50 protein-coding genes and 1 pseudogene (2 of these 51 only partly in view) are annotated in these 57,671 nt (G+C 42.2%); 33 read left to right on the top strand and 18 right to left on the bottom strand.

What is annotated here, in order from left to right:
- A protein-coding gene (rpoH, locus tag ACE2AL_RS17230; RefSeq protein ID WP_206083500.1) for an RNA polymerase sigma factor RpoH crosses the window boundary here: on the top strand, positions 1–408 show its 3' portion. 468 nt of this gene lie to the left of the window's left edge; 408 of the gene's 876 nt are visible here — the last part of the coding sequence; the start codon falls outside the window, past its left edge; the stop codon is at positions 406–408.
- 102 nt (positions 409–510) lie between these two features.
- Here rpoH and ACE2AL_RS17225 read toward each other — a convergent pair whose 3' ends face one another.
- Together ACE2AL_RS17225 and panM are read right to left on the bottom strand one after the other, a co-directional pair.
- A complete protein-coding gene (locus ACE2AL_RS17225; protein WP_206083501.1) occupies positions 511–900 on the bottom strand; it encodes a VOC family protein in 390 nt (129 codons plus the stop codon).
- Entirely contained in the window at positions 887–1,312 is a 426-nt protein-coding gene (gene panM / locus ACE2AL_RS17220) for an aspartate 1-decarboxylase autocleavage activator PanM (protein WP_206083502.1), read from the bottom strand. The genes ACE2AL_RS17225 and panM overlap by 14 nt, the downstream gene beginning before the upstream one ends.
- Before the next feature lie 379 nt (positions 1,313–1,691).
- On the opposite strand from panM, the gene ACE2AL_RS17215 reads away from it, so the two are divergent.
- The 12 genes from ACE2AL_RS17215 (at position 1,692) to ACE2AL_RS17160 (ending at position 16,688) form a co-directional block, all read left to right on the top strand.
- A complete protein-coding gene (locus ACE2AL_RS17215) occupies positions 1,692–2,801 on the top strand; it encodes a branched-chain amino acid ABC transporter substrate-binding protein (protein WP_206083503.1) in 1,110 nt (369 codons plus the stop codon).
- A 103-nt stretch (positions 2,802–2,904) separates the two neighbouring features.
- Positions 2,905–3,831, top strand: a complete 927-nt coding sequence (livH, locus tag ACE2AL_RS17210) for a high-affinity branched-chain amino acid ABC transporter permease LivH (RefSeq protein ID WP_206083504.1) — start codon at positions 2,905–2,907, stop codon at positions 3,829–3,831.
- Positions 3,828–5,099, top strand: coding sequence for a high-affinity branched-chain amino acid ABC transporter permease LivM (locus ACE2AL_RS17205; protein WP_206083505.1), 1,272 nt, complete (start codon positions 3,828–3,830; stop codon positions 5,097–5,099). Before livH ends, ACE2AL_RS17205 begins: the two co-directional genes overlap by 4 nt.
- Complete coding sequence (gene livG, locus ACE2AL_RS17200) at positions 5,096–5,875, top strand: high-affinity branched-chain amino acid ABC transporter ATP-binding protein LivG (protein ID WP_206083506.1); 780 nt, start codon at positions 5,096–5,098, stop codon at positions 5,873–5,875. The genes ACE2AL_RS17205 and livG overlap by 4 nt, the downstream gene beginning before the upstream one ends.
- A complete protein-coding gene (gene livF / locus ACE2AL_RS17195) occupies positions 5,875–6,576 on the top strand; it encodes a high-affinity branched-chain amino acid ABC transporter ATP-binding protein LivF (protein ID WP_206083507.1) in 702 nt (233 codons plus the stop codon). Before livG ends, livF begins: the two co-directional genes overlap by 1 nt.
- A gap of 783 nt (positions 6,577–7,359) precedes the next feature.
- Positions 7,360–9,027, top strand: a complete 1,668-nt coding sequence (hutU, locus tag ACE2AL_RS17190) for a urocanate hydratase (protein WP_206083508.1) — start codon at positions 7,360–7,362, stop codon at positions 9,025–9,027.
- Between the two features lie 51 nt (positions 9,028–9,078).
- Positions 9,079–10,263, top strand: a complete 1,185-nt coding sequence (locus ACE2AL_RS17185; RefSeq protein ID WP_272574012.1) for a CaiB/BaiF CoA-transferase family protein — start codon at positions 9,079–9,081, stop codon at positions 10,261–10,263.
- Positions 10,260–11,399: an acyl-CoA dehydrogenase family protein gene (locus ACE2AL_RS17180; protein WP_353166356.1), complete on the top strand. Its 1,140-nt coding sequence runs from the start codon at positions 10,260–10,262 to the stop codon at positions 11,397–11,399. The genes ACE2AL_RS17185 and ACE2AL_RS17180 overlap by 4 nt, the downstream gene beginning before the upstream one ends.
- Before the next feature lie 283 nt (positions 11,400–11,682).
- Positions 11,683–13,122, top strand: a complete 1,440-nt coding sequence (locus ACE2AL_RS17175) for a purine-cytosine permease family protein (protein ID WP_375083718.1) — start codon at positions 11,683–11,685, stop codon at positions 13,120–13,122.
- Between the two features lie 152 nt (positions 13,123–13,274).
- Complete coding sequence (locus ACE2AL_RS17170; RefSeq protein WP_375083717.1) at positions 13,275–14,030, top strand: electron transfer flavoprotein subunit beta/FixA family protein; 756 nt, start codon at positions 13,275–13,277, stop codon at positions 14,028–14,030.
- A 15-nt stretch (positions 14,031–14,045) separates the two neighbouring features.
- Positions 14,046–14,996, top strand: coding sequence for an electron transfer flavoprotein subunit alpha/FixB family protein (locus ACE2AL_RS17165; RefSeq protein ID WP_206083513.1), 951 nt, complete (start codon positions 14,046–14,048; stop codon positions 14,994–14,996).
- A gap of 9 nt (positions 14,997–15,005) precedes the next feature.
- Entirely contained in the window at positions 15,006–16,688 is a 1,683-nt protein-coding gene (locus ACE2AL_RS17160) for an electron transfer flavoprotein-ubiquinone oxidoreductase (protein ID WP_272539215.1), read from the top strand.
- A 93-nt stretch (positions 16,689–16,781) separates the two neighbouring features.
- Here the strand turns inward: ACE2AL_RS17160 and ACE2AL_RS17155 are convergent, their stop codons facing one another.
- Positions 16,782–17,495 carry a UTRA domain-containing protein gene (locus ACE2AL_RS17155; protein ID WP_206083515.1) on the bottom strand — a complete coding sequence of 238 codons (714 nt, stop codon included), beginning with the start codon at positions 17,493–17,495 and terminating at the stop codon, positions 16,782–16,784.
- Between the two features lie 276 nt (positions 17,496–17,771).
- On the opposite strand from ACE2AL_RS17155, the gene ACE2AL_RS17150 reads away from it, so the two are divergent.
- The 3 genes from ACE2AL_RS17150 to ACE2AL_RS17140 all read left to right on the top strand — a co-directional run bounded on the left by ACE2AL_RS17150 (position 17,772) and on the right by ACE2AL_RS17140 (position 22,785).
- Positions 17,772–19,025 (top strand): hypothetical protein, encoded by a 1,254-nt coding sequence (locus tag ACE2AL_RS17150; protein ID WP_272539216.1) that lies wholly within the window; start codon positions 17,772–17,774, stop codon positions 19,023–19,025.
- Positions 19,022–20,152 carry a hypothetical protein gene (locus ACE2AL_RS17145; RefSeq protein WP_375083716.1) on the top strand — a complete coding sequence of 377 codons (1,131 nt, stop codon included), beginning with the start codon at positions 19,022–19,024 and terminating at the stop codon, positions 20,150–20,152. Before ACE2AL_RS17150 ends, ACE2AL_RS17145 begins: the two co-directional genes overlap by 4 nt.
- A 323-nt stretch (positions 20,153–20,475) precedes the next feature.
- Positions 20,476–22,785, top strand: a complete 2,310-nt coding sequence (locus tag ACE2AL_RS17140) for a M66 family metalloprotease (protein WP_375083715.1) — start codon at positions 20,476–20,478, stop codon at positions 22,783–22,785.
- A gap of 90 nt (positions 22,786–22,875) precedes the next feature.
- Here the strand turns inward: ACE2AL_RS17140 and ACE2AL_RS17135 are convergent, their stop codons facing one another.
- Positions 22,876–24,171 carry an aromatic acid/H+ symport family MFS transporter gene (locus ACE2AL_RS17135; protein ID WP_272539219.1) on the bottom strand — a complete coding sequence of 432 codons (1,296 nt, stop codon included), beginning with the start codon at positions 24,169–24,171 and terminating at the stop codon, positions 22,876–22,878.
- A 259-nt stretch (positions 24,172–24,430) separates the two neighbouring features.
- Between ACE2AL_RS17135 and ACE2AL_RS17130 the strand changes: the two are divergent.
- From ACE2AL_RS17130 to ACE2AL_RS17120, 3 genes and pseudogenes are all read left to right on the top strand, one after another.
- Positions 24,431–24,616, top strand: a pseudogene (locus ACE2AL_RS17130) (GNA1162 family protein); the annotation flags it as partial.
- Positions 24,617–25,151: 535 nt separating this feature from the next.
- A complete protein-coding gene (locus ACE2AL_RS17125) occupies positions 25,152–26,555 on the top strand; it encodes a tryptophanase (RefSeq protein WP_206083519.1) in 1,404 nt (467 codons plus the stop codon).
- 66 nt (positions 26,556–26,621) lie between these two features.
- Positions 26,622–27,869 carry an aromatic amino acid transporter gene (locus ACE2AL_RS17120; protein ID WP_375083714.1) on the top strand — a complete coding sequence of 416 codons (1,248 nt, stop codon included), beginning with the start codon at positions 26,622–26,624 and terminating at the stop codon, positions 27,867–27,869.
- A gap of 76 nt (positions 27,870–27,945) precedes the next feature.
- Here the strand turns inward: ACE2AL_RS17120 and ACE2AL_RS17115 are convergent, their stop codons facing one another.
- Both ACE2AL_RS17115 and ACE2AL_RS17110 read right to left on the bottom strand, forming a co-directional pair.
- A complete protein-coding gene (locus tag ACE2AL_RS17115) occupies positions 27,946–28,896 on the bottom strand; it encodes an energy transducer TonB (RefSeq protein WP_272539221.1) in 951 nt (316 codons plus the stop codon).
- A gap of 20 nt (positions 28,897–28,916) precedes the next feature.
- Positions 28,917–31,082, bottom strand: a complete 2,166-nt coding sequence (locus tag ACE2AL_RS17110) for a TonB-dependent receptor (protein ID WP_272574021.1) — start codon at positions 31,080–31,082, stop codon at positions 28,917–28,919.
- Between the two features lie 464 nt (positions 31,083–31,546).
- On the opposite strand from ACE2AL_RS17110, the gene ACE2AL_RS17105 reads away from it, so the two are divergent.
- The gene (locus ACE2AL_RS17105) at positions 31,547–33,097 is read left to right on the top strand and encodes a methyl-accepting chemotaxis protein (RefSeq protein WP_375083713.1); all 1,551 of its coding nucleotides are present in this window, start codon (positions 31,547–31,549) and stop codon (positions 33,095–33,097) included.
- A gap of 358 nt (positions 33,098–33,455) precedes the next feature.
- Here ACE2AL_RS17105 and fis read toward each other — a convergent pair whose 3' ends face one another.
- From fis to ACE2AL_RS17060, 9 genes are all read right to left on the bottom strand, one after another.
- Positions 33,456–33,752 (bottom strand): DNA-binding transcriptional regulator Fis, encoded by a 297-nt coding sequence (gene fis / locus ACE2AL_RS17100; protein ID WP_004258438.1) that lies wholly within the window; start codon positions 33,750–33,752, stop codon positions 33,456–33,458.
- Between the two features lie 7 nt (positions 33,753–33,759).
- Entirely contained in the window at positions 33,760–34,743 is a 984-nt protein-coding gene (gene dusB, locus ACE2AL_RS17095; RefSeq protein WP_206083522.1) for a tRNA dihydrouridine synthase DusB, read from the bottom strand.
- A 316-nt stretch (positions 34,744–35,059) separates the two neighbouring features.
- Positions 35,060–35,944 carry a 50S ribosomal protein L11 methyltransferase gene (gene prmA / locus ACE2AL_RS17090; protein WP_206083523.1) on the bottom strand — a complete coding sequence of 295 codons (885 nt, stop codon included), beginning with the start codon at positions 35,942–35,944 and terminating at the stop codon, positions 35,060–35,062.
- Positions 35,945–36,060: 116 nt separating this feature from the next.
- The gene (panF, locus tag ACE2AL_RS17085) at positions 36,061–37,500 is read right to left on the bottom strand and encodes a sodium/pantothenate symporter (RefSeq protein WP_206083524.1); all 1,440 of its coding nucleotides are present in this window, start codon (positions 37,498–37,500) and stop codon (positions 36,061–36,063) included.
- Entirely contained in the window at positions 37,490–37,732 is a 243-nt protein-coding gene (locus ACE2AL_RS17080; protein ID WP_206083525.1) for a YhdT family protein, read from the bottom strand. The genes panF and ACE2AL_RS17080 overlap by 11 nt, the downstream gene beginning before the upstream one ends.
- Before the next feature lie 174 nt (positions 37,733–37,906).
- Entirely contained in the window at positions 37,907–39,253 is a 1,347-nt protein-coding gene (accC, locus tag ACE2AL_RS17075; protein ID WP_206083526.1) for an acetyl-CoA carboxylase biotin carboxylase subunit, read from the bottom strand.
- 12 nt (positions 39,254–39,265) lie between these two features.
- A complete protein-coding gene (gene accB, locus ACE2AL_RS17070; protein WP_206083527.1) occupies positions 39,266–39,736 on the bottom strand; it encodes an acetyl-CoA carboxylase biotin carboxyl carrier protein in 471 nt (156 codons plus the stop codon).
- Positions 39,737–39,754: 18 nt separating this feature from the next.
- Positions 39,755–40,219: a type II 3-dehydroquinate dehydratase gene (gene aroQ / locus ACE2AL_RS17065; RefSeq protein WP_272539225.1), complete on the bottom strand. Its 465-nt coding sequence runs from the start codon at positions 40,217–40,219 to the stop codon at positions 39,755–39,757.
- 231 nt (positions 40,220–40,450) lie between these two features.
- Positions 40,451–41,434 (bottom strand): oxidoreductase, encoded by a 984-nt coding sequence (locus ACE2AL_RS17060; RefSeq protein WP_272539226.1) that lies wholly within the window; start codon positions 41,432–41,434, stop codon positions 40,451–40,453.
- 607 nt (positions 41,435–42,041) lie between these two features.
- Here ACE2AL_RS17060 and ACE2AL_RS17055 point away from each other — a divergent pair.
- The 11 genes from ACE2AL_RS17055 to ACE2AL_RS17005 all read left to right on the top strand — a co-directional run bounded on the left by ACE2AL_RS17055 (position 42,042) and on the right by ACE2AL_RS17005 (position 54,388).
- Complete coding sequence (locus tag ACE2AL_RS17055) at positions 42,042–43,085, top strand: rod shape-determining protein (protein WP_047756254.1); 1,044 nt, start codon at positions 42,042–42,044, stop codon at positions 43,083–43,085.
- Positions 43,086–43,168: 83 nt separating this feature from the next.
- Complete coding sequence (mreC, locus tag ACE2AL_RS17050) at positions 43,169–44,131, top strand: rod shape-determining protein MreC (protein WP_206083530.1); 963 nt, start codon at positions 43,169–43,171, stop codon at positions 44,129–44,131.
- 45 nt (positions 44,132–44,176) lie between these two features.
- Complete coding sequence (gene mreD, locus ACE2AL_RS17045) at positions 44,177–44,665, top strand: rod shape-determining protein MreD (RefSeq protein ID WP_206083531.1); 489 nt, start codon at positions 44,177–44,179, stop codon at positions 44,663–44,665.
- Between the two features lie 37 nt (positions 44,666–44,702).
- Entirely contained in the window at positions 44,703–45,290 is a 588-nt protein-coding gene (locus tag ACE2AL_RS17040; RefSeq protein ID WP_206083532.1) for a nucleoside triphosphate pyrophosphatase, read from the top strand.
- A complete protein-coding gene (gene rng, locus ACE2AL_RS17035; protein WP_206083533.1) occupies positions 45,287–46,756 on the top strand; it encodes a ribonuclease G in 1,470 nt (489 codons plus the stop codon). Before ACE2AL_RS17040 ends, rng begins: the two co-directional genes overlap by 4 nt.
- A 24-nt stretch (positions 46,757–46,780) precedes the next feature.
- A complete protein-coding gene (gene yhdP, locus ACE2AL_RS17030; protein ID WP_375083712.1) occupies positions 46,781–50,563 on the top strand; it encodes an AsmA2 domain-containing protein YhdP in 3,783 nt (1,260 codons plus the stop codon).
- Positions 50,563–51,417, top strand: coding sequence for a deaminated glutathione amidase (gene nit1 / locus ACE2AL_RS17025; protein ID WP_375083711.1), 855 nt, complete (start codon positions 50,563–50,565; stop codon positions 51,415–51,417). Before yhdP ends, nit1 begins: the two co-directional genes overlap by 1 nt.
- Positions 51,418–51,422: 5 nt before the next feature.
- Entirely contained in the window at positions 51,423–52,868 is a 1,446-nt protein-coding gene (gene tldD, locus ACE2AL_RS17020) for a metalloprotease TldD (protein ID WP_206083536.1), read from the top strand.
- Between the two features lie 86 nt (positions 52,869–52,954).
- Positions 52,955–53,440, top strand: a complete 486-nt coding sequence (locus ACE2AL_RS17015; RefSeq protein ID WP_206083537.1) for a ribonuclease domain-containing protein — start codon at positions 52,955–52,957, stop codon at positions 53,438–53,440.
- 13 nt (positions 53,441–53,453) lie between these two features.
- On the top strand, positions 53,454–53,741 hold the full coding sequence (locus ACE2AL_RS17010; protein ID WP_047757384.1) for a barstar family protein: 288 nt from the start codon (positions 53,454–53,456) through the stop codon (positions 53,739–53,741).
- Between the two features lie 59 nt (positions 53,742–53,800).
- The gene (locus tag ACE2AL_RS17005; RefSeq protein ID WP_272539228.1) at positions 53,801–54,388 is read left to right on the top strand and encodes an alpha/beta hydrolase; all 588 of its coding nucleotides are present in this window, start codon (positions 53,801–53,803) and stop codon (positions 54,386–54,388) included.
- On the opposite strand, the gene ACE2AL_RS17000 is transcribed toward ACE2AL_RS17005, so the two are convergent.
- From ACE2AL_RS17000 to yjgA, 3 genes are all read right to left on the bottom strand, one after another.
- A complete protein-coding gene (locus ACE2AL_RS17000; protein WP_206083539.1) occupies positions 54,369–54,701 on the bottom strand; it encodes a low molecular weight protein tyrosine phosphatase family protein in 333 nt (110 codons plus the stop codon). The two genes, ACE2AL_RS17005 and ACE2AL_RS17000, sit on opposite strands and share 20 nt — an antisense overlap.
- Positions 54,701–54,931 (bottom strand): hypothetical protein, encoded by a 231-nt coding sequence (locus tag ACE2AL_RS16995; RefSeq protein WP_206083540.1) that lies wholly within the window; start codon positions 54,929–54,931, stop codon positions 54,701–54,703. Before ACE2AL_RS16995 ends, ACE2AL_RS17000 begins: the two co-directional genes overlap by 1 nt.
- 427 nt (positions 54,932–55,358) lie before the next feature.
- Entirely contained in the window at positions 55,359–55,904 is a 546-nt protein-coding gene (yjgA, locus tag ACE2AL_RS16990; protein WP_206083541.1) for a ribosome biogenesis factor YjgA, read from the bottom strand.
- 179 nt (positions 55,905–56,083) lie between these two features.
- On the opposite strand from yjgA, the gene pmbA reads away from it, so the two are divergent.
- Together pmbA and ACE2AL_RS16980 are read left to right on the top strand one after the other, a co-directional pair.
- Positions 56,084–57,424, top strand: coding sequence for a metalloprotease PmbA (gene pmbA / locus ACE2AL_RS16985; RefSeq protein ID WP_206083542.1), 1,341 nt, complete (start codon positions 56,084–56,086; stop codon positions 57,422–57,424).
- Positions 57,425–57,624: 200 nt separating this feature from the next.
- Positions 57,625–57,671: the start of a helix-turn-helix domain-containing protein gene (locus ACE2AL_RS16980; RefSeq protein ID WP_272539229.1), read on the top strand. Its footprint extends 421 nt past the window's final position; 47 of the gene's 468 nt are visible here — the first part of the coding sequence; the start codon lies at positions 57,625–57,627; its stop codon lies beyond the right edge, outside the window.

The following is a 57,671-nucleotide window of genomic DNA, read 5'->3' as shown; positions in this document are numbered from 1 at the left end:
GTCGCCCAAGAGCTTGGTGTGAGTACCAAAGATGTCCGCGAAATGGAATCACGCATGGCGGCGCAAGACATGGCATTTGATATGTCAGATGACGACGACAGTGCCGATTTCGGAGGCCCTGTTGCGCCTGTATTATTTTTACAGGATAAATCATCTGACTTTGCTGGCTCAATTGAAGATGATAACTGGGAAAGCCATGCAACTGATCGTTTAGCGGATGCGCTAGACTCATTAGATGAGCGCAGCCAAGATATCATTCGTGCTCGTTGGTTAGATGACGACAACAAAACCACATTACAGGAATTAGCCGATAAATACGGTGTTTCTGCGGAACGTGTTCGTCAGTTGGAAAAAAACGCAATGAAAAAATTGCGTCTAGCGATGGAAGAAAACGACGACGAAATGTAGTTCATTTCACCTAAAGTTATCTGCATTTATTGCCTCTAAGAGGGAATAAATGCAGATGCTCATATCAATAAGTTATACAGCTAACTGCAGCAGACTTCATATTTATTCATCACTATACAACTCTAATGGCAGGCCATCAGGGTCAGCAAAAAACGTAAATCGTTTTTGTGTATAGGGATCGGTCCTCACCGCTTCACATGTAATGCCTTGTTTTGTTAAATAGGCAATCCACTCATCTAACTTATCAACGCTAAAAGCCAAATGGCGAAGCCCTGCGGCTTCAGGGTAACTAGGCCTTGCTGGTGGGTTTGAAAAGCCAAATAATTCAATTTGATAGAGCTCACCAAATGCTAAATCGGCCTTCCATGAGTCATTGTGAGGGCGATAATGTTCACTAAGTAAATTCAGCCCTAAAATGCGGCAGTAAAAATCTTTACTGACTTCATAGTGGGAAGCGATAATCGCAATATGGTGAATTTTATTTAATTTCATTTAAATGGCCTACGATGAGTTTCCATACACCAGTCTGTGAAGTGGCGTGAAATCCACAAGTGGTTAAAAATGCATGCATGACTTGAACTTGTTTTTCATCTAACTGATTAAACTTAAATTGCCATACCATGACTTCTGGGTGTGCTCGGTGTATTTCTTGTAATAAATAAAGGCCAACACCGCGCCTACGAGTGACTTCTCGCACGCAAAAATCATCAATAATGCCTTGTCTTTGGTCGATGGTGACTTTTGCTGCGGCAAGTAATCTATCATTAAAGCGGGCTGCATAAATTAAGTGCATTTCACCGAGCGGTTGTACACGTTTATCAATCTTCTGGTCTGGCCAGATTTTATCCAAGTCTTGGTACTGCTGCTCAGTAGGATTGACCAAAGGGATAATAGTGAGTCTCATGATGTTTTATCTGTTTCCCTGCAAGGGTTGCAGCTACTCGTCCTGCCAGAGTGATCTGTAACCGATTTTTTGATTTTAGAGAGAAAAATTTTGTCAGACTGCATTTTCCGAGTTTCACTCGGATTAATTTAAATTTAACTAGAATATAACACTAGTATTTACAAAAAACCTACTTAAACACATCAGTTTTTTATTCTGCATCTAATGTAATAACCTACCATATCCATTTGCTATTTAGCATAATTATCTTGTTTAATACTATGAAATATATAGCCTTATTCGCTGTATTTTGAAATATCAGGCATTGTACCTGTCAACCATAATAAACGATTATAAATCAAACACAAACACTCAGAACCATGAAGACGGGGACGATAAAATGAAGAATATAAATAAAGCAGTATTAGCGGGCTGCATCGCTATGGCGTTCAGCTCAGCAGGATGGGCGAAGGAAATTAAAATAGCAGTTGTGGGCGCGATGTCTGGCCCTGTCGCACAATATGGTGATATGGAGTTTACAGGTGCTCGCCAAGCGATTGCAGATATTAATGCAAAGGGTGGGATCAATGGCAACACATTAGTTGCCGTTGAATACGATGATGCATGTGATCCGAAACAAGCGGTTGCGGTTGCAAACAAAGTTATCAATGACGGAATTCGCCATGTTATTGGTCATTTGTGCTCCTCTTCCACACAACCTGCATCGGATATCTATGAAGATGAAGGCATTATCATGATCACGCCTGCGGCAACCAATGCGGATTTAACGACACGTGGTTACCAAATGGTGCTGCGTACAACGGGTTTGGACTCTGACCAAGGCCCTACGGCAGCGAAATATATTCTTGAAGAAATTAAGCCGTCACGTATCGCTGTTGTTCATGATAAACAACAATATGGTGAAGGTTTAGCGCGTTCTGTTCGTGAAAGCCTCAATAAAGCAGGGACGAAAGAAGTGATGTTTGAAGGTGTCACGGCTGGAGACAAAGATTTTTCTGCCTTAGTCGCGAAGCTGAAAAAAGAGAACGTGGACTTTGTTTACTTTGGTGGTTACTACCCAGAAATGGGGCAAATTTTACGCCAAGCAAAACAGGCAGGCCTGAATATTCGCTTTATGGGGCCTGAAGGTGTGGGTAACTCTTCGCTGTCTAACATTGCAGGTGATGCATCTGAAGGGATGTTAGTGACATTGCCAAAACGTTATGACCAAGTCGCAACTAACCAACCAATTGTTGATGCCATCAAAGCGAAAAAAGAAGACCCAACGGGGCCATTTGTGTGGACAACTTATGCGGCAATCCAAGGTTTAACCACTGCAATGGAACGTACAGGGAGCATTGAACCTGAAGACTTAGTCAAAGATCTGAAAGCAAATCCAGTAGATACCGTGATGGGTACACTGAGCTGGCAACCAAATGGTGACCTGAAAGGGTTCGAATTTGGTGTGTTTGAATGGCACAAAGATGGGACTTCCACTCCTATAAAATAGTACCCAGTAGTGTTCCAACGTAGTGAACAATAACCGGAAGTGAGTTGACTCGCTTCCGGCTTCTGTTCTCTATTCAGGACAAGCAGTTCGAAAGGAAAGTCTTATGTCAGATCAAATTCTTTATTTTATTCAGCAATTTCTTAATGGATTAACCCTTGGCAGCACCTATGCGTTGATCGCTATTGGTTATACGATGGTGTATGGCATCATTGGGATGATTAACTTCGCCCACGGTGAAGTGTATATGATTGGGAGCTACGTCTCTTTTATCGTGATTGCAGGCTTGATGATGCTAGGGATTGATGTTGGTTGGATCCTCGTAGCAGCCGCCTTTATTGCGGCGATCATCGTTTCCAGTGCGTATGGTTGGAGCATCGAGCGAGTTGCTTATCGGCCAGTGCGCCATTCTAAACGTCTGATCGCATTAATCTCAGCGATCGGAATGTCAATCTTCTTGCAAAACTATGTCAGCTTGTCTCAAGGCTCCCGCGATCTTGCATTACCTAGCTTAATTACAGGCCAGTGGGTATTAGGGGAAAGCGATGGTTTTGAAGCAACCGTGACAAAAATGCAGCTCACTATTTGGGTGGTTACGCTCCTTGCCATGTTGGCATTAACCCTTTTTATTCGCTATTCGAAAATGGGGCGTGCTTGCCGTGCTTGTGCTGAAGATCTCAAAATGGCCAGTTTATTGGGGATCAATACTGACCGTGTTATCTCACTAACCTTTGTGATCGGTGCTGCAATGGCTGCTGTAGCAGGGGTTTTATTGGGGCAATTTTATGGTGTGATCAATCCTTACATTGGCTTTATGGCAGGAATGAAAGCTTTTACTGCTGCAGTATTAGGTGGGATCGGCAGTATTCCAGGTGCTATGTTAGGTGGCTTGATCCTCGGAGTTGCAGAGGCGATGACTTCTGCTTATTTAAGTACTGAATACAAGGATGTTGTGTCATTTGGTTTATTAATTGGTGTTCTGTTAATCATGCCGACCGGCATTCTGGGACGTCCGGAGGTCGAAAAGGTATGAGAAAAGAAAATTGGATTAATGCCATTGTGGCATCGGCAACCTTCTTTGTTTTAGCCTTATTTATGATGGGCTTACAGCTTGCGCTGGATGGTACGAAATTGGTGGTAACCGTGGGGGATTCTGTTCGTTGGAACTGGATCATCGCTGGGATTGCGATCATTTTTGTTTATCAATTGGTTCGCCCAACCTTAAGCAAGGTTTGGCAAGGTGTACCTAAAAAAGCGTGGTCGATCCCTGATTTTGACGGCTCGACGACTAAGCAAAAAATTCTTGCTGTTGTTATCATTATCGCAGCTATCATTTGGCCATTTATTGTTTCACGTGGAAGCGTTGATATCGCCACCTTAACCCTTATTTATGTGATGTTAGGGTTGGGGTTAAACGTGGTTGTGGGCTTATCGGGCTTATTGGTTTTAGGTTATGCTGGCTTTTATGCGATTGGCGCTTATACCTTTGGTTTGTTAAACCATTATTATGGCTTTGGTTTCTGGGAAAGCTTACCAATAGCAGGGCTAACAGCCGCATTGGCTGGTTTTTTACTGGGCTTTCCAGTTCTAAGGTTAAGGGGAGATTACCTCGCCATCGTAACGTTGGGTTTTGGGGAAATTGTCCGTATTTTATTACTGAATAATACGGAGATTACGGGAGGTCCGAATGGGATCAGCCAATTGCCAAAACCGACGTTTTTTGGCCTCGAATTTAGCCGAACAGCAAAAGATGGCTGGGATACTTTCCATAACTTTTTTGGGTTAGATTACAATCCAGGCGATCGGATCATTTTCCTTTATTTTGTCGCTTTATTGCTGGTGGTTTTAACCCTATTTGTGATCAATCGATTACTGCGGATGCCATTAGGCCGCGCTTGGGAAGCTCTGCGTGAAGATGAAATTGCATGTCGTTCACTTGGCTTAAGCCCGACGCGTATCAAACTCACTGCATTCACTATCAGTGCCGCATTTGCGGGGTTTGCGGGAACGTTATTTGCCGCAAGGCAAGGGTTTATTAGCCCTGAATCATTTACATTTGTTGAGTCCGCGTTTGTTTTAGCCATCGTGGTACTGGGGGGAATGGGCTCACAAACCTCTGTTATTTTAGCGGCGATTATCTTAGTTGTATCAAGGGAAATGATGCGTGACCTCAACCAATACAGCATGTTACTGCTGGGTGCATTGATGGTGTTAATGATGATTTGGCGACCGCAAGGCTTATTGCCGATGAAACGCCGTCAAGTTCAGGTGAAAAAAATACCTGAAGGGGAGGGGGTATGAGCCAATTAACCACGCCTTTATTACAAGTCAGCGGGTTAACCATGCGCTTCGGTGGTCTACTTGCTGTGAATAATGTTGAGCTTACCCTTAATCAAGGGGAAATTGTTTCTCTAATTGGGCCAAATGGTGCAGGGAAAACAACCATTTTCAATTGTTTAACGGGGTTTTATAAGCCAACTAGTGGAACGATTTTGTATCGAGAAAAGCATCTCGAAGGTCTAACAGGGCAAGCTATTGCGCGTCTTGGTGTGATCCGCACATTCCAACATGTGCGGTTATTTAAGGAAATGACTGTCATCGAAAACCTGTTGGTCGCGCAGCATCAGCATTTAAAAAGTGGTATTTTTTCAGGGCTTTTGAAAACGCCAGCGTTTCGCCGCGCAGAGTCTGAGGCTTTAGACAATGCAGTTAAGTGGTTAGAACGTGTGGATTTACTACCATTTGCCAATCGACAAGCGGGTAACTTGGCGTATGGGCAGCAACGTCGGTTAGAAATTGCGCGCTGTATGGTGACACGCCCTGAAATTTTAATGTTAGATGAACCCGCAGCAGGGCTTAACCCAAAAGAAACCAATGATTTAGATGATTTAATTGCCGAATTACGGACTCATCATAATGTTTCAATTTTATTAATTGAACATGATATGAAGCTGGTCATGGGAATTTCAGATCGCATTTACGTCGTCAATCAGGGCACACCATTGGCGAATGGCACACCGAGTGAAATACGCCAGCATCCTGATGTTATTAAAGCCTATTTGGGGGAAGCTTACTGATGTTAGAATTTAAAAAAGTTTCTGCTCATTATGGAAAAATTCAAGCATTACATGAGATTAGCTTAAATATCCAAAAGGGTGAGATTGTCACCCTGATTGGGGCAAATGGGGCGGGTAAAACCACGCTTTTAAGCACGCTTTGCGGTGATCCAAGGGCCTCTGAAGGGCAAGTATTGTATCGTGATGTGGATATTACTCAGTTACCGACCTCAAAAATAATGCGTGAAGATATTGCACTTGTGCCAGAAGGGCGACGAGTTTTTTCCCGTATGACAGTGGAAGAAAACCTTGCGATGGGCGGCTTTTTTGCCACGCGCCAACAATATCTAGAACGCATTGAGCGAGTGTATAAGCTGTTTCCTAGGTTATATGAGCGTCGTACTCAGCGTTCAGGGACGATGTCTGGTGGGGAGCAGCAGATGTTGGCAATCGGACGAGCATTGATGAGCCAACCTGAATTATTGCTACTGGATGAGCCTTCATTGGGACTAGCGCCAATCATCATTATGCAGATATTTGACACTATCCAGCAGCTGCGGGAAGAGGGAATGACAATTTTCCTCGTGGAGCAAAATGCGAATCAAGCCCTAAAACTCGCTGATCGTGGGTATGTATTGGAAAATGGGCACATAGTGCTAGAAGATAGCGGGAAAGCTTTATTGGCTAATGAGGCAGTGCGCAGCGCTTATCTCGGTGGCTAAAATTTTCGTCATCCTTCGCGCTGTGGCGGTGTTGGCTTCGTTCACTAACCCTAGTCACATACTTGTGTATGTTCCTAGGGCTTAGCTTCACTTGCCGCCTAGCCACAACGCGAATGATTTAGAAAATTAAATTTTCGTCTCCCTTCGTGCTGTGGCAGTGTTGGCTTCATTCGCTAACCCTAGTCACATACTTGTGTGTGTTCATAGGGCTTAGCTTCACTTGCCGCCTAGCCACAACGCGAATGATTTAGAAAATGGCAGTAAGTTAGAAAATTAAGTCATCATTCACTTTTTTTGATTACACGGGTTGCTTGTTGATGCAGGTAGCCCGTTTTTGTTTTTTATGTACTGCATTTTGGGCGGCGGTGTAAATTTGGTCTCTATACATTGTTACAAGGTTCTGTGAAGCGACTCGCAAATCCATTATTTGCTTGTTTCTATACATAAAATTAAATGTATATACAACTTTTCCTATAGAAACAGAGAGCTACTTATTGTTGTATAACTCCCCTTTCCTTCAGACCTCCACTCTTCGTATAAAATTTCAAAATTAAATGTATATACTTTGTGAAGTAAATGTATATATATTTAAACGCAAGAGAAATAGCTTCAGTGAATAAATAGCTTTGAGCAAGTTGGTGAATCATTAATCAATTGATTTTCAATTGATTAATTGACTTAAAATAAAAGTGTACAGTCACTAACAAAGTACCTCACAGATTATTATCACCAAAAGTTGTTAATTTAGCGTTAATTAAAAAATGGATGATAGGGGATACAACCATGTTAAACCGTACTGACTCAACACGTGTGATCCGCGCACCCCGTGGCAGCGAAAAAACCTGCAAAAGTTGGTTGACTGAAGCCGTTTACCGCATGCTTCAAAACAACCTCGACCCTGAAGTGGCTGAACACCCGCAAAGTCTTGTGGTGTATGGCGGCATTGGTCGTGCAGCCCGTGATTGGGAGTGTTACGACAAAATTTTAGAGGTGCTAAAAACACTGGATGACGACCAAACGCTGTTAGTCCAGTCAGGTAAACCTGTTGGTGTATTCCCAACCCACGCTGATGCGCCTCGCGTTCTGATTGCTAACTCCAATATCGTGCCACACTGGGCAAATTGGGATCACTTCAATGAGTTAGACCGCAAAGGCTTGATGATGTACGGCCAAATGACGGCAGGATCGTGGATTTACATAGGTTCCCAAGGGATCGTCCAAGGTACTTATGAAACCTTTGTTTCACTAGCAAAACAACATTTTAACGGTAAGACAGCAGGGCGTTGGATCCTAACTGGTGGATTAGGTGGGATGGGCGGTGCACAGCCATTAGCGGCCACGATGGCTGGGTTTAGCATGATAGCTGTCGAGTGTGATGAAAGCCGTATCGATTTCCGTTTAAGAACACGCTATGTCGATAAAAAAGCGACTTCCCTTGATGAAGCGCTGCAATACATTGAAGAAGCCAAAGTTTCTGGCAAGCCTGTTTCTGTTGGCCTATTAGGCAATGCTGCGGATGTGTATAGCGAATTAGTGAAACGCAATATTACACCTGACTCAGTCACCGACCAAACCAGTGCTCACGACCCTGTACACGGCTATTTACCGCAAGGTTGGACATTAAGCCAATGGCGTGAAAAACAAGAGACTGCACCAGCCGAAGTGACCAGCGCTGCGAAAAAAAGCATGGCCGTGCAAGTGGATGCGATGTTAACCATGCAAAAACGTGGATCAGCAGCGTTTGATTACGGTAATAACATTCGCCAAATGGCTAAAGATGAAGGAGTGGCAAATGCCTTTGATTTCCCAGGCTTTGTTCCTGCTTATATCCGCCCTCTATTTTGTGAAGGCATCGGCCCATTCCGTTGGGTAGCCTTATCTGGCGATCCTGAAGATATCTACAAAACAGACCAAAAGGTCAAAGAATTACTGCCTGATGATAAGCACTTGCATAACTGGCTCGACATGGCGCGTGAGCGAATTGCATTCCAAGGCCTACCTGCGCGTATTTGTTGGGTTGGCTTAAAAGACCGTGAAAGATTAGGGCGTGCTTTCAATGAGATGGTGAAAAGTGGCGAATTAAAAGGCCCTATCGTGATTGGCCGTGATCACTTAGATTCAGGCTCGGTTGCTAGCCCTCATCGCGAAACGGAATCGATGAAAGACGGCTCTGATGCAGTTTCCGACTGGCCATTACTGAATGCGCTACTAAATACCGCGGGTGGAGCGACATGGGTGAGCTTGCACCACGGTGGCGGCGTTGGCATGGGCTTCTCTCAACACTCGGGTGTTGTGATTGTCTGTGATGGCACTGATGCTGCGGATAAACGCTTAGCGCGCGTTCTGCACAATGACCCTGCGACAGGCGTGATGCGCCATGCGGATGCAGGGTATGACATCGCCATTAATTGTGCGAAAGAGCAAGGTTTGAATTTGCCAATGGTGAAGTGATGTCGTTTGCCGGCTTAGGTCGGCAACTTTCTGGAAAATAAGGAATTCAGTATGAATGCTGCGTCAACTCAGAAAAGACAAGGGCCACTGGCTGGGATCAAAGTGATTGATTTAAGCCGTGTTTTAGCAGGGCCTTATTGCACGGGAATGATGGCTGATCTCGGTGCAGAAGTGATCAAAATTGAAGTGCCAGATCATGGGGATGACAGCCGCCACTTAGGGCCTTTTATTGAAGGTGAAAGTGTTTATTACGGCTTGATCAATAGAGGGAAGCGCAGCATCGAGCTGGATCTCAAAGCAGAGGAAGATCGCGCCATTTTATTTCAGCTGGTTAAAGAAAGTGATGTAGTGGTCGAAAACTTTCGCCCAGGTGTGACCAAACGCCTTGGTATTGATTTTGACAGTTTAAAGCAGCACAACCCAGCACTGATTTACGCAAGCATTTCCGGTTTTGGGCAAAATAGCCCATTAGCGAGCTACCCTGCTTACGACATTGTGGCACAAGCTATGTCAGGGCTGATGAGCGTGACGGGTTTCCCTGAAACGGGGCCAACGCGCAGTGGTGAATCTATTGGTGATGTGTGTGCGGGGATGTTTGCCTCTTGGGCGATTAGCAGTGCGTTATTTGCCAGAGAGCGCCATAACGAAGCGGCGCAATATATCGATGTTGCGATGGTGGATGTTTTGCTCAGCATGCAACTAACGGGACTTTCTAACCTATTTGCACATGATAAAGCACCGAGTTTAGTGGGTAATCGTCACCCTGTATCCACACCATTTGATACTTACCATGCCAAAGATGGTTTAGTGGTGATTGCCATTGCGAGTGAAAAACTGTTCCAACGTTTTTGTGAATGTATGGGAAAAATGCATTTATGCCAAGACTCACGCTTTCAAGATGACCCAAGCCGTACACGCCATCATGGGGAGTTAAGGGGGGAAATTGAGGGGTGGACTGCGCAAAAAACGGTAGATGAAGTGTGTGATTTACTGCTAAATGCAGGGGTTCCCGCCTCGCCTATTCATAATCTACAGCAAGCGACACAAAGCGAGCATGCTCAAGTTCGGCAGGTTCTCACACACCTGAATGATGGTGGGACTCCATTGATCTCTCAGCCAGTGTTCTTTAATGGCAAAAAACCCCATTCAACACGAAGAGCCCCTGTTTTGGGCGAAGCAAATGCACTGTATAAATCGGCAAGAACAATAAGCAAAAATAGGGAGGCCGTACAATGAGTTTTGAAATTAATGAAACAGAACAAGCTATTGTGGATGCAATTGAAAAAGTGTGTCGCGATATTTTGCAACCCAATGCACAGCGTTACGATGAAACGGAAACATTTTGTGCAGAAAGCTTAACCGCATTAGGCGAAATGGGCGCTTGGGGAATTAACCTACCTGAACAATATGGCGGTTTCGGCCTTGGTAGTATTGCGATGAGTATGATTGTTGAAGCGGTCGCGGCAGCTTGTGCCTCTACATCATCCTCTTTAACCGCTCATTTTTTAGCCACTGACTCTATTTTGATCGGTGGAACCGAAGAACAAAAAGCCTATTGGTTACCGAAAGCCGCTTCAGGTGAGTTACTGGGCGCTTTTGGTTTAACTGAACCCGCTGCGGGTTCGAACCCTGCAGATATGCGTACTATTGCAACGCGTGAAAATGGTGGCTGGCGTATTCGCGGGAATAAGCACTATATTACTAACGCCAAAGAAGCGGATTTTATTGTGTTATATGCCAAAACAGATGTTGAGGCAGGGGCTCGCGGCATTAGTGCATTTATGATCCCAAAAGGCACTGAAGGGGTGGCATTTTCTCAGCCAGAAAAAACCATGGGGTTACGCGGCAGTACAATTTACGAGCTAGCACTGAATTGCTGGCTACCTGAATCTGCCTTACTCGGTGAAGAAAATAAAGGCTTCCATACTGCAATGGAAGTCTTAGACAAAGGCCGTGTTGAAGTCGCTGCAACATCACTGGGTATTGCTCGTGCGGCGATGGAAAGCACGTTGGGCTGGGTGAAAGAGCGTCAAATTGGCAAAAAGCCATTAGCGGCATACCAAGGCACACAATGGCGTCTAGCAGATATGCATACACAGCTTGAAGCTGCTCGTATGTTGACTTGGCGTGCTGCAGAGCTGCGTGATTCAGGTGAGCGTTTTAGTTTGCAATCGGCGACAGCAAAACTGTTTGCGGCGGAGTGTGCGGGGTTTGTCACTGATGCTGCGCTGCAACTTCATGGGGGATATGGGTATATTCGTGATTTACCCCTTGAGCGGTATGTTCGTGATGCACGTATTTTGCGTATCTTTGAAGGCACATCCGAAGTTCAAAAAATTATTATTTCGCGTGCTGTATTGGATGCAGTGTAATTTATTGAAATCATTATTTTTACCAGAAGCGGGTAGACGGGACAGGCGGCTACTCGCGAGTCAAGCAACATAGGAAGCACTACCTGACAACAGGATCATGGAATTAAAAACACAACAACAATCAGGTTTAAGAATGTATTTCAATTATTGATTATGGGTGGATAACAGATAAAACATCACCCAATGTAATGTGTAATCACTGTACTCACCATCACAGTTTTTACGAATTCATTACAGTTAATTGGTTCATTCTTTAAGCCAGCCTGCTTAAAGAGGATTTACCATGACAGTTTCAAACGACATCGCAACAGGGCAAAAAGGTCGGCAGGACAATGTCCCGCTTATTGAAGCGCGTTCCATCGATTACATTCCTGAATCTGAACGCCATGGCACCTTATCTAGCCAGTTTACACTTTGGTTTGGTGCTAACTTACAAATTACCGCTATCGTTACAGGGGCGCTCGCTGTTGTGCTTGGGGGCGATGTATTTTGGTCATTAATTGGATTATTTATTGGTCAATTATTAGGTGGAGCTGTGATGGCATTGCATGCGGTGCAAGGGCCTAAACTGGGACTACCTCAAATGATTTCAAGCCGTGTACAATTTGGTGTTTATGGTGCGGTTATTCCTATCTTATTGGTTTGTATGATGTATGTTGGGTTCTCTGCCAGTGGAACGGTATTAGCAGGCCAAGCGGTTGGGCAATTACTCCATGTGACTGATTGGGTTGGGATCTTAATTTTTGGTGCGGTGATTATCGGGATCACTATCTGTGGTTATCGGATCATTCATATTTTAGGTAAGGTCGCGAGTGTTGTTGGCGTTATTGCATTCTTTTATCTATTCTTCCGCTTGTTTTACATGAATGATGTCTCCGTATTAATGGAAAATCGCCATTTTGATTGGACACATTTCTTATTAGCCATGTCACTCTCAGCATCTTGGCAAATTGCTTTTGGCCCTTATGTTGCTGACTACTCGCGTTATTTACCAACTAAAACACCAACCGTTAAAGCCTTTATGGCGGTAGGCTCAGGGACTGTTATCGGAACGCAAGCATCAATGATTTTAGGGGTATTTGCTGCAGCCTTAGCGGGGAATAAGTTTGCGGGTAATGAGGTTTCCTACATTGTGGGTCTAGGAAGTACAGGGTTAATTGCAGCACTTTTGTATATCACTATTTTCTTTGGGAAAGTGACCATCACGGCATTAAATGCTTATGGCAGTTTTATGTCAATGGCAGCGATTGTTTGCGGCTTTAGAGGGAAAAACACCATTACGAAAGGGCAAAGATTGTTTTTTATCGTTTTAATGGTGAGTTTTTCAACCTTATTAGGGTTAGCTGGCCAGCACTCGTTCTTAAAATTATTCTCTGCTTTCTTACTGTTTTTACTGGCATTCTTCACTCCATGGAGTGCGATCAATTTGGTTGACTACTACTGGGTGACAAAGGGCCGCTACGATGTGCCTGAACTCGCAAACCCGAACGGTCGTTATGGTCGCTGGAACAAAGTGGGGATTTTCACTTACATCATTGGCGTACTGATTCAAATGCCATTTATCTCAACGGGTTTCTACACTGGCCCACTAGTCGAACAACTTGGTGGCGTCGATGTTTCATGGATAGTGGGCTTAGTTGCGACCAGCATTATTTATTATATCGCGATTAAAAAATGGCCAATGTCAGTGGCAGATAGGCTGATATTACCAACCACGAAATAACCAAATGAACCATTTGATTTAATTAATAAAAGAATACATTGAGCGAGCCAATAGCAGTGAAGCTTTCACTGCTAAGGCTTCCCTCAACCTAAAAACGATTCAAACCACCTTAATAAAAGCCAATCGTTAATAGAATTGGGATAGGAGTTGCTATGAAAATTTTAGTCGCAGTGAAGCGAGTGATTGACCATAACGTTAAAGTACGCGTAAAAGCCGATGGCTCGGGGGTTGAGCTAGCTAACGTCAAAATGGCGATGAATCCTTTTGATGAAATTGCGGTTGAGGAAGCGGTGCGCTTAAAAGAAGCGGGTAAAGCGGCTGAAGTTATTGCTGTTTCTATTGGGGATATCAGTTATCAAGAAACCTTACGCAGTGCGATGGCGATAGGGGCAGACCGCGCCATTTTAATTCAACGCCCAACGGAGTTAGTTTTAGAATCACTTGATATCGCCCGTTTATTACAGCAAGTGGTGGCAAATGAACAACCTGATTTAATTTTATTAGGCAAACAAGCGATTGATGATGACTGCAACCAAACAGGGCAAATGTTATCCGCATTATTAGATTATGGTCAGGCGACATTTGCATCACAAATTGTTGTTGAGGGTAACTCACTGCAAGTGACCCGTGAGATTGATGGCGGTTTGGAAACACTGGCAATGGAACTCCCTGCGGTTGTGACAACCGATTTACGTCTCAACGAACCCCGTTATGCAACTTTGCCGAACATCATGAAAGCAAAGAAAAAGCCGTTAGATATCATCGATATTTCGAATATGAACTTCTCTCCTTTGGGGCAAACCAAAACTATCAAGGTGTCTGAGCCGAAAAAACGGGCAGGGCAATGTACTTTACTCAATGATGCAGCGGCATTAGTGAGCGCCTTACAAGCAAAAGAAGTGATTTAACCAAGGGGAATGACAATGAGCCAATCATCAGTTTTAGTTATTGTTGAGCATGATAACCAGACAATAAAATCATCAACTTTTCATAGTATTACGGCTGCACTGGATATTCTATCTGTGGGTGGACAATTGCATTTACTTGTTGTGGGCGACAACACTGAAAACGTGGTGGAACAAGCAGCGGGCTTAAAGGGGGTGAATAAAGTATTAACGATTCAATCAGATGCTTTGAAAGACCAACTGGCGGAACCCATGACCAGTGCGATTGTTTCTGTTGCACAAAATTATAGCCATTTACTGTTTCCTGCGACAACCTTTGGTAAAAATATCGCCCCACGTGTTGCCGCAAAATTAGGTATCGCACAAATTTCTGACATCACACAAGTTATTGATGACCAAAATTTTATTCGACCTATTTATGCAGGGAATGCGTTGGCAACAGTACAGAATAATGGGCAGCAGGTGGTGATCACTGTACGCAGTTCGGCATTTAGCGGCGTATGTGAAGCACAACATAGCGCAGAAATTGAACACATCACCCCAAATAAACTTATTCAACGAGCTCAATTGAAAAGCCAGTCACTCACACAAGTTAGTCGCGCAGAATTGAGCTCAGCGAAAGTCGTGATTTCGGGAGGGAGGGGGTTAAGTTCGGGTGAAAACTTTGCGTTATTAGAAACCATCGCAGATAAATTGGGTGCTGCTGTCGGCGCATCCCGTGCAGCGGTAGATGCGGGGTATGTACCTAATGATTATCAGGTGGGGCAGACAGGAAAAATTGTCGCGCCAGAGTTATACATTGCCGTTGGGATTTCTGGTGCAATTCAACATATTGCAGGGATGAAAGAGAGCAAAGTGATCGTTGCCATAAATAGCGATCCAGAAGCGCCAATCTTCCAAGTAGCAGATTACGGTATTGTTGGTGATCTGTTTGAAATCTTACCTGAACTTGATAAAGCGCTTGCGTAAGAGGTGCATATGGCTATCGACAATAGAGAAAATGTAAGCGAGGCTCCTGAGCGGGAATCGATGGAATTTGATGTCCTGATTGTCGGTGGGGGGCCTGCGGGATTATCAGCGGCGATCCGTTTAAAGCAGGTTGCTGCTGAGCAAGGCACTGAACTGTCAGTATGTTTGATTGATAAAGGTGCAGAAATAGGTGCCCATATTCTGTCAGGTGCAGTGATAGATCCTCGTGCATTAAATGAATTATTACCTGATTGGCAAGATAAAATTTCGACGCCGCTAACCTCCGTCAGTCAGGACAGCTTTTTATGGCTAAAAGAAAATAGCTCAAGCCAATTACCGTTACCACTATTGCCTAATTGTTTGAAAAATAAAGGAAACTTAATTGGTAGTCTAGGGCAAGTGAGTGCGGCTTTAGCTGTTGAAGCCGAGGCTTTGGGTGTTGACGTTTTTTCTGGTTTTGCTGCAACACAGGTACTTTTTGATGATGCAGGTCAAGTCATTGGTGTGACAACGGGTGATATGGGGTTAGATAAATCGGGTAACCCAACGGCGATGTACCAACCTGGAATGAACTTGCTGGCTAAAATGACATTTTTTGCCGAAGGGTGTCGTGGTCAATTAGGTAAGCAGTTGATAAATCATTTTAATTTGGATTCAAATAGCAGCAAACAAAGCTATGGTTTAGGGATTAAAGAAATCTGGCAGATCCCGAAAGATCAGCATCAAGCAGGGTTAGTTATTCACTCTGTTGGTTGGCCGTTAGATAACCACACTTACGGCGGTGGGTTTGCTTACCACTACGGTGAGAATTTAGTTGCGATAGGGTTAGTTGTTGGTCTGAATTATGAAAACCCGTATTTATCTCCATATGAAGAGTTTCAACGCTTAAAAACACACCCCGCCTTTAGCACTTTTTTATCTGGTGGGGAAAGGCTCAGTTACGGTGCGCGAACGATGGTTGCTGGGGGATTATCCGCACTCCCTGAATTGAGTTTTCCTGGGGGCGCATTAATCGGTGATGATGCTGGATTTCTCAATGGGGCCAGAATTAAAGGAACACATTGTGCAGTAAAAAGTGGATCATTGGCTGCAGACGCTTTTTTAGCGTGCTTTAAAAATCAGTCGATTGATTTTACTCAATTTACTCTTGAATATCGCCAAAGATTTGAGCAGAGCTGGTTATATCAAGAGCTTTACCAGACTCGTAACTTCAAACCTTATATGAAAAATGGATTAGTGATGGGCTCAATGTTATTTGGTGTAGAGCAATTATTGTTAAAAGGCCGTAGCCCATGGACATTAAAGATTAAACAGGCGGATCACGAAAGATTGAAAGAAGCTAAAAACTTCAAGCCAATCACTTACCCTAAGCCTGATGGAAAACTGACCTTTGACCGACCCTCTTCTGTATTTTTATCGAATACTAACCATGAAGAAGATCAGCCTTGCCATCTTAAACTGGTAGATACAAATGTACCGATTCGAGTCAATTTAGAGAAATATGCCGCGCCAGAAACGCGTTATTGTCCTGCTGGGGTCTATGAAATTATTGGCGAGCAACACCAAGAGAAGTTACAGATTAATGCGCAAAATTGCCTGCATTGTAAGGCTTGCGATATTAAAGACCCGCAGCAAAATATTACTTGGACTGCACCGCAAGGTGGGGAAGGGCCAATATATCAGGGGATGTGAAAACAAATTTGTTGTGATGCAGATGTGCTTGATGTCTTTTTTATATTTATCAGTCGCTTTGGGGCAATTTTGCCCCATTTTTTTATCTTTGCATTAATTCTCAATACGCGAATGCAATTTTAATTTGTAACGAGAACCTGCTGTGACCATATTGACGTAGCTAATCAGTGTATTTCCAGTCCAAGTTCGACGCCTAAGTTGCAGGCAAGGTGAATTTTCTTTAATCGATAATGATTGAGCGATGGATTTTGTGGCTAATGCCGCTTCTATGGTGTGTTCCATTTCACTTACAGGAAAATGGCGTTGTAAATAGCCACTTGGTGTTTCTGTATCCCCATATTTTTGCTTAACAAATTCAGGAACGATTGCGTGGTTAACGTAGCGTTCTTCCAACATGAGAGGGATATCATTTTCAAAATGTAGTACTTTACAATAACCGACCTCACTTCCTTCACTAATTCCGAGTTGTAGCGCAATTTCTGCAGATGCAGGGATGACTTTTAATTGCAGTTGATGCCCACTATACTTCTTGCCGCTTAGGGATATTTCATCAAAGATATCAAATGCTTTTGTCACTGGAAGCTCATGCTTTTGTGTCGCAACAAAAGTACCTTTACCTGCAATTCGGTTTAAAATCCCTTTTTGGCTTAATTCAGAAATGGCTTTGTTTACTGTCATACGGCTGACATTAAACTGCGCACATAGCTCAAGCTCTGTGGGAATCTGTGTTTCGGGTTTAAAAATACCCAAATCAATGCTGCGTAAAATGTAAGACTGAATTTGCTTATAAGCAGGTTGTGATGTCATCGCTTTTATTCAAAATTGTCGTTAGAGGAAGGCCGAGTAAATCGATTTTATTGCCATATTATATGTATAGACTTTTTTGTGATTGCAAGTTTATCAGTAATTATTGGCTTTACTAGTAGATAGCGCGTATTTCGAAATATAAAACCTCGAAAAATAGGTGCTTAAGGGCACTCGTCATTATCTGAATTATTTTATTATAAGATAAGTTTCACTAGGGCAATATGCCTTTATTTATTATCATAATGTTAAATTTACTTAGCGAAATAGGCATTATTCATGCGAGTTCAATATTTCCATGTCAATCTTACTCAGTGTGATTATCAAAATGTCAGTCCAATTGGTATGGCAAGGCTGATAGCGTCAGGGAAAGTTTTTTTCTTTAATCAAGATGACTTTAAAAATAGTAAGATTTTTTTGGAACGCCTACAAGAAGGCGATTCTTTGGTTATTTGTGCAGAAGAACTGAACGATGGCAGCTATTGGTTAGAATGGGTCTATCATGAAAAACATGGTCGATTAGAGCCCGATAGAAATGTGAGTTTTACGCGCTCTCTGGGCAAACAATATATCATTTCGCTGGTATTAATGGCCTTGATCCCTGTGGTGTATTATTGCTTTATGGCTGCGGAAGATAGCTTTTTAATGATAGCGCTGGTGGCAATTTTGGGTTGTGCCGCTTTTTGTGGCATCGTTTTATTTGGCCTAGCCCTTGCACAAACGAAGCGCATTATTAGTCCTAAACGAAAACAAATTTTAAAAGTATTAGACCTTATTATCGAGGGGCGATTCAAAATTAACGAACAAAGCCCATTGATTGAAATTGACGGTATTAAAAACCCTAAATCTAAGGCCAGTAATTTACGTAAGGCTAAAGATATTAGCATTGATAAAACCTCATTATCGGTTACTCGCGGTAAGGTGAATATTACAGATAATCGAAGTTTGACCATTAAGGCAGGGGATACAGAGCAAGCGCTAAACCTTATCAGCTTACAAATTAATAAAAGCCATATGGAGGTTTTAGTTTCAGCCAATGAGCCTTTGTTTAATAACCACAACTTATTTATTGCGCAAGGTGATGAGCTCGAAGTTTTCCATAAAAATATCCAAGATCACTCAAATGAACAGGCAATATTTGGTATCTATAACCATCAAGATGGACTTGCCTATAGCTTAATTGGCAGAGGGGCACCTCAAGAACGTGGTTTTTATTTCGGCTTATGGGGATTTACCTGCTTTCTTTTAATTTTCTTTGTTCTTATTGCTGTCGGGCTAACAACTTCTGAAACAATAGAGAAAGGCAATTATTGGGACTATTGGGATTGGGTTAATATCTTAGATACAGGAGGAATGTATATTAGCGTTACGACAACCATTTTATTGGGGATAAGCTTTTCAATTGGTTTGGGTGTTGCAATATATTACCAATTCTCTCGACGAGGTAAGGCCTATTATCAATCACAATATATTTTGAAACATTTACGTCGCCAACATGGTCAAACAGATTATGTGACGGAGGTGCGTTCATGAACCCCTTTCTCAGTAAGCGTTTTATCTTATTAACTGCAGTTTTTGCATTAAGTTTGTTATCGACCGTTTTAATTTTTGTGCGAGACGGTAGTATTGCTTGGCAAATAGAACATCATCAAGAAAACCGTTCTGCAATTACCAATTATGATTGGGCGACGACTTTCCCCGCTGAAAATGGCACATTAATTGTGACGCAAAAAAGCCAGAGTTCAAATTATTACTACTCATCATATAATCCATACGCATATGAAAGAGAATATGACTACCAAGTATTGTTTGCAGATAATCAAGGTGTCCGTTTTATCACTCGTGGTGACAAGAGTTTCTATAATGCGGTCTGTGATAAAAAACAGTGTTTACTATTTCTCAGAGATGGCTACCAAACTATCGATTTAACAACACTATCAGCCAGTAACATTATGCCATGGGAAGATAAATCTGGCGTTCAATTTGCAGGGTTGATAACAGGTAAAATTTATCAATCTAAAAATTATCCTGCTTATGTTGTGGCAAATAATGAAAAAATTTTTGTTAGCCAAGATAAAGGTATGACATGGGAACATTTTATGGATGTTCGTGAATTAGCTAAATCATTGTATCCTGAAGAAATTGATAGTCGATCTGAATTTAATTTCGCTACTTATAGAGACAAAATCGTCATGTGGTATAGCTATGGGCATCAAATGGGATCACTGGAAGTGGTGATGGATATTCCAAGCAAGCAGGTGATTAGCAGTAAATGGCTACCAGTACGCATTAATCAAGTGGCGCAAAATTTGAATGGTGATATTTTTGTTATTGCTCAAGAACCGTCTCGCCGATTGTTTTCGTTAATGCAATTTCACCCCAATGGAAACTTCGAATTAATCGCAGAGAGTGGCTATAACAATTTACATAGTTTAAATGTTGGTAACCAAGGATTAATTGTTTCGATTTCAGGTAATGGCTCGCAACAATATTTGATGATGGATATTACTACAAAGAAAACTCGCTATCGTCCAGATCTCTCACTATACAAAAAAATATTTAATGGGGAAAATCAGTCTTTTATTGAAGTAGAAAGTACTTACTCGAATGAGGGAACTCTCACTAGAGGTGCTCAGGTTTCTTACCAATCTGCTTTTTAATATAGCTAATCTATGAGGTGTGTTATCACACCTCTATTTAATAGTATAGTTATACAATATTTTAGTATTTCCATAATGAGTTAAGTCTGTTAAATAATATTTAACGAATTAAGGCGTCTAGTTTATTTTTTATTTAAAATTAATGATTGATTTTAATTATCTTACTTTTCAAGTTGATGGGGATTTGAATTGGAAGTAATTTATTAATTTGAATTTATATTATTTTTATTTAATTCTTTAATATTGTTTCCTCTTTAAATCATATGACAATTAATGGCTATTTAAAGTAAACAATCCGTCCAACAAGAAAAGGCAGATTTTAAATGAAAAAAAACATAACCTATTTTAATAATTCTAAATATGATAGTGATACTTATGGTGATCTTAAAGGTACGGTCTATTATGTGCAAAATAGTATTATACCTGCAAAAAATCATGTGAGTAATGATATTCAACCAACGTTAATATCAAATAGAAAAACAATGTTTATGTTTAAGCCTCATGACGATTTATTAAGCGAATCTCCTATTCGAATTGCTATTTATAATGAAAATTATGATATTTTATTTAATCAGGAAATGTTATCTCCTGAGCACCTAACCAAGACCTGTTCGAACGTATATGCTGAAATAGAGGCTGATTTTTCACAGCCATCCTATTTTGATTTTACCTTAGATAATAGTGAACAATTACAAAACGCTAAAGATCCATTGTATTTTAATAAGTTTATTGACGAATATAACACAATAAATGTAGTAACTTATGATGGCGGATACTCTCCATCCTTTGAGTTATTTTATAATTTGGATTATGCGGGTAAAAAAGTGTTATTCCAATGTACATCAACATGGGGGATTTCAATTCTCTTTAATTCTACAAAGAAAAATCTTGAACAAGGGGATTCCTTATTACTTGTTAATGAAAGAGGGACATGGTACGAGTCAACTGACAGCAATAGTGATGGAAAGTTTTTATCAGAAATTCAATATATAGGAAATACTTGGTCTGTCGTTGTTCCTCAAGATGTTATTCAACCAGGAATAAAGCTTAAATTTATCCGAGATAATAAATTTGGTTTTATTGATAAGCCTATAGTAAGAGCACCTAATCAGTTGTTCTTAAATACGATTGCAATTGGTATGTTAACTCCCCATAGAGAGAAATTTGAATTTCAAGAAAACCCTGAATATCATCGTCAATATTTTCAACAAATTCCAGTATCTCGTTTAATCGTCAATACATATGATCCTATCGATTTAGATGAGGTGATGCTGTCTGATGGACGCTTACTTACTGGCCATGCACCAGGGAATGGTGGCTGGCACGATGGAATTATGAGGGAACAAATTGCCAAGTCACTGATTGCTTCAGGAATTAACTATGCAAATTATGGTATCAATGTAACAGGTAGAGAGCTTGGTCCAAGGGGAAATACATCACAATTTACAGTACATACAAGTATAGGGATGTATGAGAATGGCATACAAGTTCATGGAGGATCGGGTGGAAGTGGCATGGTGACGCTAGATGACACGATAGGAAATGAATTTAGTCATGAAGTTGGGCATAACTTTGGTTTAGGGCATTACCCTGGGGATTTTGATGGCTCAGTTGCTCAGATCCCAACTCATCGAAACTCTACATGGGGATGGGACTGCGATAATAATTTTTTTCTGCCTAATTTTAAACAAGATATCACCAACAAACCTACATATCTAGAAGATGAAGGAATTGGGCCGTGTGCACCCCCTTTTGAAGACCACTCTCTTGGTAGAGATGCTATGGCGGGAGGCAGTCCAATGTATGAGAAGCACAATGTTTTTACTTTACATACACCATATTCATTATTTTATATTCAAAATGATTTGGAGAGCAAAGCGATATTTGATCCAAATTCTAAAACAGGATTTAGCATTTGGAATAATCAAGAAAATAAAATGGTAGAGTATGAGAATAAGATAAACAAATATGATTTTAAGTGGGTCACTATTAAAAATTCTGTAGATATTACAGCTGATTATATAAATGATTACTTTGAAGAAAATAAATATATTTATATTGATATTTATGACGGGAATTGGGCTGGAAATGTTTATTTTCCAGATGCGAATGATGACAATAATGGCAATGTTATAAAAATCAACTCGAGCTCTAGTTATGGTGTTTATTTACATATGAATGGAACTATTTTATCAGCTGAAAAAAATATTGAATTATACTATGTCTCAAATGGCGTTATTTGGGTTATTGAAGACGAACCTTATGTTGACTTGGTTCCTTTAGAACAAGGTAGGAAAGTAATTACTATTATTGGGTTTTACGATCCACGTAATGAATTACCAAGTTATATATACCCTCCGTTAAATTCAGCATATGGAATGATATATGAATCAGATAAGGTTATGGATAATAGTAATTGTTACCTTGAGGTTGAATATACTGATGGTTTATTGAGTTTCCATAAGCTGAAGAATATTAGAGTTAGAGATGATGAAATGAATCAGTTTCACATTAATGTGAGTCGAGATTTATCTCCAAAATTAGCTCGTATTATTGTTCGGGGGGTTGTTGTCGCGGAGAAGTCAATAAATCTTGGGAGTGATAATTTAGCATACACAATTAATGAGCATTAATTATTTTAAAGCTAATGCCATTATTTAGATTAGAATTAAAATTGATGGAATCTTTAAAAGGATAGAATATATTCTATCCTTTTTATCATATTATACGATCTGTTTGGCTGGTAATAAGATAACAGCAATCGCAGCAATAATGGCGACAATAGCAAATGCAATGAAATTCCAACTTGTGGCAATTCCAAGGCTCGCAATATATGCACCAAACATTGGCCCTGTCATAGCACCAATTCGTGAGAAGCTAAGTGCCCAACCCGTTGCAGATGCGCGCGCATTGGATGGGTAATAATTGGCAATATAGCCTGTTAAGATCAATGCAGCTGAAATACTGCCGACCCCAGCAAAGGCGACGAGCATATAGTTCATATAAATATTTTGCTTGAATATCAAGCTTCCCACACCAATAGCACCAAGCAAAAAGAAGAAGGCCACAGAATTTCGAACACCATATCTGTCTGCAATTTTTCCTAAGAATAACCCCCCCAGCGCAGAGGCTAAGCTAAATACAATTAAAAATGTTAAGCTGGAACCTAAGTTATATCCTTCTTTACGCATAATAGAAGGTAGCCAAGTATTTAATCCATAGACTAATAACATACCGCAGAATAAGGCTATCCAAAAACAAGCTGTAGCTCGTAAGTAGCGCCAAGCAAAAACAACGGAAACAATTTCTTTAATACTTTGGGGGTTATCTTGCACATGCTCAGATGTCGATTGGTAATTAATATCAAGTTTTTTAGCTAATGCCTTGGCTTCACTGTGTAAGCCTTTATGGGTTAAATATTCGAGTGATTCAGGAAGAATGCGTGCCATTGGCCAAATAAGTAATAATGGTAATGCACCAAAAGCAATCACGCTTCGCCAGCCGAATTGTTCAAGCAACCATATCGCGACTAGAGCTGCGCTTAAAATCCCCAATGAATAACCAGAATACATAATGCCATAATTAAATGAGCGTTTTTCACTGGGGGAATATTCAATGGTTAAAGCGGCGGCAACAGGAATTACACCCCCTAAACCAATTCCACCAATAAAACGCATGATCCCAAAAACCCATGGTGTGGGTGCCAATGCAGCGCCTAACATGGTGACTGAAAATAACGTTACGCAGGCTAATAACATGCGCCGCCGACCATATAATTCGCTTAGTGTGCCAATAATAAAGGCACCAAAAAACATACCTATTAATGCATAACTACTTAGAGCTCCTAGCTCAAGAGGCGATAAACTCCATTGCTTGTATTCGGCAAGGGTAGGTAGTACCGCCCCCATTACGCCGACATCGTATCCTTCAAACAAAATACTCATCCAGCAAATCAGCAAAACCTTTGATGTTGTTTTTGTGGAAGTAAATGATTTCACAGCGATTGTTTGCATCGTCATAATTAACTCTCTTATTATGAGGGTTTAATAATTTTTAGTAGCAGGCTTATTTTTATGGTCACAACGTGCCCTCCCTACACTTACTGTTTCTGAGAGAAAGCACAATCATTAATGTTAATAAAAAGTTAAAATAATGCAGGATGTGGATATTTTGTGCAGAAAATTTCATGGCATACAGAGGGTTATTCTCATTAAAAATAAGTTTTGTTGAGTGTTTTATTTAACCCGCACTAAGAAACTATGGGTTACATTTGTTTATAACTCCTCTTCAAATGGTATTTTAGGTGCGCTAGTTTCTGCTGTTATGAATCAGCTAGCAGATACGATGACAGATAAAAGCTATGCAATAGCGGGTATAACAAGTACTCGGTTATTATCTGCAGGTAGCCCTAATGGGATTTTATACGGTCCAAAGTCAACAAAGTATGGCAAAGATGCTCAGTAACGATTAGTTAAGTAATGGATAAAGCCTTATTGTAAGATTCTATCCATTTAATTTTAATTAAGATATTTTTATATTAAGCTAAATTATTCTTTATAATTATTCAACTAACATACTTATTATCAGTTCCTTGTGAAATAAGTTAATTAATTAAATTATTTTTAACACCTAAATTGCATAAAATAAACATTGTGACTGAGCTCAAAGGGTTTATGCTATTTAGCCTAAATAATGTGATATAAGTATAATAATATGACAATAGGGGTTAATTTAAGAATGTAACTGTTATATATATAATGCAGATGGTTGTACTAATTCCTTGTTGATAGGAGTCATAGTATGTTCTTGTTAAACGAGTCACTAATATCAAGGTATTTCTTCTATATGAAGAAATGGTTCAATATTGATATTTCCTTAGCCTTCTTTTTTCCAAATAATTAACCTTTCAATTTTTCCTCAGTTAAAAGTTTCGTTAGCTTATTTTTTATAAGTTCGAATTCTTATATTTATTATTTAATGAAAAATTAAAGGTATTATCATGGCTAAAAGAATCGTAGAACCATTTCGTATTAAAATGGTAGAAAATATCCGTATCCCATCAAGAGAAGAGCGTGAAGCTGCATTAAAAGAAGCGGGATACAACCCATTTTTATTACCAAGCAGTGCTGTGTATATCGATCTCTTAACTGACTCTGGTACCAATGCCATGAGTGATCACCAGTGGGCAGCGATGATTACGGGTGATGAAGCATATGCAGGGTCTCGTAACTATTATGATTTAAAAGATAAAGTTAAAGAGATGTTTGATTACGATTATGTCATTCCCGCTCACCAAGGCCGTGGTGCTGAAAATATGTTGTTCCCTGTATTGCTGAAAGTCAAACAGGAACAAGGCGGAGCGAAAAAGCCCGTATTTATTTCTAACTTCCACTTTGATACGACAGCAGCCCACGTTGAGTTAAACCATTGTAAAGCAATCAATATCGTTACAGAAAAAGCCTATGACTCAGATACCTATGATGATTGGAAAGGTAACTTTGATATTCAAAAATTGAAAGATAATATTGCGCAGTATGGTGCAGAAAACGTTGTTGCGATTGTTTCTACTATCACCTGTAATAGTGCAGGTGGTCAGCCAGTATCTATGGCTAACTTGAAAGAAGTGTATGAAATCGCAAAACAACATAATATTTTTGTTGTTATGGACTCCGCACGTTTCTGTGAAAATGCGTATTTTATTAAAGAGCGTGATCCGAAATATAAAAATGCAACGATTAAAGAAATCATCCTTGATATGTACAAATATGCTGATGCATTAACGATGTCAGCGAAAAAAGATCCGTTATTAAATATTGGTGGATTAGTTTGTATTAAAAATGATGAAAATATCTTTACACTAGCAAGACAGCGCTGTGTTCCGATGGAAGGTTTTGTAACTTACGGCGGTTTAGCTGGCCGTGATATGGCAGCGATGGTGCAAGGACTTGAAGAGGGTGCTGGCGAAGAATACCTGCATTACCGTATTGGCCAAGTAAAATATTTAGGTGACCGTTTACGTGAAGGGGGAATTTCAATTCAATACCCTACAGGTGGACATGCAGTATTTGTTGACTGTAAAAAACTGGTCCCACATATTCCAGGTGATCAGTTCCCAGCACAAGCGGTTATTAATGCGTTATATTTAGAGTCAGGTGTTCGTGCTGTTGAGATTGGTTCGTTTTTATTAGGACGTGACCCCGAAACTGGGAAACAAAAACATGCAGACATGGAATTCATGCGGTTAACTATCGCAAGACGTGTTTATACTAATGACCACATGGATTACATTGCAGATGCTCTGATTGGCTTAAAAGATAAATTTGCCACCTTAAAAGGGTTGGATTTTGAATATGAGCCACCAGTATTAAGACACTTCACAGCAAGATTAAAACCTATTAAATAAAAATAGGTATATCTTATGGTTCCCGTGCAATGCGGGAACCTCATCCTTATTCTTAAGGTAAACACCATGAATAATTCGGCAGCCAAGAAAGAACCCTCCATAATGGTAGGGGGTTTTGTGCTAGGCGGTGCCATGATAGGGGCGGGAATGTTTAGCTTGCCAACTATTATGGCTGGAGCTTGGTTTATTAACTCTGTAGTTATCTTGTTAGTTGTTTGCTTTTTTATGTTTCATTCAGGGATTTATATTTTAGAATGTATTTCTAAATATGGCGCAGGGACGAATTACTTTTTTATATCAAAAGAACTTTTACCAAGATGGGCCTGTTATATTGCTAACATGGCATTAATATTTGTGCTGTATATATTAATTTATGCCTATATATCTGCAGCGGGATCTGTTATTAAAGAAGCTGCGGCTATTTATGGTTATGATATTAATTTAAGAGTTATTTTTATTGCCTTCACATTAATACTAGGTGCGAGTATTTGGTGGAGTGGTGTTGGTGCGAGTCGTTTAACATCATTATTTTTATTTATAAAAATTATTTTGTTTATCCTCGCATTCTCTGGATTATTTTTGATTGTCAAAACGGACTTATTATTAACATCACCTGTTGAAGGTGGGCAAACCGCATTATTACCTTTTGTATTTATTATTATTCCCTATGCCATTACCTCGTTTGGCTACCATGGTAATGTATGTAGCTTGTACAAGTTATATCATGAAAATGAAAGAAAAGTGGTTAAGAGTTGTGTGATTGGTTGTGTACTTGCACTCGTCCTTTATTTCCTTTGGATTATGGGAACAATGGGCAATTTACCAAGAGCTGAGTTCTTAACAATAATCAATAAAGGCGGTAACTTAGACGCATTTATTGAATCACTCTATGCCGTACTTAACAGCAAACACATTGCGACATTTTTACTCTGGTTTTCTATTAGTGCTGTATTCTGCTCATTCTTAGGTGTTGCTATTGGGTTATTTGATTACATACTCGCCTCTTTGAACTTTAAAGATAATCCTTCAGGGCGAATGAAATCAGCATTACTTTGCTTTTTACCCCCTTTAATTCTTTGCATGTTATTCCCAAATGGATTTTTAATCGCAATAGCATATGCTGGTATGGCAGCATGTATTTGGGCGATAATCTGCCCTGCTATTATGGCATTGAAAGTCAGAGAACGTTTCCCGGATTCAAAATTTAAAGTATGGGGCGGTAAAGGGTTAATCTATGCCGTTATTGCTTTTGGTATTTTGGGTATTATCTGCCAATTACTCGCTCAGTTTAATTTTTTACCGATATACCGTTAATTTTTCAATCTTGTTTTAAGCTAACTGTAAAGGTACAGCGGGGTTTGCTGTACCTTTTTTCTGTTAAATTACCCGGTTAATACTGAAAAACCACTGTCTTTTTAAAGTACATTTTAATGTTTTGTCCTTGGTAAATAATGGGTTTAAATGCCATTTTTTTAATTGCCTTCACGGCTTCTTCTTTAAAACCTAAATCAGGGATTTTACTATTTAATATTTCAACGGACTCAACTTGGCCATCTAACCCTACTAATAATCGAATTTGCACTTTAACCACTTTTGTATAACCCAAGGAGCGAGCTTCTTTGGGATATTTAGGGTTTGCATCCTGTAAAATTGTGTAGGAGATCCCGCTCGAACCCAGTGCGGTATAGCTGCCATCCCCATTTGCTGCAAATTGACTATTACCGGATAAGGCATTTATCCCTTGGCCACTTGGGCTGTTTTCTGACGCCAATGGGGTTGCGGTGGAACCATTTTTTTCGGGAGCATTGGATGTCATCGCCTGCGCTTTGTCTTGTGAGCTTGATGGTGTTATTTGATGCGGATCTTTTGTAATCAGTTGGTTCTCCGTCTTTTTAGGTGGATTATCAGCAACTAATTGATGTGGTGTGTTCTGCTCTGACTTGTGTGCGGGTTGAACGGGTTTAGGTTTTTTCATCACTTTTGTTTTTTGAGTAAGTAATGGGGACTCAACGGTATCATCAATGGGTATATTCGCAGAAATAGGGTCGCGTTTTGGCGGGTTTTGAGCTTTATTTGCCGGCTTTTGTTGAGAAATAGGCTCTGATTTTGAGATTTGCTCTGAGGCTATTGTTTGTCTCAGAGGCTCTCCTTGGTGACTTGCTAGACTTGAGCTCCCTTGAGAGCTCATTGGTCCACCAAGGGATAACGTTATTGTTTCTACACCTTCCACTATGGGGAGCGCCCTACCAGTTTGTAGGGCGATAAACACAATAGCTGTGATATGAATGACGAGTGACACCGTTAAGGCGAGTTTATAACGAAAAGAGGGATGTATAGTCACCGAAACGTTTCCTGTTTAAATCAATAGGTCGCTTTTATACCCGCAAAGAATGAACGCTCATTTCCCGGAATTAATGAACCATAGCCTGAGGTGACGTAATCGTAGTAAGTTTTGTTCATCAAGTTAGTAACACCACCATATAATTCAATATGTTCAATAGGTGCATAACGAACACTGAGGTCGATAAGCTCACGAGATTTCACTACGCCATCTTCTTCTTTATTGGCATCAGAGAGAAAATTATTGTACGAACCGTAATAGGTGTATTGAATATCCCCTGATAAATCCTCGGTAAAGTCGTATTTAATTTTTAGTTTAACGGAATGCTCTGGCACTTTGGTTAAACCACTTTTGGTGTAGTCGATGGTGTTTTTACCATTTTCCTCCAAAAATTGGCGTCCATGATTATTGTAATCTGAGCGTCCTCTGAGCCATGAATAAGACTCTTGGAAGGTGAAATCGCCGAGAGTTTGTTGGAAGTCGACATCGGCTCCCCAGCGGCGAGTTTTTAGTAAGTTCATCGTTTTCGCGTCATTAACACTGGTAAGATAAATACGATTTAGTTGATTATTGGTATTTGATGTCCAGAGCGTTACATTGACTGTGCTGAACGCCAATTTATCTCTAAGGCCAAGCTCAAATAAGTCATATTTTTCATCTTCGGCCTTAGTCGGGGTATAGATTTTTTCACCATTAACAACGGATTGATCGCTGATTTGCAGGCCGTCAGGAAGGGTGTAACCTCGTTCGTATCGCCCATACACTCGGCCAGTATCACGATAAAGATAAGCAAGGGAGAGCTCCGCCGCGGTATTCCAACGGTCTGAGGTACCCGAGCCATTTACCGTACCACTTTTATCAAATGACCATTCAGACAATTCACGTCTTAAACCTTGCGTAAATACAAACTGCTCTGATTTCAAACTGTTAAGTGCATAAATGGCTTTTGTTGTTTTATCGTAATCGAAATTATGAGGAACTCCATAATAGCGGCCTTTCTTATCTTTTTTATAGCTACCAATATAATGAATTGAGGCTTTTTGTTGCGAATAATCAACACCAAGAAGTAAATTGCTATTATCAAGATAACCAATATCTAATTTTATTTTTGTGCCGTGGCTTTTTTGATCAACTTTTTGTTCCCAATTGGCATTATTGGTATAAAAACCATCGGTATAGAAAACATCAGTGGCAAAATTTAGCTTATCGGTAAATGCATTTTGATAGCTAAGGTTATAGCTATCGACCTCGCGGTCGCCAATTAAATAACCACTAATGGTTTTTTTAATCAACTGACCATTTTCATCAATACCTACAGTGACGGTTTTATCTGGTGGAACGTAGTCTTTACCGTATTTTTTGATATTACGTGAAGTCAGCGTTTTAACGTACTGTGAGCTTTCCGTGAGATGGCTTCCACGTAACATAAGACTTTGATCTGGCGTGAGATCCCATCTCCCACCTAACGAGTAATATTCTGAGTTACGGTAAGTATCTTTATAGTAGAGGTCACGGTTGAGTTTACTGGCTGTCCCCAACAAGGAGAATTTATCATTAACCCGAGCACCTAAGTTGGCATTTAAGCGGTATCCTTCTGAGTTCCATTCAGATAAAACGCTGGTTTTAGGATCGGCCATACTTCTTAAGTTAGAGGTAATGTTAATAACGCCACCCGCAGTGCCTGAACCATAAATAACGCTTCCACCTCCCGGAATAATTTCAATCCGCTCAAGCTGTTCAACAGGGATGATATCGTAGTTAGTAGTATAAGGATGATTCGCAAGGGTCGTAATCGGGGCGCCATCAAGTAACACTTGCAGATTACGCTGTGAGGTTTCTGCGCCTTGTCCACGCAGGTCAATATTTCCTTGCCCAGAGGTATCTACGCTAATACCAGGAACGGATTTAAGCACATCAGAGATGGTGCGGTTCCCTTTTCCCTGAATATCTTCTTTTGTAATAACAATAATTTGCTTGGTATCTCGCAAACGTTCAATTTCAACATAATCTGGCCGAGCGTAGCTATCTTGTAGCTCAATCGTATCATCATCACCTTGGGGTTGTGACGATTTGGGTTCTGTGTTGGCTGCATAAGTTGTAAAAGAAAGAATAGATAAAATAGTAAAACAAATAATATTTGGCTTAAGTTTAACCCTATTGTTTCCAACGGGGGAGATAGTTTTCATTGGAGTAGGCTTGCCTTTTGTAATGATAATGCAAATGATAATCAATATTATTATATTAAAAGTAATTTCAAGATCAATATATTTAAGTCAATTTATGAGATAGATAATTATTTGATTTAAGTGAGAATAAATTGTGAATTGATATCGACATGATTAATGATGAAATCGATTATGTAGCGGGAATTGAGTATAAGAACAGTATTGGGCAAAGATAAAAGCTGGTGCATAAGCTTAGGGTTAAGAAACTGTATTTAGCGATCTTTATCAAACTTATAAAATTAATTTATAGCGTATACAAAATTAATTCTCTTAAAACCAAATAATAACCCTGTTGAATTATAAGTGTTTTTACTTATTTTGCTGATTTTTGTCTATTAAATAACCCATTTAAGAGGCTAATTTTTTTCTCTTTATCGCCGATAAAGTTAAATATCGTCATTTTATCCCACCAAAAGAGAAATTGTATGCAGAAACTTCGAAACTACTCAATTCGTGCTGTTATGCTCATTTTATTAGGGCTTCTATGCTTGATCTTGGGGGGAACCAGTCTCTATAGCGGTTGGTCTTTGTCTCGGATTGCTGATGGTAATGATATCGATAGGCAATTGGTGAAACAGATGACAGTACTCAGTCAAGGAAATGACCAATATTTTCGTTTTGTCACACGGTTAACGCGTGTGATGGAAAGTAAAAATGAGGGAAAAACTATCGATTATGCACCTGTTAAAGATGCGATGGAGAATATGGCAAGCTATCTTGAGCAGATGAAAGCGATTTCGCCAGGGCCGATGGAAACTGAGATTTCTGAGCAAGTGATTAATAGCTGGCAGGCACTACTTGATGAGGGTGTTAAGCCACAGTTAGTTCTAGGCATGGGAGATAATTCACAGGAATATTTAACCCACGCGCATAATGTGACCCCAGCATTGAGCAGAACATTTGGCGCATCAATCCAAAAGTTTAATCAATCAGCAGAAGAGATGATCAGTGCAACACGTGACCAAGTTGATAATCAAATGGATATTACGCGTGTCGTAATGATTGTTGCGACGGTACTCGGGGTATTAACTCTAATTTTCACCGATCGCTACCTTGCAGCTATGATGCAAAAGCCATTGGATTTGCTAAGACAATATTTTTCGCAAATAGCGAAAGGGGATTTAAGTCATTCAATTAAGCCTTTCGGAAACAATTGTGTTGGTAAACTATTTCCGTTGCTTGAAGAGATGCAAACAAGCTTGCGCGGATCAGTTAGTATTATACGGCAGGGCAGTGAAAATATTTATCTCGGGGCGAGTGAAATTTCCAATGGTAACAGTGATCTTTCATCGAGAACGGAAGAACAAGCGGCAGCGTTAGAAGAAACGGCGGCGAGTATGGAACAAATTACTGCGGCTGTGCAGCTGAATATGGAAAACACTCTTCAAGCGAACCAATTAGCAAGTGAAGCGTTTGTCGTAGCAAACAAAGGAAATACGATCGTTGATTCAGTTGTTGTGACAATGAATGAGATATCCCAAAGCTCACAAAAAATCGCAGATATCATCAATATGATTAACGATATTAGTTTTCAAACCAATATATTAGCGCTAAATGCCTCCATTGAAGCGGCAAGGGCGGGTGTACACGGCCGTGGTTTTATGGTCGTCGCGGCTGAAGTCCGTAAGCTAGCGAGTCACAGCGCGGATGCGGCAATGGAAATCGAACGTTTGATTGCGGATTCAGGGGCCTGTGTTGAAAAAGGGACAGGACTAGTTAATGAAATGGGTAAAACCATGGAAAACATTCTGCAAGGTATCAATGAAGTGACTGCGATTATGAAGCAGATAACGGTGGCTTCTGAAGAGCAAAGTAAAGGTATTGCTCAAGTTGGTGTGGCGATTACACAGATGGACAGCGTTACACAGCAAAATGCTTCTTTAGTTGAGCAAGTGGCAACGGCGGCCAGTTCATTAGCTGAGCAAACTCAGGAGTTACAGCAGGGGGTTAGAAAGTTTCAACTAACGAGTGTGTAACCCGTTAGTTGATTAAGCTGAAACCGGGGGATAGGATAACTAACTGTATTTGTTAGATTATCTTATTCCTTTGCGTAGGTATTCTGGTCAATTTGACTCAGGAACACTTCAAGGTCAGTTTCTAATTGTAAACCACTAAGGGGGCTATAAGAATATAAGCCATCACTGATTTGTTAATCAGACTTAGCGCATCACCTTGTGCTTATTTTTTGGAATCGCTTGTCATGGGGCGATATTGTTGATTACCGCGGTAAGTGCCAAGAGATTGTGAGCAGAATTTTTGGGGGGAGGGGGAACAAAAAAGCATTCCCTGAAAAACAGGAAATGCCTTTAAAAACACTGCATTAACCGACTAGGATTAGTTCATGCCGTATTTTTTCAGTTTCTTACGCAGAGTTCCGCGGTTGATCCCCATCATCAGGGCTGCACGGGTCTGGTTTCCACGGGTATATTGCATAACCATGTCCAACAAAGGCTGTTCTACCTCAGCCAATACCAGCTCATATAAATCGTTAACATCTTGATTATTTAATTGAGCAAAATAGTTCTTCAGTGCTTGCTTAACTGAGTCACGTAACGGTTTTTGAGTTACTTGATCTTGTGAATTTACAGTAGCAACGGTTAGTACGTCAGAATTTACGCGTTGTTCGAACATAGTTCTGTCAGCTCTTATCTTTATTTACGCAAAAATTTTCAAAAAATGCTTCCAACACCTCCAGCTGTTCGCTGGCATCCTCAATGGCGTTGAATGAGCGCCGAAACTGGTCATCAGGTGCATGTTCTTTTAAGTACCAAGAAACATGTTTGCGCGCGATACGGGCTCCTTTGCCTTGACCATAAAAGTCGTGCAATTCCTGTACGTGCGCGAGCATAATGCGTTGTACCTCTGCCATAGGCATTGGTGGCAAGAGCTCACCTGTGTCCAGATAATGCTGGATTTCCCGAAAGATCCAGGGTCTTCCCTGAGCGGCTCTGCCTACCATCAAGGCATCCGCCCCTGTGTAGTCTAGAACTGCTCTGGCTTTATGCGGGTCAGTAATGTCGCCATTGGCAATAACCGGAATGGTAACAGTCTGCTTAACTGCCCGAATGTTGTCATATTCAGCCTCCCCATTAAACAGACAGGCTCTAGTTCTGCCGTGAATAGTGAGTGCTTGAATGCCGCAATCTTCGGCCAATTTGGCAATCTCTATGCAGTTTCGCTCTTCAGGTGACCAGCCTGTGCGGATCTTAAGCGTAACGGGAACATCCACTGCTTTAACAACGCCTTCGAGAATCGATTTAACGATGTCTGGATAACGTAACAGTGCTGAACCTGCAAACTTACGATTCACTTTTTTAGCTGGACAGCCCATGTTGATATCGATGATTTGAGCGCCACTCTCAACATTAATTTGAGCCGCGGCAGCCATTTCATCGGGATCATTGCCAGCTATTTGAACAGAACGAACCCCAAGTTCATCACGATGAACCATTCTGAGTCTAGATTTGTCTGTCTTCCAAACTTGAGGGTTAGAAGAAAGCATCTCCGATACTGTCATCCCTGCACCCATGTCATAACAGAGCGACCTAAACGGTTTATCTGTAATGCCTGCCATGGGGGCAGCAATAAGACAGTTTCTCAACTGATATTGTCCGATTCGCATATCTAAATGGGGGCCATACTGTGACTGCAAGGGCGCGTATATTACGCATTTTTTACGAGATATGAAAGGACAAACTTTGAGCAAACGGTTATTTATCACTAATTTTTTTATCTTGCATTTTTGCAATTTTAAAATTAGTTATATTTAACAAATAGTTAAGATAACTACGTAACCATTTATTAAAATAACTGTTATGCTGTTCAAATCTCGTGCAGAACAGATTATCGCCAGCAACTGAGCAATATTTGAGCTATAAGATAATCTATTCTGCGCTTATTTTCAAAGAAATTATTCTCTGATTTTTATAATTTTTCTATTAAAAATGCTTGACACCTGTGATGCGGCACCATTCTTCTTTCTCGGCAATAGGGTCGATTTCAAAGGTTGCGCGGTAAGCATCTGCGACACTTTCTGCCTGTGTTGCGAGAACACCCGAAAGTCCTAGTAACCCACCTGCACGCGGTAGCACGCTTATCATTGGTGCTAATTCACGTAATGGGCCAGCAAGGATGTTAGCGACGACGACATCAGCTTGGAGCTCTTGGGGTTGGTCTTTCGGTAAGTAGAGAGATAAACGCTCTGAAACGCCATTACGTTCAGCGTTATCACGGCTTGCCGTAATCGCTTGAGGATCAATATCGATCCCGATGGCATGAGCGGCACCGAGCTTGAGTGCAGCGATCGCTAAAATCCCAGATCCGCAACCAAAGTCAATCACCGTTTTACCTTCTAAATCAAGGCCATCAAGCCACTGTAAACACAGGGATGTGGTTGGGTGAGTTCCTGTTCCAAATGCTAAGCCAGGATCAAGCATCACGTTTACCGCAGTTGGATCAGGGACATCTCGCCAGCTCGGGCAGATCCACAAGCGCTCACCAAAGCGCATTGGGTGAAAGTTATCCATCCACTCTCTTTCCCAGTCTTTGTCTTCTAACTGTTCGATTTTGTGGGCAAAACCAGTGCCCAGTAGAGGGCTATTTTCTAATTGAGCAACAACGAATTTCATCTCCGTTTCTGCATCAAATAAGCCAATTACATCAGTATCACCCCACAGACGGGTTTCCCCAGGTAGCGGTTCGAAAACAGGGGTATCGTGGCTGTCTTGAAATGTTACAGAGACTGCGCCTGTTTCAATAAGTTCATCACCCAGTGCTTCCGCATGTTGGGCTGTGGAGTTAATTTTGATTTGGATCCAAGGCATAGTATTCCTTAAATGCTCACTATGTTTTGGGCTATCGCGTAATTGGTGCAGATAGCCCACACGATTTAGAGCATGAATGTCATATGACGAGACAATGTCAAAAACAGGTCTCTAAATTAATTTGTCGTCAATTGTACTGGATTTTTGCCAAAAAGATTACCGACAAGAAACGCAATTAGGCTAAAAATCAGTGATGGTACGATGGCGTGGAAATCCATGATTTCGATTTTGAAGCTTGCTAAGATTGCATAGCTTACTCCTCCGACAACCATGCCACTAACCGCGCCCGTTCCGTTGGCTTTCTCCCAATACAGTCCAAGTACCAGTGGCCATAAGAAAACGGCTTCTAACCCACCGAAGGCTAACAGGTTTAGCCAAATGATCATTTGTGGTGGGTTCCACGCAGCAATGAGGAGTAATGCGCCCAAGATCAGAGTAGAAAAGCTGGAGATCCGTGCGAGCTTCTTCTCATTTCTTATTTGTTCTGGTGCTGCGTTCAGGTAAATATCTTTGACGATAGTTGCTGAAGATTGCAGTAATTGGGCATTAATGGTGGACATAATTGCCGCCATAGGCGCTGCTAAGAAAATCCCTGCGGCAAAAGGCGGTAGTACTTGTACCATCAAGGTTGGAATGACTTGGTCAGGGATAGTGAGGTCAGGTATGATTGCTCTACCTAATGCGCCCGCAAAGTGCATTCCAAACATCAATACCGCCATCACGATAGTGCCCAAAATAATACCACGGTGAACGGCTTTACTGTCTTTGTATGAAATACAGCGTACCGCAGTGTGTGGTAAGCCGATAACACCAAAGCAAACCAAAATCCAGAATGATGCTAAGAACGGCCCACTTAGAATATCATCGCCCCCTGCTGGGGAGACTAATTTCGGATCAATAGACTGTATTTTTTCAATTGCAGCAGGGAGGCCCCCTGCATGATAAATGATGGCAACAAGTAAAATCACCGTGCCAAGCAGCATGACGAGCCCTTGTAAGGCATCGTTTAATACACTCGCCCGAAACCCGCCAATCGCGGTATATAGCGCGATGGAGACACCGAAGATAATTAACCCATATGTGTAGGGAATACCTGCGGCGGTTTCGAGTAGTCTTGCCCCGCCAATAAACTGTACAGTCATTGCCCCAAAGAAGGCAATCAACAGGCTAACACTGGCGAACCAGACTAAAAATCGACTTTGGTAGCGAGCGTACAGCATATCGTTTAGAGTCACTGCATTATAGCGACGCGCCAAGATAGCGAATTTTTTCCCTAATACTCCGAGAGATAACCAAATAGCAGGGAGTTGGATCATAGCAAGGAGCACCCAGCCCAGACCATATTTATACGCTGCACCAGGCCCACCAATAAATGAGCTTGCGCTAATATAGGTTGCTGTAATGGTCATGGCTAGGACAAAGCCGCCCATGGAACGGTTACCTAAAAAGTACTCATTGAGGAATTCCCCTTTCGTCCGTTTTCTATAGGCGTAGACGGATAACAGGAAAACTAGTGCTAGATAACCAATTAAAGGTAGAAGAACTTCAATCTGCATCCTTCTCCTCCAGAGGAATATCTTTAAAAATGATTTTGACCATCATAATGCAGAGCAAAATAAAAATGACGGGGACAATAATGCATGACCACTCAAACCATAACGGTAGACCAGTGATACCACGCGTATTGTCGGGTAGATAGGCACTAATTATCCAGCCTATCATGTATGCGATGGTCAAATAGAGAGACCAACGCGCTTCCTTATTGGATTGAAGAAAACGTTTATCCATCCGTTATTCCTCCTCACTCACAGAAAAATAATCAGGGATTGTACGATAATCCGCAGGTAGAGTGTAAGAAAAGGCAGAATAAAAGTGCGAGAAAAGGTATTTAATGCAAAAAAATGCCGCGAAGCAGGGCTTTGCGGCATTAATTGACGATGAGTCAAACAGACAATTTCAAAATTACTCAGAAATGCCCAGTTTTTTCTCTAAATAGTGGATGTTAGTTCCACCTTTTTGGAAGTTTTCATCGTTCATGATCATTTGGTGCAGTTCGATGTTGGTTTTGATGCCATCAACGATTAACTCATTCAATGCATTTTTCATACGAGAAATAGCAATTTCACGGGTTTCACCATAGGTGATCAGTTTACCAATCATTGAGTCATAGTACGGAGGCACTGTATAGCCTGCGTAGATATGAGATTCCCAGCGTACACCGAAGCCACCTGGAGAGTGGAAGCGTGTGATTTTACCTGGGCTAGGAATAAAGGTTTTCGGATCTTCTGCGTTGATACGACACTCAACCGCATGACCGTGAACCACAATATCTTCCTGTTTCACTGATAATGGTAAACCCGAAGCAATACGTAATTGCTCTTTGATTAAGTCAACGCCCGTGATCATTTCAGTCACTGGGTGCTCAACCTGAATACGGGTATTCATTTCGATAAAGTAGAATTCACCGTTTTCGAACAGGAATTCAAAGGTACCTGCACCACGGTAACCGATTTCAATACAGGCATTTGCACAGCGTTCACCGATGCTACGGCGAATTTCAGGGGTGATCCCTGGTGCAGGTGCTTCTTCAACCACTTTTTGGTGGCGACGTTGCATTGAACAGTCACGTTCTGCTAAATAAACCGCATTGCCTTGGCCATCAGCCATAACTTGAATTTCAATATGACGTGGGTTTTCAAGGTATTTCTCCATGTAAACCATATCATTATTGAAAGCGGCTTTCGCTTCAGCACGCGTCAGATTGATGGAAGATTCCAAATCTTTTTCGTTGCGAACCACACGCATACCACGACCACCACCACCACCAGATGCTTTGATGATCACAGGGAAACCGATGCGTTTTGCGATGGTTTTATTTTTTTCGGTGTCATTACCTAGTGGGCCATCAGAACCTGGCACGCACGGAACTCCTGCTTTTTTCATCGCGTTAATCGCAGAAACCTTGTCACCCATTAGGCGGATGGTTTCAGCTTTGGGACCGATAAAAATAAAGCCCGAGTTTTCAACTTGTTCTGCGAAATCAGCGTTTTCAGCCAAGAAACCATATCCTGGGTGAATCGCTTGTGCGCCTGAAATTTCTGCTGCGGAGATAATCGCAGGGATATTTAAGTAGCTTTTTGCAGAGGCTGCTGGGCCAATACAGATAGTTTCATCAGCCAGCAACACGTGTTTTAGATCGCTATCAGCCGTGGAGTGAACCGCTACAGCTTTGATGCCTAATTCTTTACAGGCACGCAAAATACGTAGTGCGATTTCCCCGCGGTTTGCGATGACAATTTTTTCCAGCATGGAGACGCCTCGTTATTCGATGACAACTAATGGCTCGTCAAATTCTACTGCATCACCGTTTTGCAACAGAATGGCTTTAACAACGCCTGCTTTGTCTGCTTCGATTTGGTTCATCATTTTCATCGCTTCAACGATGCAAAGTGGGTCACCAACACTCACAGTTTGGCCAATTTCAACGAATGCTTTCGCTTCTGGGCTTGGCGCACGGTAGAACGTTCCTACCATTGGTGAGCGAACTTGATGCCCTGCAACGGTTGCAGGAGCAGCTGGTGTTGCCATTGCTTCAGATGGTGCAACAGCATTTGCCAGCGCAGGTTGTTGTGCAACAGGTGCTGAGTAAAATTGTTGAGGTGCAGCCATAACTTGAGAAGCAGGAGCGACACGGCTGATACGTACTGACTCTTCACCTTCAGAAATTTCCAGTTCAGAAATGCCAGACTCTTCGACCAGCTCGATCAACTTTTTAATTTTACGAATATCCATGGATATGATTCCGTACTCTTATATTTGGATTGAATTAATTAGGCGCACGCGGTTAACCGCTGCCTGTAAAGCAAAACGGTAGCCATCAGCACCTAGACCACAAATTACACCGACAGCTTGGTCGGAGAAATAAGAATGTTGGCGAAATGGTTCTCTCGCATGCACATTAGACAGGTGGATCTCGATAAACGGGAGACACACCGCCAATAACGCATCACGTAGAGCTACGCTAGTATGTGTGAATGCAGCCGGATTGATGAGAATAAAATCAACATCATGGCGTGCTGCATGAATTCTATCGATCAGTTCATGCTCTGCATTTGATTGAAAATGACTCAATTTTACACCTAACTGGCCTGCTTCAACGTCCAATTTTGCGACGATATCAGCAAGAGTCTGGTTGCCATATTTATCTGGCTCCCGTGTACCTAGCAGGTTTAGGTTTGGCCCGTTCAAGAGTAAAATGTGAATATCTTCTGCCATTATGCTGCTAACTCCGACGATATATCAATAGTCCGACAACATAACGCGATGTTGAGCGTTTGTCATCTTTTATCATAAAAATAAATGGAATTTCTACCGACAAAGGACGCTATTATAATTATTTCGTGGCATATAGCAGCAAAATACTGGTCTTATCAGAGAAATTACCCGAATTTATTTTGTGAAATGTGCGGTAATCCGTATTTTTGCCAGAGAGCCGCACGTATTCGGTTATTTTTCGCAAAGATTGACTAGAGTACGTCCAGTCACTTCATTTTTTAAGAGTTTTTTTGCATATTCTGCAGCTTCTTCCAATTTGATTTCAGAGCATACTTGCTCATAGAAAGCAGCTGGCAGCAATCGTGCAAGGCGTTCCCAGACTTTCGCGCGTTTTGCCGCAGGAAAATAGACTGAATCGACTCCTTGTAGGCGCACATTACGTAAAATGAAAGGCATCACACTGGTCGGTAAGTTAAAACCACCAGCCAAGCCACAAGCTGCAATGGCACCATTATAATGGGTTTGTGCCAGCAAGTTAGCCAGCAATTCACCACCAACGGTATCGATAGCCCCTGCCCAAAGCTGTTTATCGAGTGGTTTTGCGGGATGTGTAAAATCACTGCGCGGTAAAACGCGTTTTGCGCCTAGCGTCTGCAAATAAGCGTTATTTTCTTCACGTCCAGAAATGGCGACCACGTCATAGCCTAATAAAGATAACAGTTGAACCGCGGTGCTGCCGACACCACCACTTGCCCCACTGACAACGATTTCGCCTTTATCTGGCGTAATGCCTGCATCTTCTAGAGCCTGGACACACAGCATAGCGGTAAAACCCGCAGTGCCAATAATCATCGCCTGTTTTAAAGAGAGTTGCTCAGGAAGGGGGGTTAAATAATTTGCAGGAACACGGGCTTGTGAGGCTAAGCCCCCCCAATGGGTTTCACCGACCCCCCAACCTGTCAATAAAACATGCTGCCCAACTTGAAAACGAGGGTCTTCACTGTGGTGAATGACGCCAGAAAAATCGATACCAGGCACCATCGGGTATTGTCTTACTACACCCGCTTTCCCATTAATGGCGAGCGCATCTTTATAATTTAGTGTGGACCAGTGAATATCGACTATAATGTCCCCGGCAGGTAGCATTTCTGTTGTCAGAGATTGGATATTAGCGGTGATTTTTTCATCGGATTTGTTTAGGACGAGAGCTTTCATCGTTCACTCCTAGTGAAATGATTAAATATGTCATTTAAAATGCCGAAAATTTAAAGGTATTTCATTGACGTAATAACGGTTCTTAAGCTATTAGTAATGTAATTATTTTGTAAAAATTTATTTTTTTCTGGCATAAATAGGCTTTTATCATGCAAAATAACGCATCACGACGAATTCATTTTGCGTACTAATACAAATTTGCCTCATTTTTGGTAGATAATAGAGCGAACACTCGTGAAATTCATCTGATTTGTAGTGAAAATAACCAGTGCGTAGCAATAATAAAAAGATATAAATATTATTTGAACTTGTAGTCACAATTACTTGTCACACTGGGAATACAAATAATGGAGTATATAACAGCCAAAGAGTAGGGGTTATTTTTACGTAATTCTATCTGGTGATGGGAAAAGTGAAATTAATATCTATTTTTGAGGTTTTTATCTGCTTCGTTTCGATAAGAAGCATGTACAGTACGGTACGTGAAAAATAGATGAATTGACCATATTTATAGAAGCAGCTCATTAACGTCTTGAGGCCGCTTCAAGTGGTTGGTAGAGTAGACGGGTTTATATTCGTCCCCAGCTTGCAGGATAACTCTTTCGTTATGTTTAAAAAATTTCGTGGCATGTTTTCTAATGACTTGTCTATTGACTTGGGTACGGCCAATACCCTCATTTATGTCAAAGGACAGGGCGTAAAATTAAATGAACCCTCTGTAGTCGCTATCCGTCAAGACCGTGCAGGTTCGCCGAAAAGTGTGGCCGCAGTCGGTGGTGAAGCCAAACAGATGCTGGGACGTACACCAGGTAATATTTCTGCAATCAGACCAATGAAAGACGGCGTTATTGCTGACTTTTTCTTGACTGAAAAAATGTTACAACACTTCATTAAACAAGTTCATAGCAACAGCTTTTTGCGTCCAAGCCCTCGCGTGTTGGTCTGTGTACCTGTCGGTGCAACTCAAGTTGAACGTAAAGCCATTCGCGAATCCGCCTTAAGTGCTGGTGCGCGTGAAGTCTTCTTAATTGAAGAGCCTATGGCTGCGGCTATCGGTGCGGGTCTTCCTGTATCTGAAGCAACAGGTTCAATGGTGGTTGATATCGGTGGTGGTACTACGGAAGTCGCTGTTATCTCATTAAATGGTGTGGTGTATTCATCCTCTGTTCGTATCGGTGGTGACCGTTTTGATGAATCCATTATTAACTATGTTCGTCGTAATTATGGTTCACTGATTGGTGAAGCAACGGCTGAGCGTATTAAACACGGTATTGGCTCTGCATTCCCAACTGATGAAGTGTTTGAAATTGAAGTCCGTGGTCGTAACCTTGCTGAAGGGGTTCCACGTGGTTTCAAAATGAATTCCAATGAAATCTTAGAAGCATTACAAGAGCCGTTAACGGGGATTGTTAGCGCGGTTATGCTTGCACTGGAACAGTGTCCACCTGAATTAGCGTCTGATATTTCAGAGCGCGGAATGGTCTTAACGGGCGGTGGTGCACTTCTTCGTAATTTAGATCGCTTATTAATGGAAGAGACTGGTATTCCAGTTATCGTTGCAGAAGATCCTCTAACCTGTGTCGCCCGTGGTGGCGGTAAAGCGTTAGAAATGATTGATATGCACGGTGGTGACCTGTTTAGCGAAGACTAAATGGCCAACTATAAGCAGTTAGGTTGGTGCCTAGCTGCTTTGACTATTTTTGATCCTCTGACATTAGCGAAACTTAGCCACACATGAAGCCCATTTTTAGGCGAGGTCCATCCCTACAGTTACGCATTTTTTTTGCGGTAATTATTGCACTTGTGCTGGTGGTGATTGACCATCGATTCGAGCCCTTCAATAAAGTCCGTAACTACTTAGACACGGCGGTCAGCCCATTCTATTTTTTGGCTAATGGCCCACGTCAGTTCCTAGACAATATCTCAGAAAGTTTCTCTTCACGGGAACAGCTGCAATTTGAAAACAAAGCATTGCGCCAAGAGCTGCTACTGAAAAAAGCCGATAACCTATTACTGGAACAACTTAAGCAGGAAAATGCGCGCTTAAGGGAGCTTCTCGGTTCGCCATTACGCCAAGATGAACACATGATGGTGACGCAAGTTATTTCAGGTGCGAACACGCCTTATCGTGATCAAGTGGTGATTGATAAAGGCAGTAATGAAGGCGTTTATGAAGGTCAGCCCGTTATTAGTGATAAAGGCGTTGTCGGCCAAGTGGTGGGAGTGAGTAACTTTAATAGCCGCGTATTATTAATCTGCGATACCACACATGCTCTTCCAGTACAGGTTCTGCGCAATGATGTGCGTGTCATTGCCGCGGGTTCAGGGTGTGCGGATGATTTACAGCTTGAGCCATTACCTGAAAACACCGATATCCGTGTTGGGGATGTGCTCGTTACCTCTGGCCTAGGTGGGCGTTTCCCTGAAGGTTACCCCGTTGGGGTAGTCTCTGCGGTGAAACATGATACACAACGTGCATATACTATCATTAGCGCCAGACCAAGCGCTGAGCTACAACGTTTACGTTATCTTCTGCTTTTATGGGGTAATGATAGTGACCCGAAAACGCCGTTACAGCCATCAGAAGTGTACCGTGCAGCAAATGAACGCTTAATGAAAGTGCTCCCGCAAGTTTTACCGAATCCAAGTGAAATTCAAGGGCCACCATTGCCACCATCAATGGCACCGCAACCATAGGTAAAGGAAATATTATTATGGTTATGGGTAGGAGGAATGAATTAAATGGATGAATACCGTGGTAATGGACGTGCTATTATCTGGCTGTCCTTTATTATTGCTCTGATTTTGCAAGTCATGCCGTGGCCAGAACAGCTTAATTTTTATCGGCCATCATGGTTGCTGTTGATTTTAGCGTATTGGGTGATGGCGTTGCCACACCGCGTGAGCGTTGGCACCAGCTTTATTTTAGGTATTATTGTTGACTCCATTCAAGGCTCTGCTCTGGGCGTTCACGCGCTTTCCTTCAGTATTATTTGTTATCTCGTCGCCTATAAACATCAATTATTACGCAATATGGCGCTATGGCAGCAAGCGCTCGTCATTATGTTGTTGACCATTATCCAAGATCTGGCGGTATTTTGGGCTGAGTTTTTATCATCTCAGGTATTATTCCATCCGCAAGTATTCTGGAATAGTCTCGTCAATGGTATCCTGTGGCCATGGCTGTTTTTGCTTTTACGAAAAATTCGTCGACAGTTTTCAGTGTGTTAAGGGCTTTAACTGTCGTATCTGACGGAAAATATTTTTTATGAATTTAATCTATTTGGCATCAGGTTCACCCCGCCGACGCGAATTGGTGCAATATCTTGACTATTCTTTTGAAATTTTACGTCCAGAGGTAGAGGAACAGTGGCAACCGGGTGAGACGCCAGAAGGTTATGTACAGCGACTAGCGTGTGATAAATCCTTAGCAGGTGTTGCCATTGCACCAGAAGATAAGCCTGTCTTAGGGGCGGATACGATTGTGGTTCTGGATGGGAAAATCCTTGAAAAACCAAGGGATGACCAGCACGCTCAAGAGATGCTCAGCGCGTTATCGGGTAAAACTCACCAAGTGATGACAGCGATAGCAATTTCCGATCGCCAACAGACATTACACGAGTTGATTGTGACAGATGTGACATTCAGCGGGTTATCTTTACTTGAAATACAGGATTATATACAGTCAGGTGAGCCTATGGATAAAGCGGGGGCCTATGCAATCCAAGGCCTTGGTGGTCGTTTTATTCGTAAAATTAATGGCAGTTACCACGGTGTAGTGGGTTTACCTTTGGTCGAAACAAATGAATTAATTCAACGATTTTTAGCGTTAGGTGATGGTAAGGGGAAGTCATGACAGCGGAACTACTAGTGAACATTACACCATCTGAAACGCGCGTAGCTTATATTGATGGTGGGATTTTACAAGAAATACATGTTGAGCGAGAAGCAAAAAGAGGACTTGTAGGGAATATTTACAAAGGCCGCGTGAGCCGCGTTTTACCCGGAATGCAGGCGGCCTTTGTTGATATTGGTCTGGAGAAAGCCGCCTTTTTGCATGCATCCGATATCATGCCGCACACCGAATGCATTGCGGGTGATGAGCAAAAAAACTTTCACGTCAGGGATATTGCCGAACTGGTTAAACAGGGCCAAGACCTGATTGTACAAGTGGTAAAAGACCCGTTAGGAACCAAAGGGGCGAGGCTGACGACAGACATTACTCTGCCTTCACGCTATTTAGTTTTCATGCCAGGAGCTTCTCATGTGGGGGTTTCTCAACGCATTGAAAGTGAAGAAGAAAGAGAACGCTTAAAGCAATGTGTTGCCCAATATTGTGATGAAAATGGTGGCTTTATTATTCGTACTGCAGCGGAAGGTGTGGGGGAAGATGAAGTCAAACAAGATGCCGCTTTCTTAAAACGTCTTTGGGCAAAAGTTATTGAGCGGAAAAAACGCAATGTTACCCGAACAAAGATTTACGGTGAATTAGCGCTCGCTTTTCGTATTATCCGTGATTTTGCAGGCGCTCATCTCGATAGAATTCGCGTTGACTCCCGTTTGACCTATACTCAATTACAAGAATTTATCGAAGAGTATGTGCCAGAAATGACGGCAAAGCTGGAGTTATACCAAGGTAACCAGCCGATTTTCGATTTATTTGATGTTGAAAATGAAATTCAACGGGCGATGGACAGAAAAGTTGAGTTGAAATCAGGTGGTTACCTGATCATCGATCAAACTGAAGCCATGACCACCATCGACATCAATACGGGGGCATTTGTTGGCCATCGTAATCTAGAAGAAACCATTTTCAATACCAATATTGAAGCGACTCAAGCGATTGCACGTCAGTTACGCTTACGCAATTTAGGCGGGATTATCATCATCGACTTTATTGATATGACTGATGCTGAGCACCGCCGTCGTGTATTAGCATCGCTGGAACAAGCGTTAAGCAAAGATAAAGTTAAAACGACGATCAACGGTTTCTCGCAACTTGGCTTAGTGGAAATGACCCGTAAGCGGACAAGAGAAAGCCTTGAACACGTATTGTGTGATGATTGCCCAACTTGCCAAGGCCGTGGTACGGTGAAATCAGTGGAAACGGTATGTTATGAAATTTTACGTGAAATTGTGAGAGTTCACCGCACGATCGATGCTGATCGCTTCTTAGTCTATGCATCACAAGCTGTGGTGGATGTGCTCAAAGGGGATGAATCACACGCACTAGCTGAAGTAGAAATCTTCGTTGGGAAGCAAGTGAAAGTTCAGACTGAGCCGTTATACAGCCAAGAACGCTTTGATGTTGTGATGATGTAGCCTGTTTGCTTAAAGGAGAAATAAGTGAAACGACTGCCACGTGTAGTACTGGTGACCACTGCGGTTATTTTATTGCTGTGCGCGCTGGTGCTGACAGGGCTGCGTTTCCTTTTACCGAATATTGATAGTTATCGCCCCGATCTTATTGCTTATATCGAAAAAAAGGCCGATGTTTCGGTAAAAATAGGTAAGATTGAAGGGGCATGGCGTTATTTTGGCCCTATTCTTACGTTATCTGATACCACGTTGCAAAATGAAACAACGGATGTAAGTGCCAAGCAAATCCACCTCGAACTGGATATTTGGAACTCGCTTTTTTCCCTGCGCTGGCGCTTTCGCGACCTGACATTCTACCAACTCAATGTCGATTACAAAATTCCCTTTTCTTTTGAAGGCTCCCCCGAAGGTGAGTCATTAGATGGCGTTGAAGAGCTATTTTTACGTCAATTTGACCATTTTACCCTAAAAGACAGTCAATTGACCTTCTTAACGCCTTCAGAGCAAAAGACCACGTTAATTCTGCCAGAACTTTCTTGGCTGAATGAAAATGAACGTCACCGCGCTCAAGGCTTTGTCAGCCTTGAAACCATTAATAAACAGCATGGGTATCTGCAAGTTAAACTGGATGTATCAGATAAAAATGGTGCATTGAGTGATGGCATTTTTTATCTTCAAGCCGACAATATTGATATGCAGCCTTGGTTAAGTCGCTGGTTACGAGATAACACATCATTACGTGATGCGAACTTTAGCCTATCTTCTTGGATCAGTTTAAAAGATAACCGTATTGAAAGTGGCTTGATTCAACTGCGTCAAGGGGAAGCTAACTGGGGGACGGGAGAGTTAGCTCAGAATTTGCAAGTGAATGATTTACTGCTACGAATGAAAAGGCAGGGAGATGGTTGGTTATTTAATATTCCTGAGCTTGATACATTAAAAACCAATGAATTCATTTGGCCGCAAGGTAGTGTGTCGGTGCTGTATTTACCTGCATCGAAAAAATATCAAGATAACGACCATTGGCGTGTTCGAGCAAAGAATATTGAGCTTGAGCGTCTAAGTGAAGTCCTACCAACGTTTTCATTTCTCACACCAGACATGGTGCAAGATTGGCAACACCGACAACCAACAGGGATCGTGAGCGAATTTGCGCTGGATGCGACGCAAAATAGGCCTGAATCTTTGCAAGTTAGCTTAGATTGGCAGGATGTTAGCTGGAAAAAATGGAAGGCGCTTCCTTCTGTGGATCATTTCTCTGGTGTATTGATAGGGGGAATGCAAAGTGGTGGGCTCTCTTTCAACCTGCAAGACAGCGAAGTCGATTACCGTGATGAATTTAAAGCGCCTTTTACGATTTCCACTGCAAAAGGGCAGCTGTATTGGGTAGATAACGACAGTGAATTTAAGCTTTGGAGCCCTGCCTTAGATGTACAAGCCACATCGCTGTGGGCAAACGGCGAATTTCGTTATGCCAAAGCCAAAAAAGGCAATTATGCCGATTTAGCCATTCTATCGGGCATTCGACTGGATGATGCAGGAGATGCATGGCGCTATTTCCCTCAAAAATTAATGGGGCAAGATGTTGCTGACTACCTGACAAAAGCAATTATTGCAGGTAAGGTCGACAACGCCACATTGGTGTATAAAGGCGACCCTGCCAATTTCCCATATGACCATAATGACGGTCAATTCCAAGTGTATGTGCCGCTGAGAGATGCCACTTTCGAGTATGACAGCGAATGGCCAGCGTTACTCAACTTGGACATGGATTTAGATTTTCGCCGTGCAGGTCTGTATATGCATGCGCCAACGGTCAAACTGGCAGATGCAACCGCAACCAACCTTGATGCGATTATCCGTGATTACACCGACGAAATGTTGTATATCGATGCGGATATTAGTGGCACAGGAAAGCAAATTCAGCAATATTTTGTGCACACACCGATGAAACATTCCATAGGTGATACCTTGGAAGAGTTACAAATTGGTGGCATCGTGAATGGACAGCTCAGTTTGTCTATCCCATTAACTGGGGGGAAAGATGTTGTCGCAAAAGGGAAGGTTAACCTTAATAAAAATGATTTATTCATTCAGCCGATTGATAGCACTATTTCGTCACTAACAGGCAGTTTTAGCTTTAATAATGGCGACTTGATTGGTGATAAGCTACAGGGACAGTGGTTTGGGCAACCTATTTCTGTTGATTTTACAACGTTGATGGGCTCGAAAGATTATCAGGTTGATGTGAACATCGCGGGGAATTGGGCGCTGAATAAATTGGCGATGCTCCCTGAAGAAATTAAACAGAAAGTGTCTGGTACCAGTGATTGGAAAGGTCATGTCACGATAAATTTACCTGACTCAGCAAAAGAAAAAGTGAATTTGCAAATTGATGTCACTGCTGGCTTGAAGCAGCTACAAAGCCAATTACCTGCGCTAAATAGCCAGTTACTGGCAGAATTAGGGCAAATTAATGTTCAAGCAAAAGGCGATACTGAGCAATTGACCATTGGTGGTGATATCGGCAAACGTCTTGGCTTTAATACAGTGTGGAACTTGAATGATAAGCCGTTAAGGCTAGTCAAAGCTCACATTGCCCCATGGCAAAACCAAGCACCTGAATTACCGAAAAATACGGCGATTGTTGTCTCTCTTCCCCCTGTTAAGGCCATGGACTGGGACAAACTCGCTGGGCTGTTAGTTTCATCAAACAGCCGTCAAGGTGGCGTTAATATTCGCCTTCCTGAAGTACTGGAGGTCAAACTGGCTTCTATTTACCTTGGTGGACAGTATTGGAAAGATTTAAACTTTTCGTATGATTTACAACGGGATGACCAAGTTGTTAGCGTAGATAGTGAAAATCTAAAAGGTTCGCTGCAAATTTATGCCAAACAGCCTTGGAAAGTCGAGATTGATTACCTGTATTACAACCCAAGTTCAATCGCGGAAAGTACAACGGGTTCCGAGCGCTTTGATTTTAGCCACTGGCCCCAACTGAATGTGGCTTGTAAAGAGTGCTGGCTAGCGGGGCAAAAACTGGGTGAGTTTAGCGCGAATATCATTCCGCAAGGCAATGCGTTGCAACTCACTGGTGGTGTGCTAAACAATAGTGCAATGCAGCTAAAATTGGATGCTATTTGGCACAGCGGTGATGGCAATAAAACCGAAGTGGCGGGCTCCTTAACGGGAGAAGCTTTCGATGAAACGGCGGCTTATTTCGGTATGTTAGTGCCAATTATTGAGTCCCCTTATACGATTGAATTTAATTTAGACTGGGGTAATTTGCCGTGGTCACCAGACATTGCCTCATTAAACGGTAAGCTCTCGGCAAAACTGGGTAAAGGGGCGATAGCGAAGATGGGCGGTGGGCGTGCAGGGCAGATCCTGCGCTTAGTCAGCTTCGACGCCTTATTACGGAAGTTACAGTTCGATTTTCGCGATACGTTTAACAACGATTTCGATTTTGACTCGATTAAAGGGGATGCAACCCTTCACAATGGCGTAATGACATCAAAAAACACAGTTGTGGATGGCTTGGTCGCGGATATTGCTTTAAATGGTGAGGTTGACCTTGTTAAACGTCAAATTAACTTAGAAGCGGTCATTACTCCTGAAATTTCTGCTACAGTAGGGGTAGCAACCGCATTTGTGGTCAACCCATTTGCAGGCGCTGCGGTATTCGCGGCGACGAAAGTGCTCGGTCCATTATGGAGCAAAGTTTCTGTTATCCGTTATCGTGTAACAGGTAGCTTGGACGAGCCAAAAATTGATGAAGTATTACGTCAACTAAAGGAGACTCAAGAGTAATGAAAAATGGTAACGTTGCACTTTTGCAGTTATGTAGCGGAAATAATACTAAGCACAATTTGGCGCAAATCGAGCAGCAAATCAAACAGTTGCCAGAGACTGTTCAGTTAGTTTTGACACCTGAAAATGCATTGCTCTTTGCGGACGCCGCGACTTACCGTAAACAAGCTGAGGTCCAAGGAAAAGGCCCGCTGCAAGACGCTATCAGCAGCATGGCGAAACGGTATAATGTGTGGATCCTCGTTGGGTCTATGCCGATGGTCAGCCGTGAAGATCTCGAACGTATTACAAGCAGCAGCTTATTATTTGATTCCGAAGGCAATATCAAAGCTCGCTACGATAAAATTCATATGTTTGATGTGAATATTGAAGATGAGCAAGGGAACTATAATGAGTCTGTGATTTATCAACGCGGAGAACATATTACGGTGGTGGATACCCCTGTGGGTCGGTTAGGGATGACGATTTGTTATGACTTACGTTTCCCAGGCTTGTTCCAAGCGCTGCGCGAACAAGGTGCGGAGATTATTTCTGTTCCAGCCGCATTTACCCGTTATACCGGTCAAGCACACTGGGAGCCATTATTGCGCGCTCGTGCGATTGAAAACCAATGTTATATTTTGGCACCTGCTCAAGTGGGTGTGCATGGAACCCGCCGCACGTGGGGTCATAGCCTTGCCGTTGATGGTTGGGGTAAAGTGATGAAAAAGAACGTGGATGCAGTGGCATCGACGGTATTGAATATTAAAACAGACAGTTTGAGTGTCATGCGTGAGCAAATTCGAGTCGTTAAACATAACCGCTTCAGACCGCAACTGACCTCTCTGATTAAAAAAGACGCAACCAAAGAGTAACGAATATGAGTTTAGCTTCTGTCAGCGAACATTTGCTGGCCGCCAACCGCCTTGGGCAAGAAAATCTGTATGACATTTTAGGGGTATTATCTGAGCGCCATCTGGATTATGCGGATCTGTTTTTTCAATCAAGTTTCCATGAGTCTTGGGTACTTGAAGATAGGATCATTAAAGATGGCTCTTACAATATTGACCAAGGTGTTGGTGTAAGAGCGGTAAGCGGGGAAAAAACAGGGTTTGCTTATGCAGACCAAATTTCACTGCAAGCGCTGATGCAAAGCGCTACCGCAGCACGAAGCATTGTGAACGAACAAGGCTCTGGTAAATCACGCGTTTTAAGCAATGTTGAATACAAAAAACTGTACTCCGTAGTTGATCCATTACAGAGCCTGTCGCGTGAACAAAAAATTGATTTATTGCACCGTGTTGACCAAGTCGCCCGTGCTGAAGACCCGCGTGTTATCGAAGTGAATGCGAGTTTAACAGGTGTTTACGAGCAAGTACTGGTTGCCGCAACTGATGGTACATTGGCGGCAGATATTCGCCCATTAGTGCGCCTTTCGGTCAGTGTATTAGTCGAACATGACGGCAAGCGTGAACGTGGTGCCAGTGGCGGTGGTGGCCGTTATGGTTATGAATATTTCTTAGAATTACATCAAGGCCAAATTGTGGCAGAGCAATATGCCCGTGAAGCGGTACGTATGGCGTTGGTGAATTTATCTGCCGTTGCAGCACCTGCTGGAATGATGCCTGTGGTACTGGGAGCGGGTTGGCCAGGTGTACTGTTACACGAAGCGGTTGGCCATGGCCTTGAAGGTGACTTTAACCGTCGTGGGACATCCGTATTTTCCGGGCAAATGGGGGAGCAAGTGGCTTCGCCACTGTGTACTGTGGTGGATGATGGCACGATTGCGGGTCGTCGTGGTTCTCTTGCTATCGATGATGAAGGGGTACCAGGGCAATATAACGTCCTAATAGAAAATGGTATTTTACGTAACTATATTCAAGATAAACTGAATGCACGCCTGATGGGCGTTTCCCCAACAGGTAATGCACGTCGTGAATCTTATGCGCATCTGCCAATGCCGCGCATGACGAACACTTACATGCTGGCAGGTTCTTCAACGCCAGAAGAAATCATTGCTAGCGTCGACAAAGGCATTTACGCACCGAATTTTGGCGGCGGTCAGGTTGACATCACCTCGGGTAAATTTGTGTTTTCAACCTCTGAAGCCTACTTAATTGAAAATGGGAAAATCACATCGCCAGTGAAAGGGGCTACACTGATTGGCTCTGGTGTTGAGGCGATGCAGCAAATTTCCATGGTAGGTAATGACCTCGCACTAGACAAAGGTGTCGGCGTTTGTGGTAAAGAAGGCCAAAGTGTGCCAGTGGGCGTCGGTCAGCCAACCCTGAAATTAGACAAAATGACGGTGGGTGGTACTGCATAATTTCGCGATATCCCACGTTATAGCGGGTTAAACGGCAGCCTTTGCGCCAGTATGGGTTGCCGTTATTGTCATTATGAAGGTAATAAATGAATAAAAGAGTTATATCACTGGTGTTGATGGCCGTTTTGATTGTACTGAGCCTATACTTTCGTGGCGGTGATGTTCAAGATAAACCACAAGCAGACAAACCAGCGATTCCAGAACAAACAATCGCCCGAGAAAATGCCCTTCCTAAAACTATTGACCAACTGACTGATCAACAGAATGTCGTTAGTTATATGCAGAAATATCAAAAACTTCCTGCATTTTATTTAACGAAAAAAGAGGCGAGACAAGCGGGTTGGGATGCCAAAAAAGGCAATCTTTGCGATGTCTTACCTGGGCGGGCAATTGGGGGGGATCGTTTTTCGAATCGCGAAAAATCATTGCCTATCGCAGATAATCGCCAATGGTTTGAAGCGGATATCAACTACCGTTGTGGGCACCGCGGGGCCGATCGTTTGCTATACTCTTCAGATGGGATGATTTTTGTTACCCACGACCATTATAAGAGCTTTAAACAAGTTAATTAAAGGAAGCATCGCGATGAGCAAACAGGTGAGCTTTGATTTTCGCCAGATAAACACACTGAATGATTTTTATCAGCAATTTGCTCAGCAATTTTCGCTTCCAGATTGGTTTGGTCATAACCTCGATGCTTTGTGGGACATGGTTTCTGCAGGCATTGAGCTTCCCGTGACAATTATTTTTAGCCACATGAGTGCAGAACAACGCATCGAATTTTCCGATATTATTGATGTGATGAATGATGCACAAGACATGTGGGAAGACGAATTTGTTTTTGCTTTAGATATAACAAAAAGTGCTAACTGATTTTCCAATCACTCATGGTAAAGTCTAAGCAAGATGACTGAGTTGATAGGAATTCTAAGATGAGCAACTTCACTTCGATGTTACGGCCATTAATAAATCAAAAATTCGTTATTATCCATGGCTATACAGCATCCCCCGAAAAAAATTGGTTCCCATGGTTAAAAAGCCAGCTTGAAGCGCTTGGTGCGCAAGTTGATGTGCCAGACATGCCAGATTCTTTATCCCCTGATCCAGTAAAATGGCAGCAGCGCTTGCAACAGCTTCCTTTTGACATTGATAAAGAGTCTGTGTTGATTGGCCATAGCCTTGGTTGTGTTACCGCATTGCGTTTTTTACAAAATAAGAATCAAGCGGTTAAGGGGTATGTCTTAGTGTCTGGTTTTGATGAAGAGCAACAGACGCTACCTGAGCTGCGTAGTCACACTTTGAGCCCACTCGGCTATGCAACATTAACTGATCTGGCTGATAAGCGAATTTCAATCATATCGACCAATGATGAAATTGTCTCACCATCCTCATCAAAAGTGCTGGCGGAGGCATTAAAAACACAGGTTATCTTAGAAGAGAATGCAGGGCATTTTCTGGATAGAGAAGGCTACACGACGTTTCCCACCTTGCTTGAGGCAATTAAACAGCAGTTTGGTTAAGGATGTGAGGGACTGCATCTTCCAGTAAGGCTATCAGTTCAGGAGCCATATACTGATAATCATCAGGAATATCCAGAACATGGAGGGGCTTGTGTTCAAGTAGGCGCGAAAAATCAGCTTTAAGGCGGTTTTTGTGTTTTTGTTCCATCACAAAAATGACATCAGCCCAACGGATTAAATCGGCATTAACGGGGCGTTTGGCGTGGCGGCTGGTTCCCGCTGAACGGGTGACCCAGCTTGCATGATTGCGCCAGATCTGTTCAGCGGTTGGGCTACGCCATTGATTTTTACTGCAAATGAATAAAATATTCATTAATCTTCTTGTATCTCATCAAGGCTATTACGCACAAGCTTGGCGCTGCTTACTTGCGGATAGGCCATGCCAAGTTGGGCTGCGCGGATCATTTTTTCACTGCGCCCATACATCTGTTTCCAGTTTTTTTCTGGCGCATAACAGTCGACGAGGCGAGCGTTCAGTTGATCACGTGATTTATTGGTACGAGCTTGGGCTCTGCGCCATGCTCTATTTCGAGTATTATCCATATCTTCCTCATTATTTATCGGGGTTCAGCAGCCGCGATAATACGGGTCAGAGTATGACTAACAGGCGAATAGTACGCCGCTTTACGCGGGCTATCAATGGAAGGGATGCTTTTTAGGATTTTCCCCTAGGGGCTGTTTATCTTTGATGGTCAATTTTTATTCGAATTAAAGCCATTTTAGGCAAGGCGAGAGATTCGCCGCCTAGTGAACTAGGCAAGAGCCTCTCAACACAGCATCAAATGAGTGAAACGCGCTTTAATCGAACCCGCAGGGCAGCGTTTAAGCACAATAGCTAACGTAGATAATAGTCAGTCATCTTGATTGACACATTTATCATTGTTTTAATTGTTTTTTGACCTTTTTAGCGGTAAAAATCAGCAGCAAAGATAAACAGCCCCTAGCCCAAAATAGGCGTAGGGGAAAACGATTAGGCGATTTCAGATTGGTCTTTCAAATATTGGAATATTTGACGATACGCTTTTGGCGGTTTGTTGCCTTCACGTTCTTTTTTCGCATTACGCACAAGGGCGCGCAGTTGTTGCCTGTCCGTTGTTGGGAACAGCGTCACCACTTCTTCAATCACATCATCACCCCCTTCCAGCAAACGGGTGCGTAAATCTTCCAATTTATGCAGAATAACGACTTGCTGGTTATGGCGGTTTTTCAGTTTATCAAGGGCTTCGGTAATCGGTTCCACTTCACGTGAACGTAATAACTTACCGATAAGCTGTAATTGTCGACGCCGACCTTCACGTTTAATTTTTTGAGCGAGCTCAATGGCCTCAAGTAGTTGAGTGTCCAATGGAATACGTTCAAGCTCGCTTTTACTTAAATCAACGAGTTCAGCCCCCAGTTTTTTGAGGATCTCAGCATCGCGTTTAATTTCGCTTTTGCTGACCCAAATGATCTCCTCGTCTTCTTCGTCTTGCGGCGCTGGGATGTCATCCAGCCAGTCATCAGGCTGTTTGGCCATATCGATTTTCCTTTTTCCAAACACAGTCGTGAAATTACACGTAATTAATATGATTTACTGCGTTGTGAGTGTTAACATTTGACTATTATCTATTGTAACTGGGAAAACCCCTTTATGACTACCTAGCATTTGCATGTTAGGGCAGAAAAACATTTTCCCCACATTATTGGATTGAATGCATGAGTGTAACCGAACAAGTCACAGAACAACGTAAAAAACTCGAAGATGCAGTTGCGCACGCATTAGAATTTGCAAAGTCACGTTGTGATGCCGCGGAAGTGGCAGTGAATAAAAGCACAGGGATAAGCGTTAGTACCCGTCAAGGCGAAGTTGAAAATGTTGAATTTAACAGTGATGGTGCCCTTGGGATCACCGTTTATCACCAACAGCGTAAAGGTAGCGCATCTTCAACAGATTTAAGCCCTGAAGCCATCGAGCGTACCGTTCAAGCCGCTATCGATATTGCGAATTATACCTCTGAAGACCCTTGTGCGGGCCCAGCAGAAAAATCATTGCTGGCGTTTGAAGCACCTGATCTTAAATTATTCCAAGCGACAGCGCTCTCTCCTGAAGAAGCCATCCGCTTAGCGTCTATCGCTGAAATGTCAGCGCTCAATGCGGACTCGCGCATTGTGAATACCGAGGGCGGTAGCTTTAACGGCCACTACGGTGTGCGCGTGTTTGGGAACTCCCACGGCATGCTGCAAAGCTATTGTTCAAGTCGTTATTCTATGTCGAGCTGCGTTATTGCAGAGCATAATGGTGATATGGAGCGTGACTACGCTTACACCATTGGTCGCAGTGTGGATGCATTGAAATCCCCTGAGTGGGTGGGGCAAGAATGCGCTCGCCGCACGTTAGCGCGTCTATCCCCAAGAAAACTGCCAACGATGAAAGCCCCTGTCATTTTTGCGTCAGAAGTGGCGACAGGGTTGTTTGGTCACCTTGTTGGGGCGATCAGCGGCAGCAGCATTTACCGTAAATCGTCCTTTTTATTAGACAGCCTTGGCAAACAAATTTTACCAAGCTGGTTAACCATTAATGAGCAGCCACATTTAATTGGCGGTTTAGCCTCCTCACCTTTCGATAGCGAAGGTGTACGCACAACTGAGCGTAATATCGTGGAAGATGGCGTTCTACAAACGTGGCTAATGACCAGTTATTCAGCTCGAAAGCTGGGCTTACAGAGTACAGGCCATGCGGGGGGAATTCATAACTGGCGTATCGCTGGGCAAGGGCTTTCTTTTGATGCATTGCTCAAACAAATGGGAACAGGTTTAGTCGTTACTGAGTTAATGGGGCAAGGTGTGAGCGGCATTACAGGGGATTACTCTCGTGGTGCATCAGGCTTTTGGGTTGAAAACGGCGAAATCCAATACCCAGTGAGTGAAATTACTATTGCAGGTAATTTAAAAGATATGTGGGCCAATATGGTCACTATTGCTGATGATATCGAAACTCGCAGTAATATTCAGTGCGGCTCTGTGTTGATCCCAGAAATGAGTATTGCAGGGGAGTAAGGCTTTCCTCATCTAACGAACAACTTTAAGCGCCTAATACTTTTTATTAGGCGCTTTTACTTGGTGATAATATTATCTAATTTATTGATTTATAAACTGTCATGTTATTGTCGTCCCTCTGTCGCTAAGGCGTCGTGGTCAAAATTCTATTGAGTTGACAGTATAGCCATACACGAAGATTGCTAGGTCTAAGGTAGGTTATGATGGAAAACAAAGTCAAGCAGCTCAGATTGGCAAGAGCTTGGTC

The organism is Providencia xihuensis (genome assembly GCF_041953405.1).
GTDB lineage: Bacteria > Pseudomonadota > Gammaproteobacteria > Enterobacterales > Enterobacteriaceae > Providencia > Providencia vermicola.
This window is presented reverse-complemented; position numbering and strand designations above follow the sequence as displayed.

What these genes read in the sequence shown, in the direction of transcription:
- prmA (WP_206083523.1), bottom strand. Translation starts at nt 35,944, where the DNA reads ATGCCTTGGATCCAAATCAAAATTAACTCCACAGCCCAACATGCGGAA.
- livG (WP_206083506.1), top strand. Translation starts at nt 5,096, where the DNA reads ATGAGCCAATTAACCACGCCTTTATTACAAGTCAGCGGGTTAACCATG.
- aroQ (WP_272539225.1), bottom strand. Translation starts at nt 40,219, where the DNA reads ATGGCAGAAGATATTCACATTTTACTCTTGAACGGGCCAAACCTAAAC.
- ACE2AL_RS17170 (WP_375083717.1), top strand. Translation starts at nt 13,275, where the DNA reads ATGAAAATTTTAGTCGCAGTGAAGCGAGTGATTGACCATAACGTTAAA.
- ACE2AL_RS17000 (WP_206083539.1), bottom strand. Translation starts at nt 54,701, where the DNA reads ATGAATATTTTATTCATTTGCAGTAAAAATCAATGGCGTAGCCCAACC.
- fis (WP_004258438.1), bottom strand. Translation starts at nt 33,752, where the DNA reads ATGTTCGAACAACGCGTAAATTCTGACGTACTAACCGTTGCTACTGTA.
- ACE2AL_RS17150 (WP_272539216.1), top strand. Translation starts at nt 17,772, where the DNA reads ATGCGAGTTCAATATTTCCATGTCAATCTTACTCAGTGTGATTATCAA.
- accC (WP_206083526.1), bottom strand. Translation starts at nt 39,253, where the DNA reads ATGCTGGAAAAAATTGTCATCGCAAACCGCGGGGAAATCGCACTACGT.
- ACE2AL_RS17005 (WP_272539228.1), top strand. Translation starts at nt 53,801, where the DNA reads ATGAGCAACTTCACTTCGATGTTACGGCCATTAATAAATCAAAAATTC.
- ACE2AL_RS17215 (WP_206083503.1), top strand. Translation starts at nt 1,692, where the DNA reads ATGAAGAATATAAATAAAGCAGTATTAGCGGGCTGCATCGCTATGGCG.
- ACE2AL_RS17155 (WP_206083515.1), bottom strand. Translation starts at nt 17,495, where the DNA reads ATGACATCACAACCTGCTTATAAGCAAATTCAGTCTTACATTTTACGC.
- ACE2AL_RS17135 (WP_272539219.1), bottom strand. Translation starts at nt 24,171, where the DNA reads ATGACGATGCAAACAATCGCTGTGAAATCATTTACTTCCACAAAAACA.
- ACE2AL_RS17105 (WP_375083713.1), top strand. Translation starts at nt 31,547, where the DNA reads ATGCAGAAACTTCGAAACTACTCAATTCGTGCTGTTATGCTCATTTTA.
- rng (WP_206083533.1), top strand. Translation starts at nt 45,287, where the DNA reads ATGACAGCGGAACTACTAGTGAACATTACACCATCTGAAACGCGCGTA.
- ACE2AL_RS17010 (WP_047757384.1), top strand. Translation starts at nt 53,454, where the DNA reads ATGAGCAAACAGGTGAGCTTTGATTTTCGCCAGATAAACACACTGAAT.
- ACE2AL_RS17015 (WP_206083537.1), top strand. Translation starts at nt 52,955, where the DNA reads ATGAATAAAAGAGTTATATCACTGGTGTTGATGGCCGTTTTGATTGTA.
- panM (WP_206083502.1), bottom strand. Translation starts at nt 1,312, where the DNA reads ATGAGACTCACTATTATCCCTTTGGTCAATCCTACTGAGCAGCAGTAC.
- ACE2AL_RS17185 (WP_272574012.1), top strand. Translation starts at nt 9,079, where the DNA reads ATGAATGCTGCGTCAACTCAGAAAAGACAAGGGCCACTGGCTGGGATC.
- ACE2AL_RS17145 (WP_375083716.1), top strand. Translation starts at nt 19,022, where the DNA reads ATGAACCCCTTTCTCAGTAAGCGTTTTATCTTATTAACTGCAGTTTTT.
- ACE2AL_RS17080 (WP_206083525.1), bottom strand. Translation starts at nt 37,732, where the DNA reads ATGGATAAACGTTTTCTTCAATCCAATAAGGAAGCGCGTTGGTCTCTC.
- yjgA (WP_206083541.1), bottom strand. Translation starts at nt 55,904, where the DNA reads ATGGCCAAACAGCCTGATGACTGGCTGGATGACATCCCAGCGCCGCAA.
- ACE2AL_RS17180 (WP_353166356.1), top strand. Translation starts at nt 10,260, where the DNA reads ATGAGTTTTGAAATTAATGAAACAGAACAAGCTATTGTGGATGCAATT.
- ACE2AL_RS17140 (WP_375083715.1), top strand. Translation starts at nt 20,476, where the DNA reads ATGAAAAAAAACATAACCTATTTTAATAATTCTAAATATGATAGTGAT.
- livF (WP_206083507.1), top strand. Translation starts at nt 5,875, where the DNA reads ATGTTAGAATTTAAAAAAGTTTCTGCTCATTATGGAAAAATTCAAGCA.
- ACE2AL_RS17205 (WP_206083505.1), top strand. Translation starts at nt 3,828, where the DNA reads ATGAGAAAAGAAAATTGGATTAATGCCATTGTGGCATCGGCAACCTTC.
- ACE2AL_RS17225 (WP_206083501.1), bottom strand. Translation starts at nt 900, where the DNA reads ATGAAATTAAATAAAATTCACCATATTGCGATTATCGCTTCCCACTAT.
- hutU (WP_206083508.1), top strand. Translation starts at nt 7,360, where the DNA reads ATGTTAAACCGTACTGACTCAACACGTGTGATCCGCGCACCCCGTGGC.
- nit1 (WP_375083711.1), top strand. Translation starts at nt 50,563, where the DNA reads ATGAAAAATGGTAACGTTGCACTTTTGCAGTTATGTAGCGGAAATAAT.
- ACE2AL_RS17125 (WP_206083519.1), top strand. Translation starts at nt 25,152, where the DNA reads ATGGCTAAAAGAATCGTAGAACCATTTCGTATTAAAATGGTAGAAAAT.
- livH (WP_206083504.1), top strand. Translation starts at nt 2,905, where the DNA reads ATGTCAGATCAAATTCTTTATTTTATTCAGCAATTTCTTAATGGATTA.
- panF (WP_206083524.1), bottom strand. Translation starts at nt 37,500, where the DNA reads ATGCAGATTGAAGTTCTTCTACCTTTAATTGGTTATCTAGCACTAGTT.
- ACE2AL_RS17175 (WP_375083718.1), top strand. Translation starts at nt 11,683, where the DNA reads ATGACAGTTTCAAACGACATCGCAACAGGGCAAAAAGGTCGGCAGGAC.
- ACE2AL_RS17055 (WP_047756254.1), top strand. Translation starts at nt 42,042, where the DNA reads ATGTTTAAAAAATTTCGTGGCATGTTTTCTAATGACTTGTCTATTGAC.
- ACE2AL_RS17040 (WP_206083532.1), top strand. Translation starts at nt 44,703, where the DNA reads ATGAATTTAATCTATTTGGCATCAGGTTCACCCCGCCGACGCGAATTG.
- ACE2AL_RS17060 (WP_272539226.1), bottom strand. Translation starts at nt 41,434, where the DNA reads ATGAAAGCTCTCGTCCTAAACAAATCCGATGAAAAAATCACCGCTAAT.
- ACE2AL_RS17120 (WP_375083714.1), top strand. Translation starts at nt 26,622, where the DNA reads ATGAATAATTCGGCAGCCAAGAAAGAACCCTCCATAATGGTAGGGGGT.
- mreD (WP_206083531.1), top strand. Translation starts at nt 44,177, where the DNA reads ATGGATGAATACCGTGGTAATGGACGTGCTATTATCTGGCTGTCCTTT.
- tldD (WP_206083536.1), top strand. Translation starts at nt 51,423, where the DNA reads ATGAGTTTAGCTTCTGTCAGCGAACATTTGCTGGCCGCCAACCGCCTT.
- pmbA (WP_206083542.1), top strand. Translation starts at nt 56,084, where the DNA reads ATGAGTGTAACCGAACAAGTCACAGAACAACGTAAAAAACTCGAAGAT.
- ACE2AL_RS17160 (WP_272539215.1), top strand. Translation starts at nt 15,006, where the DNA reads ATGGCTATCGACAATAGAGAAAATGTAAGCGAGGCTCCTGAGCGGGAA.
- mreC (WP_206083530.1), top strand. Translation starts at nt 43,169, where the DNA reads ATGAAGCCCATTTTTAGGCGAGGTCCATCCCTACAGTTACGCATTTTT.
- ACE2AL_RS17110 (WP_272574021.1), bottom strand. Translation starts at nt 31,082, where the DNA reads ATGAAAACTATCTCCCCCGTTGGAAACAATAGGGTTAAACTTAAGCCA.
- ACE2AL_RS16995 (WP_206083540.1), bottom strand. Translation starts at nt 54,931, where the DNA reads ATGGATAATACTCGAAATAGAGCATGGCGCAGAGCCCAAGCTCGTACC.
- accB (WP_206083527.1), bottom strand. Translation starts at nt 39,736, where the DNA reads ATGGATATTCGTAAAATTAAAAAGTTGATCGAGCTGGTCGAAGAGTCT.
- dusB (WP_206083522.1), bottom strand. Translation starts at nt 34,743, where the DNA reads ATGCGAATCGGACAATATCAGTTGAGAAACTGTCTTATTGCTGCCCCC.
- ACE2AL_RS17165 (WP_206083513.1), top strand. Translation starts at nt 14,046, where the DNA reads ATGAGCCAATCATCAGTTTTAGTTATTGTTGAGCATGATAACCAGACA.